The following is a 40,643-nucleotide window of genomic DNA, read 5'->3' on the forward strand; positions in this document are numbered from 1 at the left end:
GTCTCGTCCAGCATCACGTTCGCGGGCTTCAGGTCCCGGTGCACCGCGCCGGTGGCATGGCCGGCGCGCGGGCCGACGCCGGGCTCCCCGCCCAACTTCCGGCATCCGGAACATCGTTGCCCCGAATCCCCCCTCTTCGGGCATCCGGCGAATATCCAGCTTTCCTAGATCATCTCGTGAAACTTCATTACTCCTCGGGTGTGACGTGCAACACTCTGCACGCAAAGGCAGTGGCGGCACGGGGACGCCGAAATTTTTCTGGGGGACGAATGCTCGACGCACACGCACTGCAGACACTCGGATGGAGAGGCGGCGACGGGAACGCCTCGTATCTGGACAAGACACTTCGCCACGGGGGCATGGAAGTCTCGCTGGACGACCGTGTCACCGCCCGCGACATCGCGACGCTGTTCCTCTACGCGGTCGCGGCCTCGCTCCTGTCGTATCTGCCCTTCTTATTCCTCGGGCTGTTGGTGCTCATCGCCGGTGGCGGTGGGCTGGGCCTCGCACTGATGGGAATCGGCGCCGTCGTTTCGTTCGCGGTCTTCTGGGTGGTGTTCCTCTGCGCGAAGCTGCCGGAACCGATCTCGGAGTGGCGGGTACTGCTCGACGCCCGTACCGACCAGGCGGAGTCGGTGTACAGCAAGATCGCCGGAACGCTCGGGGCGCGTTCCATTCCGCTGGGCATCCGGCGCCGCCGTATCCGTACCGGCATCGGCACCGGCCAGGTCAGCAACCGGCTGGTGCTGAGCGACGGCGCCTATGTCGCCTATGTATCGGTCTTCGGATACGGCAGCAGCCTGTATCTCGGCTGGATGATGTGGCGTTCGCGCCGGGGCATCGCGCTCATCAAGCAGTACCTGTCCGATCTGCTGCTGGGCGTCACCGGGCGGGCGGACACCGAACTGCTGATGCTCCGCACCGAGCGGCCGCGGGCGATGCGCGAGGCCGTGCACGCCGCGTGCCGTGAGGGACTCGTGGTCGCCATCGACCAGACGCCGGTGCCGCTGTCGTACGGCTTCCCGCAGGGACTGCCGCCGGTGGAGAACGGCGGTGCCTGGAGCCGTGGCGCGGCGGGTCCCGACCTGCCCTCGGCCGCCTTCCCGTCGCAGGGGTATCCGCAGGGGTACCCCGACCAGGAGCAGGGCGCCGCAACGCGGGACCCGTCTCCCTCACACCGTCGTGAGACGCCCCCGCAGCCGTACCAGCCCCCGGCCGCGGACGGTCCGCAGCCGCTGTGAATATCCGCCCACCCGACGGTGTACTCACCAACACCGCCGCCGGGTACGGCAGTTCGGCATGGATCGGAGTGCGGGTGTACCCCGCTCCGGTCCATGCCGGGCCCCGTTCGGCGGCAGGCGCGGGACCGCAGGAATGGCAGCGGTCCCGCACGGCGCGCGAGGAGCAGGGCTGGCTGGCCGGGCAGTGGGCCGCCCCCGCGCTGCGTCGCTTCGAGGTCCGCTACGCCAACGACCCGCGCACCGGCCTGGTCACCTGCACCCTGCTCGGCGCGGTGCGCGCGGCGGACGAGGAGCGGGCGACCGCCGCCGCGCTCGCGCTGCGCGACAGCTTGCTGCGGGTGCCCGGCCACCTGCGCGCGGAACCGGTCGTCGATCCCGGTGAACTCGGCCACCGGCTCGCGCCGTTCGACATCGCCTCGGGCCAATCGGCCGAGATACGCAAGCGGTTGAGCCATGCCCGCCTCCCCGTCACCGAGATGCCGCACCGCCCGCTGGGCGTGGAGGTCCACCCGCTGCGGGCCGCGGACGTCTCGTGGGACCCGGTGTGGACGGCGCTGGCCGGACTGCCGTACCCCGCGATGGTGGGGGTGTGCCTGGGACCGTGCGAGCTCGGTGCCGACGTCCGGGAGTGGTTCCGCTTCCTGGCCAGGGAGTACGGGCGGGTCGCCGACGCCGCGCACCGCCGCGGGGTGCCCAACCCGTACGGGGTGCAGAGCGGCACCGATCCTTTCGCGGCCCGCGCGGCGCAGTCGTTCGGGGCCGCCGCCGAGCGGTACGCCCATCAGCCGTTCCGGTGGCGGATGACGGTCGCCGCGGCCGGGCCGCTGCCCGCCCCGCTGCTGGGTTACCTTGCGGACGCGGTCGGCGGCGTGGTGGTCCCGGTGCACCCCGCCGAGGCGCGGGACTCCGCGTACGCCGTCCGCACGCTGAACCATGTGTGGCTGGAGGCGAGCTACGGCGGCGGCCTTCCGGAAGGCGCGGTGCAGCCGCCGGAACGCGCTCTCAGCGAGGTGGTGGACGTGACGGAGGCCGCGGCGGCGTTCCGGCTGCCGTTCCCCTCGCAGGCCACCGCCGACGTGCTGGACCACGGCGGGCGGCGGGCGTCGCGCACCTCGGCGCTGGCGGTGGTGCTCACCGCGCTGGACCTGGAGTACCAGGCGGTCAGGGACCGGCTCGACGACCGCGAGGTCCTGCGGCACGAGAGCGGGCTGATCGTCGAGACGGGCACCCTGCCGGGCAGCCGGTGGCGGGTCGCGCTGGCCAGGATCGGCCCCGGCGCGCTGGGTGCGGCGGCCGTCACCCAGCTCGTCAGCGGCTGGCTGCGGCCGCAGGTGCTGTTCTTCGTCGGCGTCGCCGGGGCGCTGCGGCCCGACCTGGAAATCGGTGACGTGGTGGTGGCCACCAAGATCTACGCGTACACCGGCGGCCGGTCCACCGACGACGGCCTGCTCTCCCGGCCCGAGGCGTGGCAGGCGCCGTTCTGGCTCCAGCAGGAGGCCGGTCACCATCTGCGGGACGGTGGCTGGGCGGTGGCGGCGGCCGGCGCGGCGGCCGTACCGCGGGTGCCGCGGGTCCACTTCAAGCCGATCGCCACCGGCGACGTGGTCGTGGACTCCACCCGTTCCGCGCACGCCGTGCTGCTGCGCGAGCGTTTCGAGGACGCGGTGGCCGTGGAGATGGAGGCGTCCGGGGTGGCGCAGGCCGCGCACATGGTCGGCGATCTGCCCGTCCTGGTGATCCGCGGCATCAGCGACCACGCCGACGGCGACAAGCGGGCGGCCGACGCCGCCGGCGGGCAGCCGTACGCCGCCGCGCACGCCGCGGCCGCCGCACTGGCCGTCATCGCCGGACTCGATCCGCACGCCCCCCAGGTCCGCGCCCCCTGACCGGCCCTGCCGATGCCCCGCGGCCGCGCCCGCCGACCGGCATCACGCCGCGCGAGCGGTCCGAAGTCCGGTCGCCGGCGTCACGCCGCGCGAGTGCCACGGCCCCGGTCACCCGCCTCACCCCGCGTGGGTGGCTCGGCGTCCGGTCACCCGCTTCACGCCGCATGAGCGGCCCGGGGCCCGGCCACCGGCTTCACGCCGCATGAGCCCCGCGGGACCGGTCGGCGGCTCCGGCGCCCCCGTCCGGCGCACCGCGGGGGCGCTGGAGGTGCGGTGGGGGCCGGGGGCTGCGAGCCTTCGTTGCGGGGGGCGTACCAGGGACGGAGTCCGGCATGGCGCAACCGATGTGGTCGCACCCGCAACCCATGGGGCCGTTCGAGTGGCTGCCCGCGCTGGACGTGCCCGAGCCCGCCCGCCAGCGGCGGTGGACCGTGCTGTTGCGCTGGCTGCTGCTGATCCCGCAGTTCGTCGTGGTGGTCGTCCTCGGGATCTGCGCGTTCTTCGTGATGGTCGCGGGCTGGTTCTGCGCGCTGTTCACCGGCGCCCTGCCGGGTCCGATCGCGCGCTTCCTCGCCGGCTACCTGGGTTACGAGACCCGGGTGCACGCCGCCGCGATGCTGCTGGTCGACCACTACCCGCCGTTCGCGATGTGGCCGGGAGCCGCGTATCCGGTGCACGTCGAGGTGCGCCCGGGCCCGCTGAACCGGCTCGCCGTCTTCTTCCGGCTCATCCTGCTGATCCCGGCGGCCATCGTGCAGAGCCTGGTCATGTCCGGCTGGTACGCGCTCGCCGTGATCATCTGGATCATCACGCTGGTGCTCGGCCGGTTGCCGCGCCCGCTGTTCGAGGCGACCGCGGCGGCCCTGCGTTACAGCATGCGCTTCACCGCGTACGTCTTCATGCTCACCTCCGCGTACCCCAAGCGGCTCTTCGGCGACGAGCCGGAGAAGGAATTCGGGGCACAGGGGACCGCCCCGGGCACCGCGCCGGAAACCGCTCCGGGCACCGCACCCGGTGGGGAGCCCGGGGCGGTGCCGGAGGGTGCGTGGCCGGGCGCCGCGCCCCGGACTCCGCAGGACGCGGCGCACGGCGCGGTGCCCGGCACCGCGGCCGCCTCCTCGGCGACCCGCCCGCTGGTGATGAGCACCGCGGGTCAGGTGCTGGTGGCGGTGTTCCTGGTGGTCGGGCTGGCGAGCACGGTCATCAGCAACGCCGAGTCGGACTGGAACGACGACTCGGCGGGCCCGGCCGAAACCACCGTGGTGACCGTCAGCTGAACGGATCCAGCGTCACGTACGCCTGCCGCGGGTCGCCGTCGTGCACCAGCGACTCGTGGTGGCCGACGTCGTCGAAGGCGAAGGCGTAGGCGTTGCCGTCGGCCATCCGCGCGTGGATCGCCCGCGCGTACTGGTTGGTCACCGCGTCCTGGTAGAAACCGGCCGCGCTCGTGTCCGGCTGGCTGGGGTCGGTCAGCAGCGTGGAGCGGTTGTAACCGGCGCAGAGCGTACGGGAGATGGGGCCGCGTACGTCGTCGTTGGGGGCGTCCAGCAGCTTGTAGCAGCCGAACACGCTGTCGGCGTCGGGCTTCTGGAAGGACGTGACGACCGCGCCGGAGCTGTTGGTGAACGTCATCGTGTTGCCGGAGACCCGCCCGAAGTACTTGGTGGCGGGTTTGTCGGCGAACGGCGTCACCGTCAGCGTCGACGAAGCGTACTTCGCCCACACGCGGTTGATGTAGTCGTCCATCACGGTCCTCGGCAGTGCGCCGGTCTCGATGCCGTGGCCCGGCGACAGGGCGCGCAGCACGGTGCCGTCGGGGGCGGTCTGGACGAGCTTGGCCCAGCCACCCGGCTGTGCCTTGAGCGCCGTGAAGAACCCGTTGTAGCCACCGGACTTGAGGTGCCCGGTGCTCTGCGTGCTGCCGTCGGCGCGCTTGACCCCGACGGCGTACGGCGCCGAGAACATGTCGACCTGCGTGCTGTTGATCCACAGCCCCGAGCCGTTGAGCGTGTACTCCGACCAGTTGAAGAGGGTGTTCCTGTTCGGGTCGGACGGGTTCTGCACGGCGGGCTGTACGAGGCCGCCGGTGGCCAGCTTGAAGACCAGCTTCTTGCCGTAGGAGAAGTACAGCCGACCGGAGAACTGCGGCAGGCGCAGCGTGAGCGTCTTGCCGTCGGCCGGGCCCGCGATGGACGCGTCGGGCGCCGGGGTCGGCGGATTGCCGCCCGCGGGCCAGGGGTGGAAGGTGCCGTTGGCGTCCGCCCAGCCCTGCTGTCCGGTGGACAGCTGCGTGCCGAGGTCGTAGATGTAGACCTGGCCGGCCCGGCCGGAGTGGTTGGTGAAGGTCAGCGGAATCGTCGTCGGCACCGCGCCCGAGGCCGATGACGCGATGCCCGCGGCCGTCAGCCCCGCGCCCAGCAGGGTCGCGGCGGCCAGCGGGGCGAACAGTTTCCGTTTGGTGAGCACGCTCTTGACTCCTCATCAGTTGGGGCACCGGAAACAGGGCCGATCATGGGGAATCGGGCCCCCCGGTGGTTCTGAGAGCGCTCTCAGAATGGTTGCGGGAAGTGATCGTGTCAACTGCCGGGGCGGGCGGCCGCCCCGGAGAGGCACGCAACCTGGCAGGTGGTCAGGGGCGGGTCGCGGCGCGGAACTCGCCGGAGCCGCGGATGACGAAGCGGGTGAGGAGGACGACGGAGCGGGGGGCGGAGCGGTCGCCGCCGATGCGGGAGAAGAGGAGGTTGGCGGCGGTGCCGCCGAGGGCGACGGGGTCCTGGCTGACGACGGTGAGCGGGGGGCTGAGGCGTTCGGCGAGCGGGAGGTCGTCGAAGCCGACGATGGCGACGGGGGCGGGGTGGTCGAGGCCGTCGAGTACGCCCACGGTGATGAGGTCGTTGCTGGTGAAGAGGGCGGTGGGCGGGTCAGGGAGGTCGCGGAGCCCGGCGAGGGCGGCCCGCGCCTCGGAGTGCGAGCGCAGTTCGTGCCGGACCAGCGCGGGGTCCTCGGGTACGCCGTGGGCGGCGAGCGCGTCGAGGTAGCCGGTGTAGCGCTCCCGCTGGGTCCAGATGTCGTAGCGGTCGCCGAGGTAGGCGATACGGGTGTGGCCGTGGCCGAGCAGGTGGGCGACGGCGCGCTCGGCGCCCGCCCGGTTGTCGACGGTGACGGTGTCCACGGCCAGGCCCTTGGCGGGCCGGTCCACGCACACCACCTGGGTGCCGCCCTCCATGGGCTGCTTGAGGAAGCCGTGCCCGCCGATGGTCGGGACGATGATCAGGCCGTCGACCTGGCGGGCGGTGAACGCCGCGATGACCTCGCGCTCGCGGCGCGGCTCGTCGTTGGTGCTGCCGACGAGGACGACGTAGCCGCGGCGGTGCGCCTCGTCCTCGACGGAGCGGGCCATGAGCGCGTAGAAGGGGTTGGCCAGGTCGTCGACGACGAGGGCGATGGTGGAGGTGCCGAGGTTCTTCTGCCGGAGGTGGCGGGCGTTGTCGTTGCGCTGGTAGCCCAGCTTCCGCACCGCCTGCTCGACCCTGGCCGCGGTGCCGGGTGACACTCCCGCCTCACCCGACACCACACGCGAGACCGTCATGGGGCTGACTCCCGCGGCCCGGGCCACGTCCTTCATCGTCGGGCGCTTCACTGGCCTCCTCATCGATGTGCTCCCGGACCACCCGCCGCACGGCCGGTGTGCCGGTTGGCGCTCGGGCACCTCCCGATGCCCGTCGCGTCGATGATGGCAGGTGAACCCCACCCACCCGCACGCCCCCACCTCCTTCGCCGCCCGCCCCCTTCCGCCGTCCCACCAGCTGCCCCGCGGGGAACTAGCAGGAGGCCTTGTAGAAGAACTTGGAGACCGCCGGGTCGCCCATGTTGGCCTTGGTGATGGCGACCATGGTGGTGCCGATCTGCTGGGTGACCTGCTTCTTGTCGATGGCGGCGAGGGCCTGGTCGACGCCCTGGGTGCCGATGCTGCCGGGGTCCTGGGCGACGAGGACGTCGAGGGTGCCGTTCTTGAGGGCGGTGATCTCGTCGGGTTCGGCGTCGAAGGCGGCGACCTTGATCTTGCCCTCCTTGCCCGCCGCCTGGAGGCCGGTGGCGATGCCCTGGGCGGTGTTGGTGTTGCCCGCGAAGACACCGCCGAGGTCGGGGTGGGCGGCGAGGGTGGACTGGATCTGCGAGGCGGCGGTGGCCGGCAGGTCGTTGTCGTACAGCACCGGGAGCAGCTTGATCTGCGGGTGGTTGGACTGCATCTCCTCGGTGAAGCCCTTGATCCGCGCGTCGGTGGTGGAGACGCCCGGCTTCACGCTGATGACGATGGCCGACCCCTTGTCCCCCATGAGCTGGGCCAGCGTCTTGGCCGCCGTGCGTCCGCCCGCCTCGTTGTCGGAGGAGATCCGGGAGACGCCGACGGACTTGTCGGTGACCGAGGTGTCGACGAGTACGACCTTGGTGCCGCCGTTCTGCATCTGCTGCAGCGAGGGGGTGAGCGCGTCGGTGTCGACCGGGGAGATCAGCAGGCCGTCGGGGTGGGTGGCGGCGACCGAGTCGATGATCGGCCGCTGGACGGCGACGTCCCACTGCGCCGAACCGTTGACGGTGAGCTTGACCCCGCGCTTGCTCGCCTCCTGCTGCGCCGCGCAGGCCATCGTGATGTAGAAGGGGTCGCTCTTGACGCCGGTGATCAGGTCGAGGGACTTCTTGCCCGAGTTCGACGACCCGCCGCCGCACCCGGCGGTCGTGGCCACCAGGGCCAGGACGGCGCCGCACCCGGCGAGCATGGTGGTTCTTCTGTATTCGCGCATGGCGGACTTCCTTCTGTGAAGGCCGGAGTGAGGGTTGGCGGTGGTGCGTACGTGTGGGGGGAGCCGGAGCGGCGGGTCGGTCAGCCGCGGTCGCGGCCGCGCCTGCGGAACTGGTCGAGGTAGACGGCCGCGACGAGGACCACGCCGATGGCGACGTCCTGCCAGTACTGCTGGACGCCCATGATGATCAGACCGGTGGTGAGCACCGCGGGGATGAAGACCCCGATGACCGTGCCGAGTACGGTGCCCCGGCCGCCGAAGAGGCTGGCGCCGCCGAGCACGACGGCGGTGATCACCTTGAGGTTGTCGGTGGAGTGCCCGGCGATGGAGGTGGTGCCGAAGTAGGCCAGCCACATGACGCTGCCGAGGCCGGACAACAGGCCCACCAGGGCGTAGACCTTGATGAGATGGCGGTCGACGGCGATGCCGACCCGGCGGGCGCCCTCGGGGTTGGAGCCGATGGCGTACGTGTAGCGGCCGAAGCGGGTGAAGGCGAGCACCAGGCCGAAGACGACGGTGGTGGCGAAGGCGATGACCACCAGCCAGGGGATCTGGCCGAAGAGCTTGCCGAAGCCGATGCTGTGCTGGAGTTTGCCGGAGACGGCGCCCGACGGGTCCTGTCCACCGGTGATGATCTGGGCGATGCCCAGCGCCGCGCCGAAGCCGCCGAGGGTGACGATCAGCGGCGGGACCTTCGCCTTGGCGACCAGCCAGCCCTGGAGCGCGCCCCAGACCAGCCCGGTGGCAAGGGCGATGAGGGTGCTCACGGCGATGGTGCCCCAGCCGGACTTCGCACCGCCGTGGTGGATCGTGTACTCGCCGGACAGTACGGCGGCCAGCACCAGCACCGAGCCGACCGAGAGGTCGATACCGGCCACGATGATGACGTAGGTCATGCCGACACCGAGCACCAGGTAGATGGCCGCGTTGGTGGCGATCTGCGTGATGTCGTACTGGGTGAGGAAGGTGCCGGGTGAGTTGATGGTGAAGAAGGCGACGAGCAGCAGCAGTACGGCGAAGGTCCATGCCTCGTTGACCGCCGCCACGCGCTTGGCCCACTCCGGTACGGTGACCCGCCGCGGCCTGCCGTCGTCCGGGGCGGTGTCGGTGTCGGTGTTCGTGGTGCTCTTCGGGGACACGTCGGCCTTCACGCGGCGCCGTCCTTCCGTACGTTGTGCGCGGCGCGTTCGTCGTCGCCGCCGTCGCCCGGCCAGGTGTCACCCTCGGCGGCGGCGTCGTCGTCCGGCGCCCCGTCCCCCAACGCCCCGGTCATGGCGCCGACCAGCTCCTCGACGGAGGTGTCGGCGGCGGTGAAGCGTGCCACCCTGCGGCCCAGCCGCAGGACTTCGACGCGGTCCGCGACCGACAGCACCTCCGGCATGTTGTGGCTGATGAGGACGACGGATATGCCGCGGTCGCGCACCCGTTTGATGGTGTCGAGGACCCGCCCGCGCTGAACCACCCCGAGCGCGGCGGTGGGTTCGTCCATGAAGATGATCCGATTGGCGAACGCGACGGCGCGTGCCACCGCGACGGACTGCCGCTGGCCACCGGACAGCGAGGCGACGGGGACGCCCACATCCTGGAGGTCCACGCCGAGTTCGGCGAAGGCGGCCACCGCGGAGCGGCGCATCGCGGCCCGGTCGAGCACCCGCAACCGGCCGAGCAGTCCGCCCATGTACAGCTCGCGGCCCAGGTGGAGATTGGCGGCCGCGTCGAGGTCGGGGGCGAGTGCGAGGTCCTGGTAGACGGTCTCGATTCCGTGCCGTCGGGCATCCAGGGGACTGCTCATATGAACCGGCGTGCCGTCCACCAGGATCTGCCCGCCGTCGGGTCTCATGGTGCCCGAGAGGGTCTTGACCAGACTGCTCTTGCCCGCTCCGTTGTCGCCGATCAGGGCGACCACCTCGCCGGCGAAAGCAGTGAAGTCGGCGCCCTGGAGCGCCCGGACATGACCGAACCGCTTGGTCACCCGGCGCGCTTCCAGGAGTGGTTCTGCCATCCGGCTCCTCCAGGCATCTTGGTAACGTTCTCAGCGATTTTGGGATTGTGTGGCGACCTTGGAGGCATGTCAATACGTTGCGCAACCTCCGTCGAAGGCCGTATTGAATGCGCTGAACACCCGATGTCCTGGCCTGGTCGGCACTCTTGACAGCAAGTCAGGTACACCTCAAGAATGCGGTCCTACTGGTAACGTTCACATGCACTTCGAGCAGCCCCCGTGCCCTGAGGCCGCCCGTCGTACGCGACGCGCCGCCTCCGCGAGAAGGTGGTCCCTCCGTGCCCCCCACTAAGATCCGTTCCAGAACCGTCGGCGCGCTCAGCGCGCTGTTACTCGCCGCGTTCGGCGTCAACGGCCTCGCGGCAGGACCGGCGCGCGCCGCGACGCTGCCGCTGACGCAGTACGCCGATCCGTTCGTCGGCACCGACGACAGCTCGGCGCCCAACCCCGTGCCCGGCGGCGCGGGCGGCAGCACCTACCCGGGGGCCGTCGTGCCCTTCGGCGGTGTGCAGTTCAGCCCGGACACCCCGACGGCGTCGCCTTCCGGTTACCGGTACTCCGACACCTCGATCGAGGACTTCAGCCTCACCCACTTCGACGGCGCGGGCTGTGCCAACAACGAGGACCTGCCGCTGATGCCGATCACCGGCGCGGTGAGCAGCTCTCCCGGCACCAACTGGACCAGCTACGCCTCCGGATACACCAAGGCGAACGAGTCGGCCTCCCCCGGCTACTACAAGAACCGGCTCGACAAATACAGCACCAACGTCGAGTTGACCGCCACCACCCGTACCGGCATGGGGAAGCTGACCTACCCGTCGTCGACCTCGTCCCGGCTGCTGATCAACACCAGCCGCAGCGCCACCGGCAGCCGTAACGGCTCGGTGAACGTCAACGGCTCCGAGGTGACCGGCAGTGTCACGGCGGGCGGCTTCTGCGGCTCGGGGAAGACGTACCAGATCTACTTCGACATCAAGTTCGACCGCGCGCCGACCGGTTTCGGCACCTGGTCGGGCGGTACGGTCAGCGCCGGTTCGTCGAGCACCAGCGGCACCAACACCGGCGCCTATGTCACCTTCGACACCACCAGCTCCGCGACCGTGCAGTTCAAGGTCGGCGTGAGCTATGTGAGCGTGGCCAACGCCCAGGCGAACGTGAACACGGAGAACCCGTCCTGGGACTTCGGCGCGGTGCGGACCGCCGCCGACACCTCGTGGAACCAGATCCTCAACCGCGCCCAGGTCACCGGCGGTGCCACCGCCGACCTGCGGAAGTTCTACACCGCGCTCTACCACGTCTTCCAGAGCCCGAACATCTCCAGCGACGTCAACGGGGACTACCGCGGCTTCGACAACGCGGTGCACAACTCCTCGCGGCCGGTCTACCAGAACTACTCGGGCTGGGACATCTACCGCTCCTGGTCGGCGCTGGTCGCGCTGATCGCGCCGGTCGAGGCCAGTGACATCGCCAAGTCCATGGTCCTCGACGGCCAGCAGGGCGGCCTGCTGCCGAAGTGGTCACAGCAGACGAACGAGGACTTCGTGATGACCGGCGACCCCGGTCCGATCATCGTCAGCAGCATGTACGCCTTCGGCGCCCGGGACTTCGACACGGCGGCCGCGCTGTCGCTGATGGAGAAGGCGTCCAACGGCGGCACCGCCCAGGGCTCGCCCATCCGCGGCAACCAGAACACGTACACCTCGCTGCACTACCTGCCCGGGGCGCCCTCGGACTCGATGGAGTACTCCGCCTCCGACTTCGCGGTGGCGCAGTTCGCCAAGGCGCTGGGCAACACGAGCAGCTACACCACCCACATGACCCGCGCGCAGTGGTGGCGCAACACGTTCGGCACCGAGTCCGGCTACGCGCAGCCGCGCAACTCCGACGGAAGCTGGACCTGGCCGCTCGACCCGGCGAGCCAGAGCAACTTCACCGAGGGCAACGCGGCCCAGTACACCTGGATGGTGCCGTACGACTTCGCCGACCTGATCAACGACATGGGCGGCCGGCAGACCGCGGTCCAGCGGCTCGACCACCACTTCACCCAGGTCAACGCCGGGCAGAGCCTGCCGTACTACTACATCGGCAACGAGCCGGAGCACGGCGTGCCGTGGGCGTACAACTACGCGCGTGACCCCGCGGGCACCTCGGACGCCGTGCGCAAGGTCATGAACGAGTCGTTCACCACCGGCGCGGGCGGGCTGCCCGGCAACGACGACCTGGGGGCGACCTCGGCGTGGTACGTGTGGGCGGCGCTGGGGATGTACCCGGCGACGCCGGGCGCGGACACCCTGGCGATCCACGGTCCGCAGTTCCCGTCGGTGGTGCTGCAGCGGCCCGGCGGCGACATCACCATCAACTCCACCGGCAGCGGCACCTATGTGCAGAGCCTGAAGGTCGGCTCGGTCGCCACCAGCCACAACTACCTGCGGTACCCGGACCTGGCGGCGGGCGCCACGCTGGACTTCACCATGGGTACCAGCCCGAGCAGCTGGGGCACCGGCGCGTCCGACGTGCCGCCCTCCTTCCAGGACGGCGCGACCCCGGTTCCCACCGCTCCCGAGCTGGGCAGCAACCTCGCCCAGGGCAAGGCGGTGACGGCGAGCACGCCGTGCGCCACCGCGGAGTCCGGGGACAAGGCCGTGGACAACTCGCTCAAGAACAACAGCAAGTGGTGCTCGAAGGACACGAACCCGACGCTGACGGTCGACCTGGGCTCGACGCAGACGGTGGGGTCCTTCGTGGTCAAGCACGCCGGCCTCGGCGGTGAGAACACCGCCTGGAACACCGCCGCCTTCCAGATCCAGACCAGCACCGACAACAGCACCTGGTCGACGGCCTCCTCGGTCACCGGCAACAGGTCCAGCCGCACCTACAGCACCATCACCCCGCGGCAGGCCCGCTATGTCCGGCTGGCCGTCTCGGCGCCCACCAACTCCGGCGGCGACACCGCTTCCCGCATCTACGAACTGGAGGTCTACGGCCAGTCGACGGGCGCGAGCCCGCACGCCATCACGGGCCTGGCGGGCAAGTGCGTCGACATCGCGAACTCCGGCACCGCCAACGGCACCCATGTGCAGCTCTACGACTGCAACGGCACCGGCGCCCAGCAGTGGACGGTCGGCGGTGACGGTACGGTCCAGGCGCTAGGCAAGTGCCTGGACGACGCCAACAGCGGTACCGCGGACGGCAGCCTGGTGCAGCTCTACGACTGCAACGGCACCAACGCCCAGAAGTGGAGCGTCAGCGGCAAGCAGCTGATCAACGCGGCCGCGAACAAGTGCCTGGACGTCCCGGGCTCGAACACCGCCAACGGCACCCAGCTCGACATCTGGACCTGCAACGGCGGCGCCAACCAGCAGTGGTCGGTCAGCTGACCTGACGACTGCCTCCGGGAGCCCGGACGGCCGGTCAGCCGACCGTCTGGGCCTTGCCGAGGGCGATGACCCCGGCCGCGGACACCGTGTACAGCTCACGGTCGCGGTCGGGGTTCACGCCTATGGTGGCGCCGGGCGGCACGTCCACGTTCTTGTCGAGGACGGCGCCGCGCACGATGGCCCCGCGGCCCACCCGTACGTTGTCGTGCAGCACCGAGCCCTGGACGACGGCGCCCGCGTCCACCACGACTCCGGGCGAGAGTACCGAGCGGGTCACCTGGCCGCGGATCACGCAGCCGGGGCTCACCACGGACTCCCCCACGATGCCGCCCGCCGCGATCTTCGCCGGCGGGAGCTGGCCGGGGTGGGTGTAGATCGGCCACTGCCGGTTGTGCAGGCTGAAGGCGGGCTGGTCCGAGATGAGGTCCATGTGGGCGTCGTAGTACGCGTCGAGGGTGCCGACGTCCCGCCAGTAGCCGTGGTCGCGGGCGGTCTCGCCCGGCACGTGGTTGGTGTCGAAGTCGTAGATCTGCGCGACGCCCTCGGCGGTGAGCCGGGGCAGGATGCTGCCGCCCATGTCGTGCAGTGACTGGGAGTCCTCGGCGTCCGCCTGCAGGGCGTCGAGCAGCGTCTTGGTGGTGAACAGGTAGTTGCCCATGGACGCGAAGACCCTGCCCGGGTCGCCCGGCAGCCCCGGCGGGTCGGTGGGCTTCTCCAGGAAGCGCTCCACGCTCAGCCCGTCGGCGCCCGGGGTGATGATCCCGAAACCGGCGGCGTCGGCGCGCGGCACCTTGATCCCCGCCACGGTCACACCCGCGCCGCCCTCGATGTGCTGGGCGAGCATCTGCCGCGGGTCCATCCGGTAGACGTGGTCGGCGCCGAACACCGCGATGTAGTCGGGCTGCTCGTCGTAGACCAGGTTGAGCGACTGCAGGATCGCGTCGGCGCTGCCGAGGAACCAGCGCGGGCCGAGCCGCTGCTGCGCGGGGACGGGCGTCACGTAGTTGCCGAGCAGGCTGGACATCCGCCAGGTCGTGGTGACGTGCCGGTCCAGCGAGTGCGACTTGTACTGGGTCAGCACGCAGACCCGCAGGATGCCGCCGTTGACGAGATTGGACAGCACGAAGTCCACCAGGCGGTACGTGCCGCCGAAAGTCACCGCTGGTTTGGCCCGGTCGGCGGTCAGCGGCATCAGCCGCTTTCCCGCACCGCCGGCCAGCACTATGCCCAGCACCGAAGGTCCACCGCGCATCCGGGCTCCCCCTTTGGGTCGTGTCCGCCTACCGACCGGCCGCGAGGACGGTCGTGTACAGCTCGGCCGTGCGGCGCGCGACCGTGTCCCAGCCGAACTCGCGGACGGCCAGGTCGCGGCCCGCCGCGCCCATCCGTGCCGCCTCGCCCCGGTCGCCGATCAGCCGGTTCAGCGCCTCGGCCAGGCCCGCTTCGAACGCCTCGGGATCCTGGTCGCGGTACGGCACCAGCAGCCCGGTCGTCCCGTCCTGGACCACCTCCGGGATGCCGCCGACCGCGGAGGCGACCACAGCGGTGCCGCAGGCCATCGCCTCCAGGTTGACGATGCCCAGCGGCTCGTACACCGAGGGGCAGGCGAAGACGGCGGCGTGGGTGAGGAGTTGGACCACGGCCGGACGCGGCAGCATCGCGGGGATCCAGTGCACACCGTCGCGTACCGCGCTCAGCTCGTCGAAGAGCGCGCGGAACTCGCGGTCCAGGGCCGGGGTGTCGGGGGCCCCGGCGCACAGCACGAGCTGCGCCGCCGGGTCGAGGGCGCGGGCGGCCCGCAGCAGGTGCGGCACGCCCTTCTGCCGGGTGATGCGGCCGACGAAGAGCACATAGGGGCGTTCGGGGTCGACGCCTATCCGGCTGAGCACGTCGGTGCGGGCGTCGGGCCGGTAGGTGGCGGTGTCGATGCCGTTGCGGATCACGTGCACCCGCTCGGGGTCGAGCGCCGGGTAGCAGGACAGGATGTCGCCGCGCATCCCGTCGGAGACGGCCACCACCGCGTCGGCGGACTCCATCGCGGTGCGCTCGGCCCAGCTGGACAGGGCGTACCCGCCGCCGAGCTGTTCGGCCTTCCAGGGGCGCAGTGGCTCCAGCGAGTGCGCGGTCAGCACGTGCGGCACACCGTGCAGCAGCTTGCTGAGGTGGCCGGCCAGGTTGGCGTACCAGGTGTGGGAGTGCACCAGGTCGCGGCCCTGGACGGCGGCGGTCATCGCGAGGTCGATCGACAGGGTGCGCAGCGCGTCGTTGGCGCCGTCCAGGGAAGGCGCGGGGCGGTGCCGCTTGACGCCGCTGTCCGGCCGGTCGGCCCGGTCGGGGCCGTCGGCCCAGCAGTGCACCTCGACGTCCATCAGGGCGCGCAGCTCACGGGCGAGGAACTCCACATGGACCCCCGCGCCGCCGTAGACGTCCGGCGGATACTCCCGGGTCAGCAGCCCCACCTTCACCGAGCTCTCCCGCCCGTCGACGTTCACGTGCCCCTTGCCTTCCCCGGATCGGCGGCCCCTAGTCCGCCTTCCTCGATCAGTCCGTGACGAGGTCGAACTCCTCCCAGCCGCCGATGGCGTCGCGGTCGGCGATCAGCGCGGCGGCGCCCGCGTTCTCCGCCGTGACGTACCGGCCGTTGACCCCGGCGCGCAGGGAGACGGTGCCGTCGGAGTTGTGGACGAGCGTGAAGGTCTCCCAGGCACCGACGCCGGTGCGGTTGGCGATCAGGGCGGCGGCGCCGGCGTTCTCGGCGGTGACGATCTTCCCGTTGGCGTGGGCGCGCAGCGCGATGGTGCCGCCGCCCGCGTCGAGCAGGTCGAACTGCTCCCAGGCGCCGATGGCGGTGCGGTTGGCGATCAGCGGGTCGGCGCCGGCGCTCTCCGCGGTGACGTATTTGCCGTTGGCACGGGAGCGCAGGCTGACGACGGTGCCGGTGCCGCCGCTTCCGGAGACGACGGGCTGGGTGGGGCGGGTGGCGGTCAGGGCGAGCTGGCCCTTGAGCATCCGGCCGCCGTCGCCGGTGAGCCGCAGGTAGTAGTCGGAGGAGCAGGCGGTGCCGTCCTCGTCGAGCGCCAGGAAGCCGGAGTCGGTGGGGACCGATGCCTGGGTCTCGGCGGTCTTGGCGATCTGGTTGCCCTCGTTGTACTCGTCGAACATCGAGATGTAGATGCCCTGGGCGCCCGCTCTGACCATGTTGTAGAACTGCCGCCACATGAAGTCGCCGTGAGCGCGCTGCCGCGCCGAGACGTCACCGGGCAGCACGCACGGCTGGTAGTCGACGCCATGGGCGTTGCAGTCGGCCTGGTCGCCGAGGGTGATGTTCTGGTAGACGGAGTCGGAGTCGCCGACGTTGCCGATCGCGCCGACCATCCAGGGCGAAAGCATGTTGAAGGCGTGGTAGACGTCCGTGAAGCCGGTACGGGTGCCGGAGCCGCCGACGCGCCACTCGCGGGGCACCCCGCCGATCACGTAACACCCCTGGCCCTTGAACCAGTTGATGACGTCCAGGCACGCCGCCGGGTCGAAGGGGTGGTTGTTGTCGTTGAAGCCGAAGCCCCAGATGCACACCACCGGCTTGCCGTTCTGCACGGCGTACGCGGACGAGGCGGTGTGCGCCTTCATCTTGTTCGTCCAGTCCGCCTTGATCTCGGACTGCATCGTCGACCAGCCGGAGACGTCGTACATGACGTAGAACTTCCGGCCGTGCGCCTCGGCGGCGCCGCGCACCTTGACCGCCATCGCGTCCCGGGTCGGGCCTTCGCCGCCGGTGGGGTTGAACCGCTGGAGCGCGGCGGTGTCGATGCCGTACTGCTGCATCCACTGGAAGTGGACGTCGACGGTCTGCTGGTCGTACGACGAGAAGAGCGCCGCGGGCTGGCCGTTGCCGAGCTTCGCGTACGCGGTCGGATAGCTCTTGGTGTACTCGCGCATGTCGGGCCAGCACTTGATGCCGGTGTTGGACGGGGACGGCGGCCGGCTCGCGTCGGGGCTCCAGTGCCACCAGTCGTCGATCGGCGCGCCGTCGCCCTTGCAGGCGAACCAGCCCTGGTAGCCGACCGTGACCTTGCCGACCACGTCACCCGGCGCGCTCGCCGCGGCGGCTTTCGCGGACGCGGTGTTCGTGGCGGCGGTGGCGATTCTGGCCGCTCCGAGCCCCGCGAGGGCGGCGGCGGCCCCTCCACCGGCGGCGGCGCTGAGGAGTTTTCGGCGGGACAGTCCCATGGGTGACTCCGTCTTCACGGTTCAACAGATGAACCCAGTTACCCCGCGACGGGACGCGCGCATGGCGGCCGGAAAGGTTTACGGTCCGCCGGTGAGATCCGCTGCGTCTGCGCTGGTGTGCGGTGGGGGGAGGTGCGCGCGGTCCATCACACGCACCACGCTGAGCACTTCTGAGCGGGTGGACTTGCGTACGCCGCGATTCAACTGCTGAATCAAACATTGCGTCAAGTCTCTGGCCCGGATAGGGGTTTCCTCCGGGATTCACCGTATTCACCCCGGTACTGCGGGCGTTGACCTGGCGCAATGGACTTCAAAGGTCGGAGGTGACACTTCGGAGCTTGGCGAAAACAATTGCGCCCGGACCGAGGTCCGGGCGCAGGATACGTGGCGGGAGGGTGTTACCGGGCGGAGAGCGCCACCACCGGGATGACCCGGGTGGTCTTGGCCTCGTACTCGGCGAAGCCCGGGTAGAGCTCCGCCTGCTTCGCGTACTTCTCGTCGCGCTCGGCGCCCTTCAGCTCCTCCGCGCGCACCGCGATGGTGTCGTCGCCGACCTCGATCTCGACATCGGGGTGGGCCACCAGGTTGTGGTACCAGGCGGGGTTCTCGGGGGCGCCGCCCTTGGAGGCGAACACGAGGTACCGGTCACCGTCCCGCAGGTACATCATCGGGCTGACGCGCTCGGCGCCGGTGCGGGCGCCCCGGCTGTGCAGGAGCAGCAGCGGCGCGCCCTCGAAGTTGCCTCCGACCTTGCCGTGGTTGGCCCGGAACTCGGCCACGATCGCCGCGTTGAAGTCATTGAACTCAGACATTGACGCTCCTCACATCCGTTAACGACACAGCGTTAACATCCTCTCTCCCCCGGCCCATTCCCGTACCGCGAACCGCCGTGCGGCGCATGGACTGACCTGCGGTGATGCCCTCCGGGTACCAGTGGCGGCGCAAAGGGTCTTGGACGGCGGCGCACCCGCCGGACGACAGTCGAGGCACAGGCAGGCCCGGCGTCGCCGGGCATCCGCGCACGGCAGGAAAGAGCACCCACCATGAAGGTCTTCGTCACCGGCGGCTCCGGCTACCTCGGCCGCCCCACCCTCCGCGCCCTGGTCGGCCACGGCATCGAGGTGACCGCGCTGGTCCGCAGCGAGGCTTCCGCCGAGGCCGTCACCGCGCTCGGCGCCGTCCCCGTACGCGGCGAGCTGACCGACACCGATGTGCTGCGGGAGGCCGCCCGCGGCGCGCAGGGCGTCATCCACCTCGGCCAGCACGACGGCCCGGACACCGCCGCCGTGGACCGCGCCGCCGCCGACGCGCTGCAGGACGGCGCGGGCGTCCACCCGTATGTGCACACCGGCGGGGTGTGGGTGTACGGCGACACGCAGGGCGTCGCCGACGAGGAGTCGCCGCTGGCCCCGCCGCGGCTGACCGCGTGGCGGCCGGAGAACGAGAAGCGGGTGCTGGCCCGCGCCGCCACCGGCGAGCGGCCCGTCGTCGTCATGCCCGGCATGGTCTACGGCCGTTCCGGCGGGCTGATCGAGCACTTCTACGCGGCCCCGGGCCGCGCCGAGGGCGCCGTGCCGTGCGTGGGGGACGGCGCCAACCACTGGGCGCTGGTCCATGTGGACGACATCGCCGAGCTGTACGTGCTCGCTCTCAACGCCGCCGCGGGCTCGGTCTACCTCGGGGTGAGCGAGGAGCACCCGACGGCCGCGCAGGCGGCCGAGGCGCTCAGCCGTGGCATCGGCCGGCCGGGCGCGGTGCGCCGGCTCGACGCGGCGGAGGCGGAGGACCGGATGGGGCCGCTCGCCGAGGCGTTCACGCTCGACCAGCGGCTGACCTCGGCCCGCGCCCGCCGTGAACTGGGCTGGAATCCCGCCCACCGCGACGCGCTGGCCGAATTCGCGCGGTCGTGACCCGCGGGGGCTCCTCCCCCGGGCCGGACGGGACATCTCCCGCAAACGCCGTAATAGGCTGGGAGGTTCCGGAGCGAGAAGGAGATGCCGGTGGATGTCGATCTGCGGAAGCTGCGGTATTTCGTGGCAGTGGCCGAGCATCTGCATTTCGGCCGGGCCGCCGAGGAGCTCCATATCGCCCAGCCCGTACTCTCCCGGCAGATCAGGGCGCTGGAGGGCGAACTGAAGGTGTCCCTCCTCGTCCGTGACCGGCGCAGCACCGCGCTCACCCCGGCCGGCGAGCAGGTGCTCGCCGACGCGCGCCCGCTGCTGGCCGCGGCGGAGGCGATGCGCCGCCGGGCGGCGCGGGCGGCGCGCGGCACCGATGTGTTCACGGTCGGCTTCATGCCGGGGCTGATCGTCACCGGGCCGGTGCGGGAGCTGGCGCGGCGCCACCCGGGGCTGGACATCGAGGTGCTCAGAACCGGCTGGGACGACCAGGTCGACGTGCTGCACGACGGCCGGGCCGACGTGGGGTACGTCCGGCTGCCGGTCGACGAGCGTGGGCTGACCGTACGGCCGCTGCTGTCGGAGCCGCGGGTGGTGGTGCTGCCCGTCACCCACCGGCTGGCCGGGAAGGACGGCGTGGACCTGGCCGACCTGGCCGGTGAGCGGCTGCTGCAGGACCCGGCCGCGGTGCCCGAGTGGCCGGTGCGGGCACCCGGTCAGGGGCAGCGGTCCCTCCCGGCGCTCCGCACGGTGGAGGAGAAGCTGCACCATGTGGCGGCCGGGCACGGCGTGGTCGTGCTGCCGCTGTCGACGGCGACCTTCTACGCCTGCCGTGACGTCACACATCTCCCGGTGCGCGGGCTCGGGCCGAACCAGGTGTGCCTGGCGTGGCCCGCGGACCGCGACAGCGCGCTGATCGAGGAGTTCGCGGCGATCGCGCTGCGGAACGGCTGACCGGGCGGGGCGGCCTGGCCCTGCGCGGGTCCGAGAGCATACGGCCGCGCCCCGCGTGGGCAATACGGCCGATCCGCCGGGGTGGGACGGGGCGGACGACCAGGCTGGAGGAGGCGGCTGCCACCAGCCCGACCCGGCCACCCGCAGGAGACGAACGTGATGACCAACACCCCTTGTGCCGCTCCCGTCGCGCTGTGTTCAGGAGAGCGGTTGGCACTGGCGCTGGCGAGGGAAGAGATGATGCGGGACTATCACCGTTGGGAGACCGATCCGGCGACGGTCGTCGGGTTCGGTGCCCGCTGGCCGGTGTCCTGGGAGGTCTTCCAGGCCCGGTTCCGCAGCAGCCACACCGCCAGCCACTACCAACTCTTCGAAGTGATCACCGCGGAGAGCGCGATCCCGGTGGGGACCGCCGCCCTGAGCGTGGATCAGTCGGTGAACAGCGCGGAGTACACCCTCGTCATCGCCCCGGAGCACCGTGGCCGGGGCTACGCCACCGAAGCGACCTCACTCACCCTCGAATGGGCTTTCACCATCGCGTCACTGAACACGGTGTGGTTGGAGGTGCTCGCCCCCCACACCGCCGCGGTGCACGCCTACCTCAAGGCCGGATTCCGTGATGCCGGGCGGTTGCGCAGCGCCGCCCTGTGGCACGGCAGGCGCGTGGACAAACTCCTGCTGGACTGCGTCCCCGGCGACCTGCCAGAGAAGAAGAGGTGATGACCATGTCCTGCTCCGACGTGAACTGCCGCAAGGGCGGCTGCGGCACCGAGCCCGGTCGTCCGGCCGACGGACCGGCGGGCGGCCGGGCCCCGGCCCGCTCCTGACCGCCCGGCCCGCGCGCTAGGCCAGCGTGTCCAGGGAGACCTGCCACAGGTGCGCGGCGGCTTCCGGGTCGAGGGCGTACGGCGCGACGCCGGTCCTGGTGCCGGGCCGGTTCTCGGCGGCCTCGGCGCAGTCCTCCAGATAGCGGCCGCCGACGCCCTCGAACAGCGGTGAGGTCGCCGCGAGCACGGAGGTCGCCGCGCCCTGCTCCGGCGTCTTCCACTTGGTGGGGCCCGCCTTGACGCGGGCCCGCATCTCCTCCAGCTCCGCCTCGTCGAGGTGGCGCTGGAGGTTGGTGCGGATCGCGCCGGGCATCAGGGCGTTGACGGTGATCCCGTCGCTCGCCCAGCGCTTGGTGGCCTCGACGGCGAACAGCACGTTGGCGGTCTTGGACTGCCCGTACGCGGTCCACGGGTCGTAGGGGCGCTCGTGGTAGTGGATGTCGTCGAAGACGACGGGCGAGTTCAGGTGCGCGCTGGAGCTGACCGAGACCACGCGGGCGCCGTCCGCCAGGGCCAGCGCCGGGTGCAGTCCGGTGGTCAGCGCGAAGTGGCCGAGGTGGTTGGTGGCGAACTGCATCTCCCAGCCCTGCGTGGTGCGCATCTCGGGCGAGGCCATCATCCCGGCGTTGTTGACCAGGATGTGCAGCGGGCCGTCCCAGGCGGCCGTGAAGGCCGCGACCGAGTCCAGGTCGGCGAGGTCGAGCGAGGCGACCCGCACCCGGTCGCTGCCGGTGGTGGCGGTGATGTCCCTGGCCGTCCGCTCGCCCGCGGCGGTGTCGCGTACGGCGAGGGTGACCTCGGCGCCGGCCCCGGCCAGCGCGCGGGCGGTCTCGATCCCGATACCGGAGGCGCCACCGGTCACGACGGCGCGACGGCCGGTCAGATCGATGCCCTCGACGACCTGCGCCGCGGTGGATTCCCAGGTGAAAGGCGTGGTGATACGCGTCGGAGAAGTCATGACGGGGTGTGTCTCCTCAAGTGTGCGGAAGGGGAGGCGCGGCCGGTACGATGAAACCGGAGGAGCCTCCGCTACTCCGACGATAAACGGAGGAGACTCCGCTTGCAAGCCGACCCTCCGTCGGCGCACCCCTACCGATTCCCGAGGAGCGACCGTGCCGGGCACCACCCCCCGTCCGCTGCGCGCCGACGCGCAGCGCAACCGCGACCGACTGCTGGCAGCGGCGGTGCGCGCGTTCTCGAACGAGGGGCCCGAGGTGACGCTGGACGCGATCGCGAAGGACGCGGGTGTCGGCATCGGGACCCTCTACCGCCACTTCCCCACCCGCGAGGCGCTGGTCGACGCGGCGTACCGCAACGAACTGGCCAGGCTCTGCGAGGCGGCCCCCCGGCTGCTCGCCGAGGCTCCCCCGGACCGCGCGGCGCGCGCCTGGATGGATCTCTTCGTCGACTACATGGCGGCCAAGCGCGGGATGGCCGACGCCCTGCGCGCGGTCGTCGCCTCCGGCGGCAACCCGTTCGCGCACAGCCGCGACCAGCTCGTCGCCGCGATCGCCCTGCTGCTGCGGGCGGGCGCCGAGGCGGGCGTGCTGCGCGAGGACGTCGAGCCCGGTGACGCGCTCACCGCACTGGTCGGGGTGTCACTGGCCGCGGGCGAGCCCGAGCGCCGCGAGCAGGCGGGCCGGCTGCTCGACCTGTTGATGGACGGTATGCGCTTCCGCCCGTCCTGACCTGCCCGTACGGTGTGTCCGACAAGCCGCCGCCCCGGCGGGGAACGCACCGGAGGACCCACCCGATGGCCCTGTTCGACCTGCCACTGGACCAGCTCCGCGCGTACCGCAGCGCCTCGAAGGAGCCCGCGGACTTCGACCGGTTCTGGTCGGACACCCTCGCCGAGGCCCGCCGCCACGACCTGGACGCCCGCTTCGAGCGGGTCGACACCGGCCTCACCGCGGTCGAGACGTACGACGTCACCTTCTCCGGCTTCGGCGGCCACCGGGTGAAGGGCTGGTTCGTCCTGCCCGCGGACACCGACCGACCCCTGCCGGTGCTGGTCGAGTTCATCGGCTACGGCGGCGGCCGCGGCCTGGCGCACACCCATCTGCTGTGGGCGGCGGCCGGTTTCGCGCACTTCGTGATGGACACCCGTGGCCAGGGCAGCGGTTGGGCGGCCGGTCACACCGAGGACCCGGTCGGCAGCGGCCCCGCCTACCCCGGCTTCCTCACCCGGGGCATCACCGACCCGGAGGACTTCTACTACCGCCGGGTGTTCACCGACGCCGTCCGCGCGGTGGAGGCGGCCCGCTCCCACCCGCTGGCCGACGCCGCCAGGACCGCCGCCACGGGCATCAGCCAGGGCGGCGGCATCACCCTCGCCGTCGGCGGGCTGGTCCCCGACCTGGTGGCCCTGGCGCCGGACGTCCCCTTCCTGTGCGACTTCCCGCGCGCCGCCACCGTCACCGACGAGAACCCGTACCGCGAGATCGGCAACTACCTGGCCACCCACCGCGACCGGCGCGAGCGGGTCTTCGACACGCTGTCCTACTTCGACGGTGTGCACTTCGCCGCCCGCGGCACGGCGCCCGCGCTGTTCTCCACCGCGTTGGAGGATGAGATATGCCCGCCTTCGACCGTTTTCGCGGCTTTCAACGCCTATCCGGTCGAGGACAAGCAGATGGAGGTCTACGACTTCAACGGGCACGAGGGCGGCGGGCCGTTTCAGCAGGTCAGGCAGTTGCGCTGGCTCCCGCAACGGCTCGCCTGACGGCCTTGGGCACCGGCCGGGACGGCGGCGCGGACATGTTCCGAAAGAAATGTGGAATGGGTCGGCGCAGAGCGGGCAAGCGAGCTACGGACAGTCCGACGAGTGCGAGGCGATGACGTGACGACGATGGCGCAGCAGTCGACGAAGAGCCCGGATGACACGGCGACGAGTGAACAGGCGCTCCGATCGGACACTGGCTCGATCGGCGGTCTTCCCCTGATCGACGACGCGATGAGCGTGGCGCCCAAGGACGCCCGGGCGCTGTCGAAGCTGTTCTTCGACCGCCTCCAGGTCCTGGAGGAGGGCACGCCCGAATACCAGTACGCGCGCAACACGCTGATCGAGATGAACCTCTCGCTGGTGCACTTCGCCGCGGGCCGCTACCGCAACCGGCCGGCCACCGACCACGAGGAGATCCTCCAGGTCGGGACGATAGGTCTGATCAAGGCGATCGACCGGTTCGACCTCTCCCGCGAGAACGAGTTCACCACCTTCGCGATCCCCTACATCGTGGGCGAGATGAAGCGGTTCTTCCGTGACACCTCCTGGGCGGTGCACGTGCCGCGCAGGCTGCAGGAGCTGCGGGTGGAGCTGAGCAAGGCCAAGGAGCACCTGGCGCTGCTGCTCGACCGCGACCCGACGGTCGCCGAACTGGCCGCGGAGCTGAAGCTGACGGAGGAAGAGGTGATCGAGGGCCTGGTCGCCGCCAACGGCTACACCGCCGGTTCGCTCGACACCCCGTACAACGACGCCGACAGCGGCGCCGACGGTGAGGGCCGCACCCTGGCCGACACCTTCGGCAGCTGCGACCCCGCGCTCGACCTGGTCGAGGACTTCAACAGCCTCGCCCCGCTGATCCAGAAGCTCCCCGAGCGGGACCGCAGAATCCTCCAGATGCGCTTCGGCGACGAGCTGACGCAGGCGCAGATCGGTGAGGAGCTGGGCTACTCGCAGATGCACGTCTCGCGGTTGCTCAGCCGGACCATCGCCAAGCTGCGGGCCGGACTGCTCACCCAGAAGTGACATCGGGCGGCGCCGCCGCCGTGCCGACAAGGCCGTGGCCCGGAACTCGCGTTCCGGGCCACGGCTTTTGTGCGGATACGGCGGCCGTGCGTCAGGCCGCGCTCACCGAGGTGGCCTCCTCCTCCACCGTGGACAGGGGAGCCGCGATGTCCTCTAGGCCGCGCCGCTCCGCGCGCACCGCGAGGAACGCCGCCACCAGGCCCGCAGCGCACATCAGCGACGCGCCGATCTCGAAGGCGAGCACGGTGTCCCCGACCACGCCGGACTTGGTGAGGTCGGCGAAGACCAGCGGGCCGCTGATACCGCCCGCGGCGGTGCCGATCGCGTAGAAGAAGGCGATGGCCATCGCCCGGGTCTCCATCGGGAAGATCTCCGAGACGGTCAGATAGGCGCTGCTGGCACCGGCGGAGGCGAAGAACAGCACCACGCACCAGCAGGCGGTCATCGTGGTCGCGTTCAGCGAGCCGCGGTCGAAGAGCCAGGCGGTGCCGAACAGCAGGATGCCGGAGAGCAGATACGTCGAGGAGATCATGACCCGGCGGCCGAGCGTGTCGAAGAGCGGGCCGAGCAGCAGCGGGCCCAGGAAGTTGCCCGCCGCGATGACGGCGAAGTAGTAGCCGGTGTTGCCGGTCGGCACGTCGAAGAACGTGGTGAGGATCGAGCCGAAGCCGAAGGTGATCGCGTTGTAGAGGAACGCCTGGCCGATGAAGAGCGAGAGGCTCAGCACCGCGCGCCGGGGGTACTTGCGGAAGACGGTCCTGGCGATGAGGCCGAAGCCGACGCTCGCGCGCTGGTGGATGGTGATCTTCGCCTTGGCGGGCGGCAGACGGGCGCCCTTCTCCTCCTCGATCTCCTTCTCCACCGAGCTGACCAACCCCTCGGCCTCGTCGCCCTGGCCGTGGATGAACTGCCAGCGGGGGCTCTCCGGCACATGGCGGCGGACCAGCAGGATCACCAGGCCCAGCACGACGCCGAGGGCGAAGGTGAGCCGCCAGCCGACGTTCTTCGGGAAGATGTCCGTGTTGAGCATGACGATCGACAGCAGGGAGCCGCCGATCGCGCCCAGCCAGTAGCTGCCGTTGATGATCAGGTCGACCCGGCCGCGGAACCTGGACGGGATCAGCTCGTCGATGGCGGAGTTGATGGCGGCGTACTCCCCGCCGATGCCGAAGCCGGTGAGGAACCGGAAGGTGAAGAACCACCAGGGGGCGAAGGACAGCGCGGTCATCGCGGTCGCCGTCAGGTACATCGCCAGCGTCACCATGAACAGCTTCTTGCGGCCGTAGCGGTCGGTGAGCCAGCCGAAGAAGAGCGCTCCCGCGCACGCGCCCGCCACGTACAGCGCGGCGGCGATACCGGTGATCTGCGCGGAGGTGACCGACAGTCCGCTGCCGTCCTCCGACAGCCGCCCGGCGATGTTGCCGACGGTGGTCACCTCGAGGCCGTCCAGGATCCAGACGGTGCCGAGTCCCACCACGATCATCCAGTGCCAGCGCGACCACGGCAGCCGGTCGAGCCGGGCGGGAACGTCCGTGGTGAGCGTGCCGCCGGATGACGGTTGCGGCGTGTCCGGTGGTGGGGTGGCCATGACGTTCTCCTCGTCCAGATGACGGATGGTCCGACCACATGGCGGGTGCCCCGCAACGGCGCTGATATGTCACGGCGCCCGTCGCGCACCCGCTCGGACCTGCGGCGGGGCGCCCTCGGGGTGCGCCAGGGCCGGGCCGGGCGGCAGCATGGGGGTCCGGCAGCTCCGCACCTCCGGAAGGGCTCCCCTGTGATCCGCACTCTCCGCGATGCCCGGGACATCCTGGTACCCGATCCCGGCGGGCGGCACGGCCCGCTGCCGCCGCTGCTGCTGGTCCTCACCGTGGTCACCGGCCTGGTGGACGCGTTCAGCTATCTGGCGCTCGGCCGGGTCTTCGTGGCGAACATGACGGGGAACGTGGTCTTCCTGGCGTTCTCGCTCGCCGGTTCCACCGGCTTCTCGGTGACGGCGTCGCTGCTGTCGCTGGTGTCCTTCGCGGTCGGCGCGCTGGGCGGCGGGCTGCTCGCGCACCGGGTGACCCGGCACCGGGCGCGGCTGCTGCTCGGCGCGACGGCGCTGCAGACGCTGCTGGTGCTGGCCGCCTACGCGCTCGGCGCGGTCTCCGACCTGCCCGCCACAGGCGGCACCCGGATGACGCTGATCGCGCTGCTGGGCCTGGCGATGGGCGGCCAGAACGCGATCGTACGGCGGCTGGCCGTCCCCGACCTCACCACCACGGTGCTGACCCTGACCATCACCGGTGTCGCCGCCGACTCCCGGCCCGCGGGCGGCTCCGGCAGCAGGGCCGGGCGGCGGCTGCTGTCGGCGGCGGCGATGTTCCTCGGGGCGCTGGCGGGCGCGGCGCTCGTCGGCCACGGGCGGGCCGCGTACGCGCTGCTCATCTCCGTGGCGCTGCTGGTCGCGGTCGCCGCGGCGCTGCTCCCCCACCGCCGCTCCGGCCTCGCGTGGACCGCCTGAGATTTTTTTCGCCGCGGGTGTAGATCCGCGGGGATCCCGTTCGTCGTAGGGGTGGAAGTGACGGAACAGGCACGCACGACACGTACCCGAAGGAGCCCGATCATGAAGTACCTGCTGCTGATCTGCATCGAGGACCGGAACACCGCCTTCACCGAGGACGCCGACGCGCAGCCGTGGGCGGACGAGATGGACGGCCGGGGGATCCGCCTGATGGGGAACAGGACGCGCGACGCCGAGGACGCCACGACCGTACGGGTGCGCGGCGGCGAGACGCTGCTCACCGACGGGCCGTACGCGGAGACCAAGGAGCAGATGTGCGGCTTCGACGTCATCGAGTGCGCCGATCTGGACCAGGCGGTCGAGGTCGCCGCGAAGCACCCGATGGCACGCTTCGGCATGATCGAGGTGCGGCCGTTCTGGACGGACTGAGGCCGGACGCCATGGGGTCGGCGGCGACGCCGGAGGCGGTGCGGGAGGCGGTCGCCGCGGCCTGGGCCGAGGAGTGGGGCCGGGTCGTGGCGGCGGTGATCGCGCTGACCGGTGACTGGGACCTGGCGGAGGAGTGCGCACAGGACGCCTTCGCACGGGCGCTGGAGAGCTGGCCGCGCGACGGCATCCCGCGGCGGCCCGGCGGCTGGCTGACCACCACCGCCCGCAACCGGGCACTCGACCGGCTGCGGCGCGCGGCGAACGAAGCGGTCAAGCTCCGCCAGGTGGCGCGGCTGGCACCGGCGGGCGAGCCGGCCCGGCCGGCCGGCGGGATGGCCGAGGCGGCGGGTCTGAGCGACGCCGACGCGGTCCCCGACGACCGGCTGCGGCTGATCTTCACCTGCTGCCACCCCGCGCTGCCGCGCGCCGCCCAGGTCGCACTCACCCTGCGCTGCCTGACCGGGCTGAGCACAGCGGAGATCGCCCGCGCCTTCCTGGTGCCGGAGAAGACGATGGCGCAGCGGCTCACCCGGGCCAGGAACAAGATCCGGCACGCGGCGATCCCCTTCCGGGTGCCGCCGCGCGACCGGCTGCCCGAGCGGACCGCGGCGGTGCTCGCCGTGCTGTACCTGCTGTTCAACGCGGGGTACACCGATCGGGACGAGACCGGCGCCGAGCCGTCGGCCGCGTCGGCCGCGTCCGGTGACACGGGCGACGCGCGGCGGCGGGTCACCCGGGAGGCGATCCGGCTGGCCCGGCTGCTGGCGGCGCTGCTGCCGCAGGAGCCGGAGGCGCGCGGGCTGCTGGCGCTGATGCTGCTGCACGACGCGCGCTCCGCCGCCGGTACGGACGCGGCCGGTGAGCTGGTGCCGCTCGACGAGCAGGACCGTACGGTGTGGGACCGGGACGAGATCGCCGAGGGGCTGGCCGTGGTGGAGGACGCCCTGCTGAGCCGCCGGCCCGGCCCGTACCAGGTGCAGGCGGCGATCGCGGCCTGCCATGCGGGGGCGGCGGACGCGGCGGACACCGACTGGCCGCAGATCGCCCTGCTGTACCGGGAGTTGGCGCGGATGACGCCGGGCCCGGTGGTGGAGCTGAACCGGGCGGTCGCCGTCGCGATGGCCGACGGCCCGGCCGCCGGACTCACCCTGGTCGAGGAGGTGGCGGCGCAGGGCGGGCTGACCGGCTACCACCTGCTGCCCGCCACCCGCGCGGACCTGCTGCGCCGTCTCGGCCGCCGGACGGAGGCGGCGGACGCCTACGGCGAGGCGCTCGACCTGGCGCCGACGGACGGCGAGCGCCGCTTCCTGCGCCGCCGTCTCGCGGAGGTCGAGCCGCCCGCCGCCGGCGGGGAGACACCCTCTGTCACGGATTGACCGAGGGCCTGGTGGGAGGGGGCGAGGTCACCCGGGCGGCGTCATCCGGGGCACCGCTCGGGGGTTTCTTGCGATCATATGAAACGACTGGCTCACAAGTGGGCAGAGAGGTGAGTGAGGCCTTCCGATTTTCCGCCCGATCCATGTGCTGAGAGGTTCCCCCGTGCACCAGCCCCCCACTACTCCCCCTGACCGCCGACCGCGCTCCGCGACCCCGCGCAGCGCCCTCCGCGGGCGGCGGGGCGCGGCGCTGGCGCTGGGGCTGATGGTCACGGTGGCCGCCTGCTCCAGTGGGAACGGCGGCAACTCGGCCTCCTCGACCGCGCCGAGCAGCGCCACCGGCACCCACACCACCGCCTCGGCGGCCACCTCGTCCCCGGCCCGCACGGCCACCACGAAGTCGTCGGCGCCGCCGCCCGTGACGAAGCCGCCGGCGAGCTGCGTCGACCGGACGGTGTCCGCGATGTCGGTGTCCCAGCGGGTGGGCCAGCTCTTCATGAGCGCGATCAACTCCACCGGCGTGACCGGTGCGGAAGCCACCGCGATCACGCACGGCAAGGTCGGCGGCGTCTTCCTGATGGGCCACACCAACACCGGCACCAGCGCGGTCAAGGCGGTCACCGACCGGGCGAAGGCCCTAGCCACCACCGTGCCCGGGGTCAAGCTGCACCTGCTGATCTCCACCGACCAGGAGGGCGGCCAGGTGCAGGTACTCAATGGCCCCGGGTTCTCGGTGATCCCGAGCGCGGTCACCCAGGGCCAGTGGTCCACCTCGCACCTCCAGCAGCAGGCCACCGCCTGGGGCGGACAGCTCCGCGCGGCCGGGTTGTCGATGAACCTCGCGCCGGTCGCCGACACCGTCCCGCCCGACCTCGTCGGCGTCAACGCGCCCATCGGCCTGCTGGACCGCGAGTACGGAAACGATCCCTCGACCGTCGCCTCCCACAGCGACGCGTTCCTGCGGGGCATGCGGGCGGCGGGCGTGCTGCCCACCATCAAGCACTTCCCCGGCCTGGGCCGGGTGCGCGGCAACACCGACCTCGCCGCGAACGTGGTGGACTCGGTGACCACCCGCACCGACCCGTACCTCCAGCCGTTCCGCAGCGGCATCCAGGCCGGCACACCGTTCGTGATGGTCTCCAACGCCAAGTACGCGCTGATCGACCCCGCCCGCCAGGCCGCCTTCTCGCCGGTGATCATGCGCGATCTGCTGCGCGGGTCGCTCGGGTTCAAGGGCGTGATCATCTCCGACGACCTGGGCGCGGCCGTCGCGGTCAGCGACCGCTCCCCCGGTCAGCGCGCGGTGGACTACCTCACCGCGGGCGGCAACATCGTGCTCACCGTCCGGCCCGGTGACATCGCCCCGATGACCGCGGCCGTCCTGGCCAAGATGCCGAACAGCTCGGCACTGCGGGCGGCGGTCGACGACAGCGTCCACCGGGTGCTCAACCTCAAGCACAACGCGGGCCTGCTGACCTGCTCCTGACGGGTGGTCAGCTCTTCTTCCCGTCGCCGCCGGGAACAAATCCCCGGACCCGGCTGCTGGTTCCCTCGCGGACGTGATCGTCCGCGTGCCCGGAAGACCGTACGAGGAGCGAGATGAGCGCAGTGCCGTACCCGATCATCACCGAGGACGTCGAGATACCGGTCGACGACGCGGCCTCCCCGGCGATGACCGCCTACACCGCTCGGCCCGACACCCCGGGGCGCCGTCCCGCGGTGCTGGTCGGGTTCGAGATGTTCGGTGTCACCCCGTACATCCGCAGGACCGCGGACCGGCTGGCGTCGATGGGATACCTGGCCGTGGTGCCGGACTTCTACCACCGCACCGCGCCCGGGTTCGCGGGTGTCGCCGACGACGAGGGGCGCGCGGCCGGGTTCGCGCTGCTCCAGAAGCTCGAACGGGACGAGGTGCGGCGCGATGTGGAGGCCGTACTGGCGTACCTGGGGCGGCGGCCGGACGCCGGCGGCAGGACCGGCATGATGGGCGTCAGCCTCGGCGGCCACCTGGCCTACTTCGCCGCCACCCGGACCCCGCTGAGCGCCACGGCCGTCATCTACCCCGGCTGGCTCGACGTCACCGGGACCGCGCTGGGCAAGCCCGACCCGCTGCTCACCCTGACACCCGGCATCGCCGAGCAGGGCGGCCGGCTGCTGTACGTGATGGGCGCCGACGACCATGTGGTGACCCCCGACCAGAACCGGCTCACCGCCGAGGAGCTGACCGCCGCCGGGGTGCGGCACGAGGTCGTGGTGTACCCGAACGCCCCGCACGGCTTCCTCGCCGACGAGCGCGACACCTACCGGCAGGACCTGGCGGACGACACCTGGCGGCGGATCGGCGAACTCTTCGCGGAGGAACTGCGCGAGGGGTAGCACGATCGAGGCGGTTGGCGGGCCGGAAACCGCGCTTAGGGTGCCCTTACATGTCCGACGGGTGAACTGCCGGGGAATTGTGGCCACCCCGCCTCTGACCAGGTACGCGGGCACGGGACGCGGTGCTTAGCATGAGCGGCACCGCCGATCCGCTGCCCCGACATCTGGAGGTCCGGTGTGTCCGCCGAACCCGATGGCATAGCCGCACCGCCGCCTCGTCCGTCACGCCGCCGGCGGCTGTGGCAGGCCGGGGCCGCCGGTGTGGTGGTGGCCGCCGCGGTCACCGCAGCGCTGCTCGCCGACAACGCGGGCAACGGCGTCAAACCGTCGGGCGCGGCTGACGCGAACGCCACGGCACCGGCCGCCGACGGCCTGCGGCACACCGTGGTGGAGATCTCGACCAGCGGCTGCGGCCACGGCTGGACCCGGCCGCGGCCCGGCACCCAGGTCTTCGACCTGCACAACTCGGGTGCGGACGGCGCCGAGGTGTATCTCACCGAGCCCAAGAGCGGCAAGGTCTACGGCGAGGTGGAGGGGCTCGCGCCCGGCACGACCCGGCCGATGACCGTGGACCTGGGCAGCGGCAGCTACGCCTTCAAGTGCGTGCCGGAGGACGCGGACGCGGTGACCGGCCCGACCGTCACCGTCGGCGGCTCCCAGCCGCAGGGGCCCGGCGCCCTACCGGTCACCCAGCACGACCTGATCCCGCCGACGCTCGCCTACCAGAAGTGGATCGGCGACCGGATGACCGAACTGGCGCACGGCACCGCCGTGTTGAAGACGGACATCGACGGCGGCGACCTGGCGGCGGCCCGAACCGACTGGCTCACCGCGCATCTGGTCTACGAGCGGATGGGCGCGGCCTACGGCACCTTCGGGGACGCCGACGGCGCCATCAACGGCACCGCCGCCAGGACGCCGGGAGCCGTCGCCGACCCGTCGTTCACCGGCTTCCACCGGATCGAGTACGGGCTGTGGCACGGCCAGTCGGCCGCCGCGCTGCGCGCCCCCGCGGCGAAGCTCGACAGCGATGTACGGGCGCTGCGCACCAGTTGGGCGCAGGCCCGGATGGACCCGGCCGACCTGGGGCTGCGGGCGCACGAAATCCTGGAGAACGCCGAGCAGTTCGAGCTGACCGGGCGCACCGACTACGGCAGCGGCACCAACCTCGCCACCGTACGGGCCAATCTGGACGGCACCCGGCAGCTGCTCGACCGGCTGCGGCCGCTGCTCACCCCGCGCGACCCGGGGCTGCCGCGGCTCGACGCGGCGATGGACCGTACCCGGCGCGACCTCGACGCCGCCCACCACGGCGCCGGCTGGACGCCGTTGGGCGACCTGACCCACACCCAGCGCCAGGCGGTCAACGCCGACCTCGGCGACCTGCTCGAACGGCTCGCCTCGGTGGCCGCGCTCTGCGACGTACGGAGGACCGCATGAAGGACACGCGCGAGACGGCCCCGGCGCCGGGCGAGCCCGCGGCGGTCGCGGGCGGCGGCGGTGACCTGCGGCGGCGCGGATTCCTGCGCGGCGCCGCGCTCGGCACCGTCGGCACGGTCGGCGCGGTGACCGGCGCGGGCGCCGCCGCCGCGGTGCTCGGCGGGACGGCGGCCCACGCCGCGGCGCCCTCCCACGGCGGCGTGCCGGCCGTCGACTTCCACGGCGCCCACCAGGCCGGGATCATCCAGCCGGTGCAACAGGCCACCGCCTTCCTGTCCTTGGACGTCACTGCCGCCGACCGCCGTGAACTCACCGAGCTGCTGCACACCCTGACCGACCGGGCCCGGTTCCTGACCTCCGGCGGTACGCCCGCGGCGCTCGGCATCACCGCACCGCCCTCGGACAGCGGCACGCTGGGCCCGAAGGTCGCCGCGGACGGGCTGACCGTCACGGTCGGCGCGGGCGTCTCCCTCTTCGACGGGCGCTTCGGGCTGGCCGACCGCAAGCCGCTGCGGCTCAAGACGATGCCCGCGTTCCCCGACGACGACCTCGATCCCGCCTGGTGCCACGGCGACCTGAGCCTGCAACTGAGCGCCGCCCACCCGGACGCCGTGCTGCACGCGGTCCGCGACATCGCCCGGCACACCCGCGGGGCGATGCAGGTCCGCTGGCGCATCGACGGTTTCACCAGCCCGCCGCGGCCCACCGGAACCCCCCGCAACCACCTGGGTTTCAAGGACGGTACGGCCAATCCCGACGTGGCCGACCCGGCGACCGCGACCAAGCTGATCTGGGTGGACGGGGGCGGCGAGCCCGCGTGGACGACCGGCGGCAGCTACCAGGTGGTGCGGGTGATCCGGATGCTCGTCGAGTTCTGGGACCGGGTCTCGCTCACCGAGCAGGAGCGGATGTTCGGCCGCAGCAAGGACACCGGCGCGCCGCTGGACGGCGGCCGCGAGTTCGACACGCCCAAGTTCGCCCAGGACCCGGCGGGTGACGTGATCCCGCTGGACAGCCACATCCGGCTGGCCAACCCGCGTACCGCCGCCACCGAACCCCAGCGGCTGCTGCGCCGCGGCTACAACTACGACCGCGGCATGGACACCGACGGCAACCTTGACATGGGCCTGCTCTTCACCTGCTACCAGCGGGACCTGGAGCGGCAGTTCGAGACCGTGCAGAAGCGGCTCGCCGGAGAGCCCCTGGTGGACTACATCACCCCCTTCGGGGGAGGCTACTTCTTCACGCTCCCGGGCGTCCGCGACCGCTCGGACTGGCTCGGGCGCGCCCTGCTGACCTGAGCGAGTAAAGGGCGGGTCAAGAGTTCCCAAGGATTTACTGACCCGCTGTTCACCCGGCAGCCACCGACGTGCCGTTGGCATGTCGCGGTCCACATCGACGATCGCGTTCGACAGCGTGCACGGTTTCCACAGCGCACGCGTACAACGCGCACGCAGCGGAGGATGAGAGAGCATGAGCACCACGAGCGGTACGGACAAGGGCAGAAGGGCGGTTCCGCGGGGGCGGACCGCTCGCTGGGGGGCAGTGGCCGGAGCCGCGGCTCTCATGCTGGCGGGCGGCGTGGCCCCCGCGCAGGCGGACTCCCCCGCGCACCACGGTGGCGGCTCGACCGCCACCCCCATCAAGCACCTGGTCGTGATCTTCGACGAGAACATCTCGTTCGACCACTACTTCGGTTCCTACCCGGTGGCCGCCAACACGGACGGCACGAAGTTCACCGCGGCCAAGAACACGCCGAGGAACATCGACACCCTCCGCCACGCCGGGCTGCTGACGAAGAACCCCAACCAGTACGCCCCCAAGCGCCTCTCCCCCGCGCAGGCCCTGACCTGCGACCAGAACCACAACTACGGCCCCGAGCAGTACGCGGCCAACGGTGGCAAGGCCGACAGCTACGTCCAGAACACCGAGACCAACAAGTGCTCCGGCGGCCTCTTCGGCGAGCCGGGCCTGGTCATGGACTACTACGACGGCAACACGGTCACCGGTCTGTGGAACTACGCCCAGCACTACTCGCTCGGCGACAACTCGTACAGCACCACGTACGGCCCCTCCACCCCGGGCGCGCTCAACCTGATCTCCGGTCAGACGCACGGTGTCATCTCGGTCGACCCCAAGTCGGGCACCGAGAACCCGACCCAGACGGCGACGCCCGACCCGTACGCGGTCCTCTCCCCGGACGCCAAGGGTGTCGGCACGGTCATCAACGACCCCGACCCGGCCTTCGACGACTGCTCGGACGGCAGCCACGCGAGCGCCAACAACCTGGCGGTCATGCAGGGCAAGAACGTGGGCGACCTGCTCAACGCCAAGAACGTGTCCTGGGGCTGGTTCCAGGGCGGCTTCAAGCCGAGCACCGCGTGGGACGGCAAGCAGGGTGACTACGCCTCCTGCACCGGCACCACGCACGCCAACATCGGCGGCGCCTCCTCGGTCGACTACAGCCCGCACCACTCGCCGTTCCAGTACTACAAGTCCACGGCGAACCCGCACCACCTGCCGCCGAAGAACACCGCGGAGATCGGCCACAACGGCCAGGCGAACCACAACTACGACCTGACCGACTTCGACTCGGCGCTCCAGGCGAACAGCCTGCCCGCGGTCAGCTTCCTCAAGGCCCCGGAGTACCAGGACGGCCACGGCGCCTACTCCGACCCGATCGACGAGCAGAACTTCCTGGTCTCCGAGATCAACAAGATCCAGTCCTCCCCGCAGTGGAAGGACACCGCGGTCGTCATCTCCTACGACGACTCGGACGGCTGGTACGACCACGCCTACGCCAAGCCCCAGAATGGCTCGACCAACACCACCCTGGGCTCGAACGGCAAGAGCATCGACAGCCCGGCCTGCCAGGCGGGCCCGAAGGCGGCCGGCGGCTACGCCGACCGCTGCGGCCCCGGCACCCGGCAGCCGCTGCTGGTGATCTCGCCCTACAGCAAGGTCAACTCGGTCGACCACACCCGCACGGAGCAGACCTCGATCACCAAGTTCATCGAGGACAACTGGCACACGGGCCGGATCGGTGACGCGTCCTTCGACGCCCGCGCCAACTCCCTCTCCGGCGCCTTCGACTTCCGGCACCCGAACAACAAGCAGGTGCTGCTGAACGCCGACGGTTCCGTGAAGTCCGTGAAGCGGATCAGCCACGGCTCGACCCCGGGCCAGAGCGCGACCACCGGTGGCTCCTCGACCGGTTCCACCAGCGGCTCCACGGGTGGCTCCACCGGCGGCTCGACCGGCGGCAACAGCCCCTCCACGCAGCTCGCGGAGACCGGCAGCTCCTCCCCGGCGCTCCCGCTGGGCATCACCGCCGCCGCTCTGGTGACGGGCACCGCGGGCCTGGTCTACGCCCGCCGCCACCGCCGCCACGCGGGCAGCGGTGCGACCGCCGCCTGACACCGCGGTACGGGTGACAGCACGATGTGACGGCAGGACGCCGTCGCAAGGGCCGGCAAGGCTCGACAGCGGGGCCGTTCCCGGTGCGTACGCGCGCCGGGGGCGGCCCCGCCGCCGTGGGAAAACCCCCGCGCGCCCCGCGGGCCCCCCGCACTAGGGTCGGCCGCATGACGCCCGACACCACGCCCGACAGGGCCCCCGGGAATGCCGCCAGGACCGCCGCCGAGGTCGACTCCGGCGCCGCCGCCGGGACCGCCGCCGAGATCGCCGGCCTGCCGCTGGCCGAGTTCGCCTTCCCCGGCCCGCTGCGCGACCAGCTCGTGGCCGCGATCCTCGACGGGAGCAAGACCTCCACCACCGGCCTCGTGGTCGACTACGCGCACGACGGCGACCCGCTGCCGGTGGTGGGCGGCCGCGCGGTGGTCGTCGACTCCACCGGGGTCGGGGTCGCGGTCATCGAGACGACGGCGTGCCGGGTCGTACCGCTGGCGGAGGTGGATCTCGCCCACGCGATCGACGAGGGCGAGGGCTACACCAGCGTGGCCGAGTGGCGGGCCGGCCACGAGTCCTTCTGGCACAGCGCCGCGATGCGGCAGGCGCTGGAGGACCCGGACTTCACGGTGGACGACACCACCGAGGCCGTGCTGGAGCGCTTCCGCCTGGTGGCCGACCTGCGCTAGAGCCGCGTCGGGCCCGACGGACGGGGCGGGTGCGCGGGCGTGCGCGGCCCGCGCGCCACATTTCGCGGAAACAGCAAGAGAACTTGCCCCGGACCGGCCGGGCCGCGCACTGTCGACCTCATGACTCACGATCACGGGCACGGCGGCCAGTCGCACGACCACTCCCAGGGCCACGGCCAGGGGCAGGGGCACGCGCACTCCCACGGCCCGCACCACGACGACCTCGACTGGGACGCGCTCGCCGTCCATCTGGAGCGCGAGGCCGAGCTGCAGCTCCCGTATCTCACCGAGGCGGCCCGGTGGCTGCGCGGGCTGCTCGCCGAGAGCGGCGGCACGGGCCGGGAGAGCGGCCACGAGGTGCGCCGCGTGCTGGACGTGGGGAGCGGGCCCGGGGTGGCCGCCTGCGTGCTGGCGGGCGCCTTCCCGGCGGCCGAGGTGGTCGCGGTGGACGCTTCGCCCTTCCTGCTGGAGCGGGCGGCGGCGCGGGCCGCCACCGCGGGCCACGGCGACCTCTTCCGGACGCTGGAGGCCGAACTGCCCGAGGGCTTCGACACGTTGGGCACCGCCGACGTGATCTGGACCAGTCAGGCCGTCCACCACCTCGGGGACCAGGAGGAGGCGCTGCGCCGCCTGGGCGCGGCCGTACGCCCCGGCGGGCTGCTCGCGGTGGCCGAGCGCGGGCTGCCGCAGCGGTTCCTGCCCCGCGACATCGGGATCGGCCGCCCCGGGCTGCAGGCCCGGCTGGACGCCGCGTTGGAGGACTGGTTCACCGGGATGCGCGGCGAGCTGCCGCAGAGCAAGGACACCGTCGAGGACTGGCCCGCGATGCTGGCGAAGGCGGGCCTGGAACCGGCCGGAACCCGTACCTTCCTCACCGACCACCCCGCGCCGCTGGGCCACCAGGCGCGGGAGCATCTGCGCGGGCACCTCGGCCGGGTCCGCGAGCGTTTCACCGAAGGTCTCGACGAGGTCGATCTGCGCACCCTGGACGCGCTGATCGACGACGACGCGCCGACCGGGATCCTGCACAGGAGCGACGCTTTCTATCTCGTGGCCACGACCGTACACACCGCCCGTGCGCGTTACATCGCTTGATTTCACGACCTGAAGAGGCGGCGCGGTGCACACCGAGAGCGATACCTGCTGGTCACCGCGCCGACTTCAACAACTGACGTAATTTACGGCGGATTTGTTGTTATTCAGGGATCTTCCCGGCCTCGCCGTACGGGCTTTGTGCACAACTCTTGACATGAATGAAACACAGGGAGAACCATCGCCGTACGCGCCGGGAGAGCGCTCTCTACGTCAACGGGAGAGCGCTCCCCCGGAGTTCGCGGTCCAGGCTCCGCCCCCCACCTGTGATTCCAGGAGAGTTGCCCATGCACGCTCCCCCCACCGGCTCCGCGACGCTGAGATCCTCGGCGCCGGTGAACCGGCGAAAGACGGCAGCGGCGGTCATCACGGCGATGATCGCCTCACTGCTGCTCTTCCTCCCCTCGCACTCCGCCCACGCGGCCGGAACCCTGCTCTCCCAGGGCAAGACGGCGACGGCGTCCTCCACCGAGAACGCCGGCACCCCCGCCTCCGCGGCCGTCGACGGCAACACCGGCACCCGCTGGTCCTCCGCCGCCGCCGACCCGCAGTGGCTCCAGGTCGACCTCGGCGCCAGCGCCACCATCAGCCAGATCGGGCTCAACTGGGAGACGGCGTACGCCAAGTCGTTCAAGATCCAGGTGTCCGACGACGGCTCCACCTGGACCGACGCGTACTCCACCACGACGGGTACCGGCGGCAACCAGACGCTCGCCGTAAACGCTTCCGGGCGTTATGTCCGGATGTACGGCACGGTCCGCGCCACCCAGTACGGCTACTCCCTCTGGGAGTTCCAGGTCTTCGGGACCACGGGCAGCGGCGGCGGGGGTGGCGGCGGCGGAACGCTGCTGTCCCAGGGCAAGAGCGCGACCGCGTCCTCCACCGAGAACGCCGGCACCCCCGCCTCCGCGGCCGTCGACGGCGACACCGGCACCCGCTGGTCCTCCGCCGCCGCCGACCCCCAGTGGCTCCAGGTCGACCTCGGCTCGACCGACACCATCAGCTCCGTCGCCCTCAACTGGGAGACGGCGTACGCCAAGTCGTTCAAGATCCAGACGTCCACGGACGGCTCGACCTGGACCGACGTCTACTCCACCACCACGGGCACCGGCGGCAACCAGACGCTCAACGTGACCGGCAGCGGCCGCTACGTCCGGGTGTACGGCACCGTGCGCGCCACCGGCTACGGCTACTCGCTGTGGGAGTTCCAGGTCTTCGGCACCGCGGGTGACGGCGGTGGGGGCGGCGGCCCGATCCAGGGCGGCGGCGACCTCGGCCCCAACGTGAAGGTGTTCGACCCGTCGACGCCCAACATCCAGGGCCAGCTCGACCAGATCTTCGCGCAGCAGGAGAAGAACCAGTTCGGCGACGCCCGCTACCAGGTCTTCTTCAAGCCCGGTACGTACAGCGGTCTCAACGACCAGGTCGGCTTCTACACCTCGGTCTCGGGCCTGGGCAAGAACCCCGACGACGTGCAGATCAACGGTGACATCACCGTCGACGCGGGCTGGTTCAACGGCAACGCCACCCAGAACTTCTGGCGTTCGGTGGAGAACCTGGCCATCACGCCGTCCAACGGCACCGACCGGTGGGCGGTCGCGCAGGCCGCGCCCTTCCGCCGGATCCACGTCAAGGGCGGGCTGAACCTGGCGCCCAACGGCTACGGGTGGGCCTCCGGCGGCTACATCGCCGACAGCAAGATCGACGGCACCGTCGGCACGTACTCCCAGCAGCAGTGGTACACCCGCGACAGCTCGGTCGGCGGCTGGACCAACAGCGTCTGGAACATGGTGTTCTCGGGTGTCCAGGGCGCTCCGGCGCAGAACTTCTCCGACAGCACCAAGTACACCACCCTGGGCAGCACCCCCGAGTCCCGCGACAAGCCGTACATGTACCTGGACGGCAGCGGGAACTACCAGGTCTTCGTGCCGTCGCTGCGCACCAACGCGAGCGGAGTCGACTGGCCCGACACCCCGGGCACCTCGATCCCGTTGACCCAGTTCTACGTGGCAAAGCCCGGTGTCTCCGCGGCGACGATCAACGCGGCGCTGGCCCAGGGTCTCAACCTGGTCTTCACGCCGGGTGTCTACCACGTGGACCAGCCGATCAACGTGACCCGCGCCAACACCGTGGTGCTGGGCCTGGGTTACGCCACGATCGTCCCGGACAACGGCGTGGACGCGATGAAGGTCGCCGACGTCGACGGCGTCAAGCTGGCGGGCTTCCTGATCGACGCCGGAGCGGGCAGTTCCCCGCAGCTCCTCCAGGTCGGTGCCCCGGGCTCGAACGCGAGCCACGCGGGCAACCCGACCACGATCCAGGACGTCTTCGCCCGGGTCGGCGGCGCCGCCGCCGCGCAGGCGCAGAC

General features: G+C 71.5%; 32 protein-coding genes. 21 read left to right on the top strand and 11 right to left on the bottom strand.

Translation table 11 applies throughout. From position 1 onward, the window contains the following. Positions 1 to 359: 359 nt before the first annotated feature. The 3 genes from AB0M29_RS39015 (at position 360) to AB0M29_RS39025 (ending at position 4,404) form a co-directional block, all read left to right on the top strand. Positions 360 to 1,241: a hypothetical protein gene (locus AB0M29_RS39015; protein WP_365391555.1), complete on the top strand. Its 882-nt coding sequence runs from the start codon at positions 360 to 362 to the stop codon at positions 1,239 to 1,241. After that, complete coding sequence (locus AB0M29_RS39020; RefSeq protein ID WP_365391556.1) at positions 1,238 to 3,127, top strand: 5'-methylthioadenosine/S-adenosylhomocysteine nucleosidase; 1,890 nt, start codon at positions 1,238 to 1,240, stop codon at positions 3,125 to 3,127. The genes AB0M29_RS39015 and AB0M29_RS39020 overlap by 4 nt, the downstream gene beginning before the upstream one ends. A gap of 332 nt (positions 3,128 to 3,459) precedes the next feature. Further along, entirely contained in the window at positions 3,460 to 4,404 is a 945-nt protein-coding gene (locus tag AB0M29_RS39025; protein ID WP_365391557.1) for a DUF4389 domain-containing protein, read from the top strand. Here the strand turns inward: AB0M29_RS39025 and AB0M29_RS39030 are convergent. The 5 genes from AB0M29_RS39030 to AB0M29_RS39050 form a co-directional block, all read right to left on the bottom strand. Continuing rightward, a complete protein-coding gene (locus tag AB0M29_RS39030; protein ID WP_365391558.1) occupies positions 4,397 to 5,593 on the bottom strand; it encodes a glycoside hydrolase family 64 protein in 1,197 nt (398 codons plus the stop codon). The genes AB0M29_RS39025 and AB0M29_RS39030 overlap by 8 nt on opposite strands. Positions 5,594 to 5,756: 163 nt before the next feature. Then, positions 5,757 to 6,779 carry a LacI family DNA-binding transcriptional regulator gene (locus AB0M29_RS39035; protein WP_365391559.1) on the bottom strand — a complete coding sequence of 341 codons (1,023 nt, stop codon included), beginning with the start codon at positions 6,777 to 6,779 and terminating at the stop codon, positions 5,757 to 5,759. A 169-nt stretch (positions 6,780 to 6,948) separates the two neighbouring features. Beyond that, positions 6,949 to 7,929, bottom strand: a complete 981-nt coding sequence (locus tag AB0M29_RS39040; RefSeq protein ID WP_365391560.1) for an ABC transporter substrate-binding protein — start codon at positions 7,927 to 7,929, stop codon at positions 6,949 to 6,951. A gap of 80 nt (positions 7,930 to 8,009) precedes the next feature. After that, complete coding sequence (locus AB0M29_RS39045) at positions 8,010 to 9,080, bottom strand: ABC transporter permease (protein WP_365391561.1); 1,071 nt, start codon at positions 9,078 to 9,080, stop codon at positions 8,010 to 8,012. Further along, on the bottom strand, positions 9,077 to 9,931 hold the full coding sequence (locus tag AB0M29_RS39050) for an ATP-binding cassette domain-containing protein (protein WP_365391562.1): 855 nt from the start codon (positions 9,929 to 9,931) through the stop codon (positions 9,077 to 9,079). Before AB0M29_RS39050 ends, AB0M29_RS39045 begins: the two co-directional genes overlap by 4 nt. Before the next feature lie 278 nt (positions 9,932 to 10,209). Here AB0M29_RS39050 and AB0M29_RS39055 point away from each other — a divergent pair, with 278 nt between their 5' ends. After that, positions 10,210 to 13,308, top strand: coding sequence for a GH92 family glycosyl hydrolase (locus tag AB0M29_RS39055; protein ID WP_365391563.1), 3,099 nt, complete (start codon positions 10,210 to 10,212; stop codon positions 13,306 to 13,308). 34 nt (positions 13,309 to 13,342) lie between these two features. Here AB0M29_RS39055 and AB0M29_RS39060 read toward each other — a convergent pair whose 3' ends face one another. From AB0M29_RS39060 to AB0M29_RS39075, 4 genes are all read right to left on the bottom strand, one after another. Next, on the bottom strand, positions 13,343 to 14,560 hold the full coding sequence (locus AB0M29_RS39060; RefSeq protein ID WP_365391564.1) for a glucose-1-phosphate adenylyltransferase: 1,218 nt from the start codon (positions 14,558 to 14,560) through the stop codon (positions 13,343 to 13,345). Positions 14,561 to 14,588: 28 nt separating this feature from the next. Next, on the bottom strand, positions 14,589 to 15,773 hold the full coding sequence (glgA, locus tag AB0M29_RS39065; RefSeq protein ID WP_365391584.1) for a glycogen synthase: 1,185 nt from the start codon (positions 15,771 to 15,773) through the stop codon (positions 14,589 to 14,591). Positions 15,774 to 15,849: 76 nt separating this feature from the next. After that, positions 15,850 to 17,535, bottom strand: coding sequence for a xylosidase (locus AB0M29_RS39070; RefSeq protein ID WP_365391565.1), 1,686 nt, complete (start codon positions 17,533 to 17,535; stop codon positions 15,850 to 15,852). Between the two features lie 398 nt (positions 17,536 to 17,933). Next, complete coding sequence (locus AB0M29_RS39075) at positions 17,934 to 18,347, bottom strand: nitroreductase family deazaflavin-dependent oxidoreductase (protein WP_365391566.1); 414 nt, start codon at positions 18,345 to 18,347, stop codon at positions 17,934 to 17,936. A 231-nt stretch (positions 18,348 to 18,578) separates the two neighbouring features. Here AB0M29_RS39075 and AB0M29_RS39080 point away from each other — a divergent pair, with 231 nt between their 5' ends. The 3 genes from AB0M29_RS39080 to AB0M29_RS39090 all read left to right on the top strand — a co-directional run bounded on the left by AB0M29_RS39080 (position 18,579) and on the right by AB0M29_RS39090 (position 21,107). After that, positions 18,579 to 19,445: an NAD-dependent epimerase/dehydratase family protein gene (locus AB0M29_RS39080; RefSeq protein ID WP_365391567.1), complete on the top strand. Its 867-nt coding sequence runs from the start codon at positions 18,579 to 18,581 to the stop codon at positions 19,443 to 19,445. Between the two features lie 90 nt (positions 19,446 to 19,535). Continuing rightward, a complete protein-coding gene (locus AB0M29_RS39085) occupies positions 19,536 to 20,387 on the top strand; it encodes a LysR substrate-binding domain-containing protein (RefSeq protein WP_365391568.1) in 852 nt (283 codons plus the stop codon). Between the two features lie 159 nt (positions 20,388 to 20,546). Further along, the gene (locus AB0M29_RS39090) at positions 20,547 to 21,107 is read left to right on the top strand and encodes a GNAT family protein (protein WP_365391569.1); all 561 of its coding nucleotides are present in this window, start codon (positions 20,547 to 20,549) and stop codon (positions 21,105 to 21,107) included. 123 nt (positions 21,108 to 21,230) lie between these two features. On the opposite strand, the gene AB0M29_RS39095 is transcribed toward AB0M29_RS39090, so the two are convergent. Then, complete coding sequence (locus AB0M29_RS39095; protein ID WP_365391570.1) at positions 21,231 to 22,172, bottom strand: SDR family NAD(P)-dependent oxidoreductase; 942 nt, start codon at positions 22,170 to 22,172, stop codon at positions 21,231 to 21,233. Between the two features lie 154 nt (positions 22,173 to 22,326). Here AB0M29_RS39095 and AB0M29_RS39100 point away from each other — a divergent pair, with 154 nt between their 5' ends. From AB0M29_RS39100 to AB0M29_RS39110, 3 genes are all read left to right on the top strand, one after another. Continuing rightward, complete coding sequence (locus AB0M29_RS39100; RefSeq protein WP_365391571.1) at positions 22,327 to 22,902, top strand: TetR/AcrR family transcriptional regulator; 576 nt, start codon at positions 22,327 to 22,329, stop codon at positions 22,900 to 22,902. Between the two features lie 65 nt (positions 22,903 to 22,967). Beyond that, on the top strand, positions 22,968 to 23,936 hold the full coding sequence (locus AB0M29_RS39105; protein WP_365391572.1) for an acetylxylan esterase: 969 nt from the start codon (positions 22,968 to 22,970) through the stop codon (positions 23,934 to 23,936). A 231-nt stretch (positions 23,937 to 24,167) separates the two neighbouring features. Beyond that, on the top strand, positions 24,168 to 24,959 hold the full coding sequence (locus AB0M29_RS39110; protein WP_365391585.1) for an RNA polymerase sigma factor SigF: 792 nt from the start codon (positions 24,168 to 24,170) through the stop codon (positions 24,957 to 24,959). Positions 24,960 to 25,050: 91 nt separating this feature from the next. On the opposite strand, the gene AB0M29_RS39115 is transcribed toward AB0M29_RS39110, so the two are convergent. Then, a complete protein-coding gene (locus tag AB0M29_RS39115) occupies positions 25,051 to 26,547 on the bottom strand; it encodes an MFS transporter (RefSeq protein ID WP_365391573.1) in 1,497 nt (498 codons plus the stop codon). Between the two features lie 189 nt (positions 26,548 to 26,736). Between AB0M29_RS39115 and AB0M29_RS39120 the strand changes: the two genes are divergently transcribed. The 11 genes from AB0M29_RS39120 to AB0M29_RS39170 form a co-directional block, all read left to right on the top strand. Further along, positions 26,737 to 27,465, top strand: a complete 729-nt coding sequence (locus tag AB0M29_RS39120; protein ID WP_365391574.1) for a YoaK family protein — start codon at positions 26,737 to 26,739, stop codon at positions 27,463 to 27,465. Between the two features lie 102 nt (positions 27,466 to 27,567). Continuing rightward, a complete protein-coding gene (locus tag AB0M29_RS39125; RefSeq protein ID WP_365391575.1) occupies positions 27,568 to 27,894 on the top strand; it encodes a YciI family protein in 327 nt (108 codons plus the stop codon). A gap of 11 nt (positions 27,895 to 27,905) precedes the next feature. Then, on the top strand, positions 27,906 to 29,270 hold the full coding sequence (locus AB0M29_RS39130; RefSeq protein ID WP_365391576.1) for a sigma-70 family RNA polymerase sigma factor: 1,365 nt from the start codon (positions 27,906 to 27,908) through the stop codon (positions 29,268 to 29,270). 163 nt (positions 29,271 to 29,433) lie between these two features. Beyond that, complete coding sequence (locus tag AB0M29_RS39135) at positions 29,434 to 30,756, top strand: glycoside hydrolase family 3 N-terminal domain-containing protein (protein ID WP_365391577.1); 1,323 nt, start codon at positions 29,434 to 29,436, stop codon at positions 30,754 to 30,756. Between the two features lie 113 nt (positions 30,757 to 30,869). Further along, positions 30,870 to 31,646 carry a dienelactone hydrolase family protein gene (locus AB0M29_RS39140; protein WP_365391578.1) on the top strand — a complete coding sequence of 259 codons (777 nt, stop codon included), beginning with the start codon at positions 30,870 to 30,872 and terminating at the stop codon, positions 31,644 to 31,646. A 177-nt stretch (positions 31,647 to 31,823) separates the two neighbouring features. Further along, the gene (locus AB0M29_RS39145; RefSeq protein WP_365391579.1) at positions 31,824 to 33,086 is read left to right on the top strand and encodes an EfeM/EfeO family lipoprotein; all 1,263 of its coding nucleotides are present in this window, start codon (positions 31,824 to 31,826) and stop codon (positions 33,084 to 33,086) included. Beyond that, positions 33,083 to 34,387, top strand: a complete 1,305-nt coding sequence (gene efeB, locus AB0M29_RS39150) for an iron uptake transporter deferrochelatase/peroxidase subunit (RefSeq protein WP_365391580.1) — start codon at positions 33,083 to 33,085, stop codon at positions 34,385 to 34,387. Before AB0M29_RS39145 ends, efeB begins: the two co-directional genes overlap by 4 nt. Positions 34,388 to 34,559: 172 nt before the next feature. Beyond that, positions 34,560 to 36,503 carry an alkaline phosphatase family protein gene (locus AB0M29_RS39155; RefSeq protein WP_365391581.1) on the top strand — a complete coding sequence of 648 codons (1,944 nt, stop codon included), beginning with the start codon at positions 34,560 to 34,562 and terminating at the stop codon, positions 36,501 to 36,503. A gap of 167 nt (positions 36,504 to 36,670) precedes the next feature. Further along, complete coding sequence (locus AB0M29_RS39160) at positions 36,671 to 37,183, top strand: ASCH domain-containing protein (protein WP_365391582.1); 513 nt, start codon at positions 36,671 to 36,673, stop codon at positions 37,181 to 37,183. A gap of 120 nt (positions 37,184 to 37,303) precedes the next feature. Beyond that, a complete protein-coding gene (locus AB0M29_RS39165; protein WP_365391583.1) occupies positions 37,304 to 38,278 on the top strand; it encodes a class I SAM-dependent methyltransferase in 975 nt (324 codons plus the stop codon). Positions 38,279 to 38,649: 371 nt separating this feature from the next. Further along, a partial coding sequence (locus tag AB0M29_RS39170; protein ID WP_365391586.1) for a discoidin domain-containing protein occupies positions 38,650 to 40,643 on the top strand: 1,994 nt, incomplete at its 3' end.

It is taken from the genome of Streptomyces sp. NPDC051976 (assembly GCF_040680795.1).
GTDB lineage: Bacteria > Actinomycetota > Actinomycetes > Streptomycetales > Streptomycetaceae > Actinacidiphila.

Excerpts from the sequence above, each read along its gene's own strand:
- AB0M29_RS39015 (WP_365391555.1), top strand. The coding sequence starts at position 360 with ATGGAAGTCTCGCTGGACGACCGTGTCACCGCCCGCGACATCGCGACG.
- AB0M29_RS39025 (WP_365391557.1), top strand. The coding sequence starts at position 3,460 with ATGGCGCAACCGATGTGGTCGCACCCGCAACCCATGGGGCCGTTCGAG.
- AB0M29_RS39035 (WP_365391559.1), bottom strand. The coding sequence starts at position 6,779 with ATGAGGAGGCCAGTGAAGCGCCCGACGATGAAGGACGTGGCCCGGGCC.
- AB0M29_RS39040 (WP_365391560.1), bottom strand. The coding sequence starts at position 7,929 with ATGCGCGAATACAGAAGAACCACCATGCTCGCCGGGTGCGGCGCCGTC.
- AB0M29_RS39050 (WP_365391562.1), bottom strand. The coding sequence starts at position 9,931 with ATGGCAGAACCACTCCTGGAAGCGCGCCGGGTGACCAAGCGGTTCGGT.
- AB0M29_RS39060 (WP_365391564.1), bottom strand. The coding sequence starts at position 14,560 with ATGCGCGGTGGACCTTCGGTGCTGGGCATAGTGCTGGCCGGCGGTGCG.
- AB0M29_RS39070 (WP_365391565.1), bottom strand. The coding sequence starts at position 17,535 with ATGGGACTGTCCCGCCGAAAACTCCTCAGCGCCGCCGCCGGTGGAGGG.
- AB0M29_RS39075 (WP_365391566.1), bottom strand. The coding sequence starts at position 18,347 with ATGTCTGAGTTCAATGACTTCAACGCGGCGATCGTGGCCGAGTTCCGG.
- AB0M29_RS39080 (WP_365391567.1), top strand. The coding sequence starts at position 18,579 with ATGAAGGTCTTCGTCACCGGCGGCTCCGGCTACCTCGGCCGCCCCACC.
- AB0M29_RS39090 (WP_365391569.1), top strand. The coding sequence starts at position 20,547 with ATGACCAACACCCCTTGTGCCGCTCCCGTCGCGCTGTGTTCAGGAGAG.
- AB0M29_RS39095 (WP_365391570.1), bottom strand. The coding sequence starts at position 22,172 with ATGACTTCTCCGACGCGTATCACCACGCCTTTCACCTGGGAATCCACC.
- AB0M29_RS39105 (WP_365391572.1), top strand. The coding sequence starts at position 22,968 with ATGGCCCTGTTCGACCTGCCACTGGACCAGCTCCGCGCGTACCGCAGC.
- AB0M29_RS39110 (WP_365391585.1), top strand. The coding sequence starts at position 24,168 with ATGAGCGTGGCGCCCAAGGACGCCCGGGCGCTGTCGAAGCTGTTCTTC.
- AB0M29_RS39115 (WP_365391573.1), bottom strand. The coding sequence starts at position 26,547 with ATGGCCACCCCACCACCGGACACGCCGCAACCGTCATCCGGCGGCACG.
- AB0M29_RS39125 (WP_365391575.1), top strand. The coding sequence starts at position 27,568 with ATGAAGTACCTGCTGCTGATCTGCATCGAGGACCGGAACACCGCCTTC.
- AB0M29_RS39130 (WP_365391576.1), top strand. The coding sequence starts at position 27,906 with ATGGGGTCGGCGGCGACGCCGGAGGCGGTGCGGGAGGCGGTCGCCGCG.
- AB0M29_RS39140 (WP_365391578.1), top strand. The coding sequence starts at position 30,870 with ATGAGCGCAGTGCCGTACCCGATCATCACCGAGGACGTCGAGATACCG.
- efeB (WP_365391580.1), top strand. The coding sequence starts at position 33,083 with ATGAAGGACACGCGCGAGACGGCCCCGGCGCCGGGCGAGCCCGCGGCG.
- AB0M29_RS39155 (WP_365391581.1), top strand. The coding sequence starts at position 34,560 with ATGAGCACCACGAGCGGTACGGACAAGGGCAGAAGGGCGGTTCCGCGG.
- AB0M29_RS39160 (WP_365391582.1), top strand. The coding sequence starts at position 36,671 with ATGACGCCCGACACCACGCCCGACAGGGCCCCCGGGAATGCCGCCAGG.
- AB0M29_RS39165 (WP_365391583.1), top strand. The coding sequence starts at position 37,304 with ATGACTCACGATCACGGGCACGGCGGCCAGTCGCACGACCACTCCCAG.